The organism is Paraburkholderia dilworthii (genome assembly GCF_000472525.1).
Lineage (GTDB): Bacteria > Pseudomonadota > Gammaproteobacteria > Burkholderiales > Burkholderiaceae > Paraburkholderia > Paraburkholderia dilworthii.
Window position 1 is genome coordinate 57,672 of the sequence record NZ_AWZT01000022.1, and the last position, 52,216, is coordinate 109,887.

42 protein-coding genes (1 of these 42 running past the window's edge) are annotated in these 52,216 nt (G+C 63.9%); 26 read left to right on the top strand and 16 right to left on the bottom strand.

Translation table 11 applies throughout. The features are described from left to right. The 5 genes from F759_RS0119565 to F759_RS0119585 all read left to right on the top strand — a co-directional run. Positions 1-2,576, top strand: partial view of a 2-oxoglutarate dehydrogenase E1 component gene (locus F759_RS0119565; RefSeq protein ID WP_027801371.1) — the 3' portion only. The gene continues 286 nt to the left of window position 1, outside the view; the window shows 2,576 of its 2,862 coding nt (coding positions 287-2,862); the start codon falls outside the window, past its left edge; the stop codon is at positions 2,574-2,576. A gap of 143 nt (positions 2,577-2,719) precedes the next feature. Then, positions 2,720-4,000 (top strand): 2-oxoglutarate dehydrogenase complex dihydrolipoyllysine-residue succinyltransferase, encoded by a 1,281-nt coding sequence (odhB, locus tag F759_RS0119570; RefSeq protein WP_027801372.1) that lies wholly within the window; start codon positions 2,720-2,722, stop codon positions 3,998-4,000. A 154-nt stretch (positions 4,001-4,154) separates the two neighbouring features. Then, on the top strand, positions 4,155-5,585 hold the full coding sequence (gene lpdA, locus F759_RS0119575) for a dihydrolipoyl dehydrogenase (RefSeq protein ID WP_027801373.1): 1,431 nt from the start codon (positions 4,155-4,157) through the stop codon (positions 5,583-5,585). Positions 5,586-5,678: 93 nt separating this feature from the next. After that, a complete protein-coding gene (zapE, locus tag F759_RS0119580; RefSeq protein WP_027801374.1) occupies positions 5,679-6,776 on the top strand; it encodes a cell division protein ZapE in 1,098 nt (365 codons plus the stop codon). 173 nt (positions 6,777-6,949) lie between these two features. Then, positions 6,950-7,405, top strand: coding sequence for a transposase (locus F759_RS0119585; protein ID WP_027801375.1), 456 nt, complete (start codon positions 6,950-6,952; stop codon positions 7,403-7,405). A gap of 109 nt (positions 7,406-7,514) precedes the next feature. On the opposite strand, the gene F759_RS0119590 is transcribed toward F759_RS0119585, so the two are convergent. From F759_RS0119590 to F759_RS0119610, 4 genes are all read right to left on the bottom strand, one after another. Further along, entirely contained in the window at positions 7,515-8,000 is a 486-nt protein-coding gene (locus F759_RS0119590; protein ID WP_027801376.1) for a DUF2147 domain-containing protein, read from the bottom strand. Positions 8,001-8,258: 258 nt separating this feature from the next. Further along, the gene (locus F759_RS0119595) at positions 8,259-9,965 is read right to left on the bottom strand and encodes a ShlB/FhaC/HecB family hemolysin secretion/activation protein (RefSeq protein ID WP_027801377.1); all 1,707 of its coding nucleotides are present in this window, start codon (positions 9,963-9,965) and stop codon (positions 8,259-8,261) included. A 290-nt stretch (positions 9,966-10,255) separates the two neighbouring features. Beyond that, positions 10,256-11,650, bottom strand: coding sequence for a collagen-like triple helix repeat-containing protein (locus F759_RS0119605; protein WP_027801378.1), 1,395 nt, complete (start codon positions 11,648-11,650; stop codon positions 10,256-10,258). 366 nt (positions 11,651-12,016) lie between these two features. After that, positions 12,017-13,558: a collagen-like triple helix repeat-containing protein gene (locus F759_RS0119610; RefSeq protein ID WP_027801379.1), complete on the bottom strand. Its 1,542-nt coding sequence runs from the start codon at positions 13,556-13,558 to the stop codon at positions 12,017-12,019. A gap of 656 nt (positions 13,559-14,214) precedes the next feature. On the opposite strand from F759_RS0119610, the gene F759_RS0119620 reads away from it, so the two are divergent. The 14 genes from F759_RS0119620 to F759_RS0119685 all read left to right on the top strand — a co-directional run bounded on the left by F759_RS0119620 (position 14,215) and on the right by F759_RS0119685 (position 28,376). Beyond that, complete coding sequence (locus F759_RS0119620) at positions 14,215-14,382, top strand: Flp family type IVb pilin (RefSeq protein ID WP_027801380.1); 168 nt, start codon at positions 14,215-14,217, stop codon at positions 14,380-14,382. Between the two features lie 156 nt (positions 14,383-14,538). Further along, complete coding sequence (locus F759_RS0119625; protein ID WP_027801381.1) at positions 14,539-15,039, top strand: A24 family peptidase; 501 nt, start codon at positions 14,539-14,541, stop codon at positions 15,037-15,039. Positions 15,040-15,122: 83 nt separating this feature from the next. After that, entirely contained in the window at positions 15,123-15,596 is a 474-nt protein-coding gene (locus F759_RS0119630; RefSeq protein WP_407668545.1) for a TadE/TadG family type IV pilus assembly protein, read from the top strand. Between the two features lie 91 nt (positions 15,597-15,687). After that, on the top strand, positions 15,688-16,620 hold the full coding sequence (cpaB, locus tag F759_RS0119635; RefSeq protein WP_027801383.1) for a Flp pilus assembly protein CpaB: 933 nt from the start codon (positions 15,688-15,690) through the stop codon (positions 16,618-16,620). Positions 16,621-16,658: 38 nt separating this feature from the next. After that, complete coding sequence (locus F759_RS0119640; protein WP_027801384.1) at positions 16,659-18,113, top strand: type II and III secretion system protein family protein; 1,455 nt, start codon at positions 16,659-16,661, stop codon at positions 18,111-18,113. A gap of 144 nt (positions 18,114-18,257) precedes the next feature. Next, positions 18,258-19,499, top strand: coding sequence for a fimbrial protein (locus F759_RS0119645; protein WP_027801385.1), 1,242 nt, complete (start codon positions 18,258-18,260; stop codon positions 19,497-19,499). A 3-nt stretch (positions 19,500-19,502) separates the two neighbouring features. After that, positions 19,503-20,873: a CpaF family protein gene (locus F759_RS0119650; protein ID WP_027801386.1), complete on the top strand. Its 1,371-nt coding sequence runs from the start codon at positions 19,503-19,505 to the stop codon at positions 20,871-20,873. Further along, positions 20,866-21,939: a type II secretion system F family protein gene (locus F759_RS0119655; protein WP_027801387.1), complete on the top strand. Its 1,074-nt coding sequence runs from the start codon at positions 20,866-20,868 to the stop codon at positions 21,937-21,939. Before F759_RS0119650 ends, F759_RS0119655 begins: the two co-directional genes overlap by 8 nt. A gap of 2 nt (positions 21,940-21,941) precedes the next feature. Beyond that, positions 21,942-23,144, top strand: coding sequence for a type II secretion system F family protein (locus tag F759_RS0119660; RefSeq protein ID WP_027801388.1), 1,203 nt, complete (start codon positions 21,942-21,944; stop codon positions 23,142-23,144). 11 nt (positions 23,145-23,155) lie between these two features. Beyond that, positions 23,156-24,016 carry a tetratricopeptide repeat protein gene (locus tag F759_RS0119665; RefSeq protein ID WP_027801389.1) on the top strand — a complete coding sequence of 287 codons (861 nt, stop codon included), beginning with the start codon at positions 23,156-23,158 and terminating at the stop codon, positions 24,014-24,016. Positions 24,017-24,041: 25 nt separating this feature from the next. Then, on the top strand, positions 24,042-24,407 hold the full coding sequence (locus tag F759_RS0119670) for a DUF3613 domain-containing protein (RefSeq protein ID WP_027801390.1): 366 nt from the start codon (positions 24,042-24,044) through the stop codon (positions 24,405-24,407). A gap of 55 nt (positions 24,408-24,462) precedes the next feature. Continuing rightward, positions 24,463-26,202 (top strand): TadG family pilus assembly protein, encoded by a 1,740-nt coding sequence (locus tag F759_RS0119675; protein WP_244438862.1) that lies wholly within the window; start codon positions 24,463-24,465, stop codon positions 26,200-26,202. A 10-nt stretch (positions 26,203-26,212) separates the two neighbouring features. Continuing rightward, entirely contained in the window at positions 26,213-27,604 is a 1,392-nt protein-coding gene (locus F759_RS0119680; RefSeq protein ID WP_027801392.1) for a sigma 54-interacting transcriptional regulator, read from the top strand. Positions 27,605-27,653: 49 nt separating this feature from the next. Further along, positions 27,654-28,376, top strand: a complete 723-nt coding sequence (locus F759_RS0119685; RefSeq protein WP_027801393.1) for a DUF2968 domain-containing protein — start codon at positions 27,654-27,656, stop codon at positions 28,374-28,376. Between the two features lie 165 nt (positions 28,377-28,541). Here the strand turns inward: F759_RS0119685 and F759_RS0119690 are convergent, their stop codons facing one another. Beyond that, positions 28,542-28,736, bottom strand: a complete 195-nt coding sequence (locus F759_RS0119690; protein WP_027801394.1) for a hypothetical protein — start codon at positions 28,734-28,736, stop codon at positions 28,542-28,544. Between the two features lie 338 nt (positions 28,737-29,074). On the opposite strand from F759_RS0119690, the gene F759_RS0119695 reads away from it, so the two are divergent. Further along, positions 29,075-29,299: a hypothetical protein gene (locus tag F759_RS0119695; RefSeq protein WP_027801395.1), complete on the top strand. Its 225-nt coding sequence runs from the start codon at positions 29,075-29,077 to the stop codon at positions 29,297-29,299. A gap of 29 nt (positions 29,300-29,328) precedes the next feature. On the opposite strand, the gene hfq is transcribed toward F759_RS0119695, so the two are convergent. Next, positions 29,329-29,808, bottom strand: coding sequence for an RNA chaperone Hfq (gene hfq, locus F759_RS0119700; RefSeq protein WP_027801396.1), 480 nt, complete (start codon positions 29,806-29,808; stop codon positions 29,329-29,331). A gap of 517 nt (positions 29,809-30,325) precedes the next feature. On the opposite strand from hfq, the gene F759_RS43355 reads away from it, so the two are divergent. From F759_RS43355 to F759_RS0119725, 5 genes are all read left to right on the top strand, one after another. Continuing rightward, positions 30,326-30,469, top strand: a complete 144-nt coding sequence (locus F759_RS43355) for a hypothetical protein (RefSeq protein WP_167334029.1) — start codon at positions 30,326-30,328, stop codon at positions 30,467-30,469. A gap of 14 nt (positions 30,470-30,483) precedes the next feature. Further along, positions 30,484-31,014, top strand: coding sequence for a sigma-70 family RNA polymerase sigma factor (locus F759_RS0119710; RefSeq protein ID WP_027801397.1), 531 nt, complete (start codon positions 30,484-30,486; stop codon positions 31,012-31,014). After that, positions 31,011-31,874: an anti-sigma factor gene (locus tag F759_RS0119715; RefSeq protein ID WP_027801398.1), complete on the top strand. Its 864-nt coding sequence runs from the start codon at positions 31,011-31,013 to the stop codon at positions 31,872-31,874. Before F759_RS0119710 ends, F759_RS0119715 begins: the two co-directional genes overlap by 4 nt. Before the next feature lie 153 nt (positions 31,875-32,027). Further along, entirely contained in the window at positions 32,028-33,605 is a 1,578-nt protein-coding gene (locus F759_RS0119720; protein ID WP_027801399.1) for an FAD-binding protein, read from the top strand. 118 nt (positions 33,606-33,723) lie between these two features. Then, entirely contained in the window at positions 33,724-34,134 is a 411-nt protein-coding gene (locus F759_RS0119725) for a hypothetical protein (RefSeq protein WP_027801400.1), read from the top strand. Here the strand turns inward: F759_RS0119725 and F759_RS0119730 are convergent. The 8 genes from F759_RS0119730 to F759_RS0119765 all read right to left on the bottom strand — a co-directional run bounded on the left by F759_RS0119730 (position 34,131) and on the right by F759_RS0119765 (position 46,288). Further along, entirely contained in the window at positions 34,131-35,174 is a 1,044-nt protein-coding gene (locus F759_RS0119730) for a DUF1571 domain-containing protein (RefSeq protein WP_027801401.1), read from the bottom strand. The genes F759_RS0119725 and F759_RS0119730 overlap by 4 nt on opposite strands. Before the next feature lie 49 nt (positions 35,175-35,223). Next, positions 35,224-37,056: an AMP-binding protein gene (locus F759_RS0119735; RefSeq protein WP_027801402.1), complete on the bottom strand. Its 1,833-nt coding sequence runs from the start codon at positions 37,054-37,056 to the stop codon at positions 35,224-35,226. A 113-nt stretch (positions 37,057-37,169) separates the two neighbouring features. Then, entirely contained in the window at positions 37,170-38,471 is a 1,302-nt protein-coding gene (locus F759_RS0119740; protein ID WP_027801403.1) for an acetyl-CoA C-acetyltransferase, read from the bottom strand. Between the two features lie 85 nt (positions 38,472-38,556). Further along, on the bottom strand, positions 38,557-39,492 hold the full coding sequence (locus F759_RS0119745) for a MaoC/PaaZ C-terminal domain-containing protein (protein WP_027801404.1): 936 nt from the start codon (positions 39,490-39,492) through the stop codon (positions 38,557-38,559). Between the two features lie 2 nt (positions 39,493-39,494). Further along, complete coding sequence (locus F759_RS0119750; protein ID WP_027801405.1) at positions 39,495-40,937, bottom strand: 3-oxoacyl-ACP reductase; 1,443 nt, start codon at positions 40,935-40,937, stop codon at positions 39,495-39,497. Positions 40,938-41,053: 116 nt separating this feature from the next. Continuing rightward, entirely contained in the window at positions 41,054-43,552 is a 2,499-nt protein-coding gene (locus F759_RS0119755) for an acyl-CoA dehydrogenase (protein WP_027801406.1), read from the bottom strand. A 144-nt stretch (positions 43,553-43,696) separates the two neighbouring features. Then, positions 43,697-44,638 (bottom strand): TetR/AcrR family transcriptional regulator, encoded by a 942-nt coding sequence (locus F759_RS0119760; RefSeq protein WP_027801407.1) that lies wholly within the window; start codon positions 44,636-44,638, stop codon positions 43,697-43,699. Between the two features lie 402 nt (positions 44,639-45,040). Then, complete coding sequence (locus F759_RS0119765) at positions 45,041-46,288, bottom strand: MFS transporter (RefSeq protein WP_027801408.1); 1,248 nt, start codon at positions 46,286-46,288, stop codon at positions 45,041-45,043. Positions 46,289-46,682: 394 nt separating this feature from the next. On the opposite strand from F759_RS0119765, the gene F759_RS0119770 reads away from it, so the two are divergent. Next, positions 46,683-47,843: a hybrid sensor histidine kinase/response regulator gene (locus F759_RS0119770; RefSeq protein ID WP_027801409.1), complete on the top strand. Its 1,161-nt coding sequence runs from the start codon at positions 46,683-46,685 to the stop codon at positions 47,841-47,843. Positions 47,844-47,852: 9 nt separating this feature from the next. On the opposite strand, the gene F759_RS0119775 is transcribed toward F759_RS0119770, so the two are convergent. Both F759_RS0119775 and F759_RS0119780 read right to left on the bottom strand, forming a co-directional pair. Beyond that, positions 47,853-50,543: an ATP-binding response regulator gene (locus F759_RS0119775; RefSeq protein WP_027801410.1), complete on the bottom strand. Its 2,691-nt coding sequence runs from the start codon at positions 50,541-50,543 to the stop codon at positions 47,853-47,855. Between the two features lie 28 nt (positions 50,544-50,571). Then, a complete protein-coding gene (locus tag F759_RS0119780) occupies positions 50,572-51,786 on the bottom strand; it encodes a hypothetical protein (RefSeq protein WP_027801411.1) in 1,215 nt (404 codons plus the stop codon). Between the last annotated feature and the right edge of the window lie 430 nt (positions 51,787-52,216).

Genomic DNA, 52,216 nt, shown 5'->3' on the forward strand with positions numbered 1-52,216 from the left:
TGCAGTCCCTCATCGGCGCATATCGCTTCCTCGGCTCGCAATGGGCCAACCTCGATCCCCTGAAGCGCCGCGAACGTCCCGCAATCCCCGAACTCGAACCCGCGTTCTACGACTTCACCGAAGCCGACATGGACCAGGAGTTCAGCGCCACGAATCTGTACTTCGGATTCGAGCGCGCGTCGCTGCGCGAGATCGTCAAGGCATTGCGCGACACGTACTGCGGCACGATCGGCGTCGAGTACATGTACATCAGCGATCCGGAACAGAAGCGCTGGTGGAAGGAAAAGCTGGAGTCGATCCGCTCCACGCCGAATTTCTCGAACGAGAAGAAAAAGCACATCCTGAATCGCCTGACGGCCGCTGAAGGCCTCGAGCGCTTCCTCCATACCAAGTACGTCGGCCAGAAGCGCTTCTCGCTGGAAGGCGGCGAAAGCTTCATCGCGTCGATGGACGAAGTCGTGCGTCACGGCGGCGCCCGCGGCGTGCAAGAAATCGTTATCGGCATGGCTCACCGTGGCCGTCTGAACGTGCTGGTCAATACGCTCGGCAAGATGCCGGCTGATCTCTTCGCCGAATTCGAAGGCAAGCACGTCGACGACCTGCCGGCCGGCGACGTGAAGTACCACAAGGGTTTCTCGTCGGACGTCTCGACCGAAGGCGGCCCGGTTCACCTGTCGCTCGCGTTCAACCCGTCGCACCTCGAAATCGTCAACCCGGTGGTGGAAGGTTCCGCGAAGGCGCGTATGGACCGTCGCGGCGACGACAGCGGCCTGCAAGTGCTGCCGGTGCAGATCCACGGCGACGCGGCATTTGCCGGCCAGGGCGTCGTGATGGAAACGCTGAACCTCGCGCAAACGCGCGGTTACGGCACGCACGGCACGCTGCACATCGTCATCAACAACCAGATCGGTTTCACGACGTCGGATCCGCGCGACTCGCGCTCCACGTTGTACTGCTCGGACGTCGTCAAGATGATCGAAGCGCCGGTGCTGCACGTGAACGGCGACGATCCTGAGGCAGTCGTTCTGGCCACGCAACTGGCTATCGACTTCCGGATGCAGTTCCACAAGGACGTCGTGGTCGACATCGTCTGCTTCCGTAAGCTGGGTCACAACGAGCAGGACACGCCGGCTGTCACGCAGCCGCTGATGTACAAGACGATCGCGAAGCACCCGGGCACCCGCGCGCTGTACGCGGAAAAGCTAGTGCAGCAAGGCGTGATCACCGCGGAAGAAGGCGAGGAATTCGTCAAGGCCTACCGCAAAGCGATGGACGAAGGCCATCACACTGTCGATCCGGTGCTCTCGAACTACAAAAGCAAGTACGCAGTGGACTGGGTGCCGTTCCTGAATCGCAAGTGGACCGACGCAGCCGACACGGCCGTGCCGCTCGCGGAACTGAAGCGCCTCGCCGAGCGCATCACCACGGTCCCGGAAAACTTCAAGGTTCACCCGCTGGTCGAGCGTGTTCTCAACGACCGTCGTGCGATGGGCCGTGGCGAAGCGAAGCTCGACTGGGGCATGGGCGAGCACCTCGCGTTCGCGTCGCTGGTCGCGTCCGGTTATGCGGTGCGCCTGACCGGACAGGACTCGGGTCGCGGCACGTTCACGCACCGTCACGCGGTGCTGCACGATCAGAACCGCGAGCGCTGGAACGACGGCACGTATGTGCCGCTGCAGAACATCGCCGAAGGTCAGGCGAAGTTCACGGTGATCGACTCGGTGCTGTCCGAAGAAGCGGTGCTCGGCTTCGAATACGGTTACTCGACAGCTGAACCGAACACGTTCGTCGCGTGGGAAGCGCAGTTCGGCGACTTCGTGAACGGCGCACAAGTCGTGATCGACCAGTTCATCTCGTCGGGCGAAGTGAAGTGGGGCCGTGTGTCGGGCCTGACCATGCTGCTGCCGCACGGCTATGAAGGTCAGGGCCCGGAGCACTCATCGGCGCGTATCGAACGTTTCCTGCAACTGTGCGCAGACCACAACATGCAAGTGGTTCAGCCGACCACGCCGGCGCAGATTTTCCACCTGTTGCGCCGTCAGATGATCCGCCTGTTCCGCAAGCCGCTGATCGTCGCAACGCCGAAGTCGCTGCTGCGTCACAAGGAAGCGGTGTCGGATCTGTCGGAACTCGCGAAGGGTTCGTTCCAGCCGGTGATCGGCGAAGTGGACGAAACCATCGACGCGAAGAAGGTCAAGCGCGTGCTGGCGTGCTCGGGCCGCGTGTACTACGACCTCGTTGCGCATCGCCGCGAAGCGAAGGCGAACGACGTCGCGATCGTCCGTATCGAGCAGCTGTATCCGTTCGCGCACAAGCAGTTCGAAGCGGAAATCAAGAAGTACGACAACGCGACGGAAGTGGTCTGGGTGCAGGACGAGCCGCAGAATCAGGGCCCGTGGTTCTACATCGAGCACCATCTGAAGGAAGGCATGAAGGAAGGACAGAAGCTGGCATACAGCGGCCGTCCGGCTTCGGCTTCGCCGGCAGTCGGTTACTACGCGAAGCACTACGAGCAGCAGAAGGCGCTGGTCGAAGGCGCTTTCGGCCGCCTCAAGAGCGCGTCGATCGCTAAATAAAGAGAACAGACGAACCGGGAAAGCGCAGCGCGCTTTCCCGTGCCGCGTTCAGCGACCGATAAAGGTCAAGGCACGGCACGCAGGGTTCGCAGGCGGTCGTCGTTCACCGCGCCGTCACCCGATACGTATTCAGGATATTCATAATGGCTATTGTTGAAGTCAAGGTTCCCCAGCTGTCCGAGTCGGTCTCGGAAGCCACGATGCTGCAGTGGAAGAAGAAGCCCGGCGAGGCTGTTGCTCAAGACGAAATTCTCATCGAAATCGAGACCGACAAAGTCGTGCTCGAAGTGCCGGCACCCTCGGCCGGCGTGCTCGCGCAAGTCATCGCGAATGACGGCGACACCGTCACGGCCGATCAGGTCATCGCCAAGATCGACACGGAAGGCAAGGCAGGCGCTGCCGCTGTCGAAGCGGAAGTGAAGCCGGCTCCGGCCGCCACGCCCGCTCCGGCCGCTGCACCCGCGCCTGCTGCTCAGGCCGCATCCGCAACGGGTGCGAACACCGCTGCTTCGCCGGCTGCCGGCAAGCTGATGGCGGAGAAGGGCCTGTCGTCGGGCGACGTCGCCGGCACGGGCCGCGACGGCCGCATCACGAAGGGCGATGTGCTCACCGCAGGCGCCCCCGCAGCGAAGGCTGCACCCGCACCGGCTGCGGCACCGAAGGCCGCAAAGCCGTCGCTGCCGGACGTCAAGGGACCGGCATCGGCCGACCAGTGGCTGAAGGACCGCCCGGAGCAACGCGTGCCGATGTCGCGTCTGCGTGCGCGTATCGCTGAGCGTCTGCTCGAGTCGCAGCAAACCAACGCCATCCTGACCACGTTCAACGAAGTGAACATGGCACCGGTGATGGACCTGCGCAACAAATACAAAGACAAGTTCGAAAAGGAACATGGCGTGAAGCTCGGCTTCATGTCGTTCTTCGTGAAGGCGGCCGTTCACGCGCTGAAGAAGTTCCCGCTGGTGAACGCGTCGATCGACGGTAACGACATCGTCTATCACGGCTACTTCGACATCGGTATCGCTGTCGGTTCGCCGCGCGGTCTCGTGGTGCCGATCCTGCGCAATGCAGATCAGCTGAGCCTCGCCGAAATTGAGAAGAAGATTGCCGAGTTTGGCCAGAAGGCGAAGGACGGCAAGCTGTCGATCGAGGAAATGACGGGCGGCACGTTCTCGATCTCGAACGGTGGTGTGTTCGGTTCGATGCTGTCGACGCCGATCATCAACCCGCCGCAGTCCGCGATTCTCGGCGTGCACGCCACGAAGGAACGCGCTGTGGTCGAGAACGGCCAGATCGTGATCCGCCCGATGAACTATCTGGCGCTCTCGTACGACCACCGGATCATCGACGGCCGCGAAGCCGTGCTGTCGCTCGTCGCCATGAAGGATGCGCTGGAAGATCCGGCGCGCCTGCTGCTCGACCTGTAAAACGCCGCTTCTGTCGGCGTCCCGGCTTGCGATCTCGCGAGCCGGCGCCATATGAAGCATCAGGCAAGCATCATGTCTTAAGCATTCCGCAGTACAGGAACGGCGCGCGCCACGAAGCGTGGCCGCGCGCCGTTCCGTCATCAAAAGGATTGTTATGTCCAAAGAATTTGACGTCGTTGTGATCGGCGCAGGCCCTGGCGGTTATATCGCCGCCATCCGCGCAGCGCAGCTCGGCAAGACCGTCGCATGTATCGAAAAATGGAAGAACCCGGCCGGTGCGTTGAAGCTCGGCGGCACGTGTCTGAACGTGGGTTGTATTCCGTCGAAGGCGCTGCTTGCGTCGTCGGAAGAGTTTGAAAACGCATCGCATCACCTTGCTGACCACGGCATCTCCGTGGAAAACGTGAAGGTCGATATCTCGAAGATGATGGCCCGCAAAGACGGTATCGTCGACAAGATGACGAAGGGCATCGAATTCCTGTTCCGCAAGAACAAGATCACGTGGCTCAAGGGCCACGGCAAGTTCACCGGCAAAACGGATGCCGGCGTGCAGATCGAAGTGAGCGGCGAAGGCGAAACCGAAATGGTCACGGCAAAGAACGTGATCATTGCAACCGGTTCGAAGGCGCGCCATCTGCCGAACATTCCGGTCGACAACAAGATCGTCGCGGACAACGAAGGCGCACTCGCTTTCGACACGGCACCGAAGAAGCTGGCCGTTATCGGCGCAGGCGTGATCGGTCTGGAGTTGGGCTCGGTGTGGCGCCGTCTGGGCGCGGAAGTGACCGTGCTCGAAGCGCTGCCGGAATTCCTCGGCGCGGCTGACCAGGCGCTCTCGAAAGAAGCCGCCAAGCAGTTCAAGAAGCAGGGTCTCGACATTCACGTCGGCGTGAAGGTCGGCGAAGTGACGACCAGCGAGAACAGCGTCACGATCAATTACACGGACAAGGACGGCAACGCGCAGAAGCTCGAAGCGGACCGCCTCATCGTGTCGATCGGCCGCGTGCCGAACACCGACAACCTCGGTCTCGAAGCGATCGGCCTGAAGGCCAATGAGCGCGGCTTCATCGACGTCGACGATCATTGCGCGACGGCCGTGCCGAACGTGTACGCGATCGGCGACGTGGTGCGTGGCCCGATGCTCGCGCACAAAGCCGAAGATGAAGGCGTGCTGGTTGCCGAGATTATCGACGGTCAGAAGCCGCATATCGACTACAACTGCATTCCGTGGGTGATCTACACCGAGCCGGAAATCGCGTGGGTCGGCAAGACGGAACAGCAACTGAAGGCTGAAGGCCGCGAAGTCAAGACGGGTCAGTTCCCGTTCATGGCCAACGGCCGCGCGCTCGGCATCAACAAGGCGGATGGTTTCGTCAAGATGATCGCTGACGCGAAGACCGACGAACTGCTCGGCGTGCACATCATCTCGGCGAACGCATCGGACCTGATCGCGGAAGCCGTGGTGGCGATGGAATTCAAGGCGGCGTCGGAAGATATCGGCCGCATTTGCCATCCGCACCCGTCGCTGTCGGAAGTCATGCGCGAAGCGGCACTCGCCGTGGACAAGCGCGCGCTGAACATGTAATCGCGCGCCTGACCGAACGCAACTCCGGCATTCTGGCATCACCACGAGGCGGGCGGGTTCATTCCCTCCCGCCTTTCTTTTTGCAGCAACACGATGAACGTCACCGAATACTACGAAAAAGAACTGCAGACGCGGGGCTATCAATCCGACCCGGCGCAACGCGCGGCGGTGGACCGTCTGCAGCGGTGCTACGAAGAGTGGGTCGAGTACAAATCGCGCCGCTCGAACGCGTTCAAGAAGCTGATCAATCGCCCGGACCCGCCGCGCGGCGTGTACATGTGGGGCGGCGTGGGGCGGGGCAAGAGCTTCCTGATGGACAGCTTCTACATGATCGTGCCGGTACAGCGCAAAACGCGGCTGCATTTCCACGAGTTCATGCGTGAAGTGCATCGCGAACTGGAAGAACTGAAAGGCCAGGCCGATCCGCTCGACGAACTCGCGCGCCGCATTGCGAAGCGCTACCGGCTGATCTGTTTCGACGAATTCCACGTATCGGATATCGCGGACGCAATGATCCTTTATCGTCTGCTCGACAAGCTGTTCGAAAACGGCGTGCAATTCGTGATGACGTCCAACTACGATCCCGACACGCTGTACCCAGACGGCCTGCATCGCGACCGCATGCTGCCGGCTATCGAGCTGATCAAGGAAAAGCTCGACGTGATCAATGTCGATGCGGGCATCGACTACCGGCAGCGCACGCTGGCGCAGGTCGAGGTATATCACACGCCGCTCGGCGCGGCCGCCGACAAGGCGCTGCGCGATGCGTTCGCGCGGCTCGCCGCGGTGCCTGACGAAAGTCCCATCCTGCACATCGAAAAGCGTGAGCTGAAGGCGCTGCGCAAGGCCGATGGCGTCGTCTGGTTCGACTTTGCGACGTTATGCGGCGGTCCGCGTTCGCAGAACGACTACCTCGAACTAGCGAGCCGCTTCCATGCGGTGATCCTGTCCGCGGTGCCGCAGATGTCGGCGCGCATGGCGTCGGAGGCGCGCCGCTTCACGTGGCTGATCGACGTCTTTTACGACCACAAGGTGAAGCTGCTGATGTCGGCTGCCGTGCCACCCGAGCAGCTTTATGTCGATGGCCCGATGGCCAACGAATTCACGCGCACGGTGTCGCGGATCGTCGAAATGCGAAGCAAGGAGTATCTCGATGCACCGCGCCGGATCGTCGATACATCGCTGACCTGAGCGGCGCTTCGGCGGGTTCCCGCAACTCGCCGGCGGCGCTTTTGCGATAGACCGCCTCGCCTCGGGCTAGCGGACCAGGTCGAAAGGCGTATTTTCAGGATTCGGATTGCTCTGATGTTGCGGCTTTGGGCGACTGGCTATCTTTGTCAAGTATCTGACCAAGGAGAAACCAGATGAACCCCTACCGTGACATCAACGACGAAGAGTGGCAACGCATTGTGCCATTGTTGCCCGAACTGCGCCCGCGCTCGGAATTGCGTGGTCGCCCGCTTGCCAATACACGCTCCGTTCTCAACGGCGTGTTGTGGGTGATGTACAGCGGCGCCACCTGGTCCGCCATGCCCCGCAAATACCCGTCCTATCAGACGTGTCATCGCCGCTTCAAGGCATGGTACGGATCCGGCGTATTGAAGCGCGTCATGGAGCAGCTGTTCGGCGCCGCGAGCGAGGAACTCTGCGCAATGATGGAAGCGCGCATGCGCACGCACGTGAGCGCGGAACAGAAAAGCGTCGTTTCAGCGGAGAAAGCGTCGGCTCCGGTAGCGCCCTCGGTGTACACCCCGGCAGCGGCCACCCCCTTGCCGTCTTTTCCGTTTGCCTTCACGTCGCCCTTCAAACACGCTGCATGACGACTCAAATCACGCTACATCACGTAGAAAAACGGCCGAACGGTAGTATCGTCTGCCGTTTCTCTTTCTTTCCGGTCACGTCGCTAATGCGTGCGGATACGGGCCGGCATCATTGCTGACGAACCCACGTTTGCGAACGGCCGAGCAGCGACACGCCGATATAGCCGCGCACCACGAGCTTGTTGCCGCCGTCTTCCAGATGCATCTTGCACTTGTACAACTTGCCGTTTTCCGGATCGAGAATCTGCCCGTGATCCCAGGCATCGCCGTCCTTTTTCATCTCGCTGATGATGGTCATGCCGAGAATCGGCTGATCCTTGCGCGCATCGGTGCATGCAGTGCAGCGGCGATCCGGCTGATCGTTCGGACCGAGACCTTTGATCACCTTGCCGCTGAGCGTCCCATTGCCGTCCTGCGAAATCTGCACTAATGCCTTGGGTTGGCCGGTGTGGTCGTCGATGGTCTGCCAGGTGCCCACGGGAGTGTCCGTCTGCGCCATCGCGGTGACGGCGCTTGCGACCAGCACGCCGGCAAGCGCGGCATGTTTCGCTGTACGAAGTGCGATCGCGCGAGCGCTTTCGATGAACTGCATCATTGTCTTCCTCCTTGATAAAAGACGGCGCGATCATGCTCGCGCAGCGTTATCGACATCGCGTGAGGTAATACTGCGAGCCGTCAGGCTCGCGATCTCGCGTGATGCTTCCGGGTTCTCCTGACGCTCGCGGCGCGCGGCCGGATTTGCGGCTCTCGTGTGGCCGCTTCATGACGTCAGCGCAGAATACGTGAAGTGTGCGCGAAAGTGCGCGCACCGTTTGATAGTGGAACCTCTAGTCGGGCCGCGTCGCGTCCGCGCTCAGTTCAGCTGATACGAAAACGTAGCGTTGATGCGCGGACTTCGCGACGCGCTTTCCACCGGGGCATCCCCGACCGCTTTGGCCACCGACAGATCCAGGCTGTAATATTTCGCGTCGCTGACCCGGAAGCCGAATGCGATCGACGAAAGCCTCGACGGCGAGGGCGTCCCCGCATGCAGATAGACGCGCGCCATATCGAACGAAATATACGGCGTGAAAGTGCGCAGGTACGTGAAACCCGGCGTGAACGCGCGGTTGATCTCCAGCATCGCGCCCCAGCCCGAATCGCCGGATGCCTCGCCCGGCTGATAACCCTGCGCGAAACGCTGCGCCCCGAAGGCGATCTGCTCGGAGGTCGGCAGAGAGACCGGGCTGTACTGTCCGGTAAGCGAGATCGCCGTGCCGATTTTCAATGGCCACTCGTTGGTTTGCGAAAAACTCGCACCGGTACGCACGAAATTGATCGAAGCCGGATTGCTGACGCTCGTGCCAGGCACGTTCGAATCGCCGGACTTCGACGCGCCCAGAATGTCGAAGGCCTTCGCCACGTTGATACTCGCCCGGCGTACCTGACCGGTCTGCACACTCGTGTAATCGGCCTGCAACTGCATCACACGCACCTGCGAGCGCAGGCCGATCTGCGCGCCGTTCTGCTGGTTGTGATAACGGTCCTCGTCGTGCGACGCATAGACCGAGGCGGTGCCGGTCACGCTCTGCGTGTTGCTCAGGAGGATCGGGTAGGCGAGCGAGCCGCCAATCTTGTCGTTGATGACCGTGCGTTCGACGTACGACGGCAAGCCGGGATTGTCGGTCGGATTGCCGCGATAGTGCGACGCATCGATCTTCGAAATCAGGCCGTTGCTGCCGATCGGCACGGTCGCATGGGGGGCCAGATAAGTGACGTTATCGCGGCCTTTCGGCAGGAGCGCCGACACGCTCAGTTGCTCGCCGAGCGCGGTGAGACCATTCTCGGTCGCGGTGAGCAAGCCTTGCACGCCGGGGTGGTTGAAGTCGATGCCCATGCTGATGTCGAAGGGCTTGCGATCCACGTTGAGCTCGAGCGTGGTCGCGCCGTCCGTGTTCTGCGGCGGCGGTACATTCGCCGCGACTTTCACGCCGGGCAGCAGACCCAGCACGTTGATATAGCGCTCGAAGGTCGCGCGCCGCAGCGGACGGTCCGCAGTGATGTGATCGGCGATCGCGCGGATCTTGTCTTCCACCGCGCCGGCCTTGCCCGTCACCTTGACCGCGGACACATAGCCTTCCACCACAGTCACGCGCACGACGCCGTCCGCGAACGTCTGCGCCGGGATGAACGCAAACGAGAGCGCAAAGCCGCGGTCCTGATAGAGCTTCGTTACGCCGTTGGCCACCTGGATCAGATCGCCGATGGTCGTGTCCTTGCCCACGAGCGGCGTGAAGCGCTGCGCGACGTCGTCGAACGGGATCGACTTGACGCCTTCGACCTGTACGCGCGTCGGCGTCAGATGGCGGGCAAGCAGCTCTTGCAACTGAGGCGCCTGCGGCGCGATCTGCATCGTGACGTTGGGGCCTTTGTCGGGCGCCTTGATCTGCGGCAGCGAGTCGAGCGGGTTGCCGCCTGCCACCCCGGCCGGACGCGATTGCGCGTGCGCGAGCGGTTGCAGTGTGCTCGCCACGATCGCCGCGAGCACGAAGGTCCAGGTGCTGTCGTACCCGAGTTTCATCGGATTGTCCTCGTACACCGTCTTGTTTTACGAGCGTCTGTCTTTGCGCGGCATGGCCTTGCCGCTTGACTGCGCTCGCTTATGTGTGGCCGGACGCGTGTTGCGGTCCCACCCTGTATTACGTCATCTGCTCCGCGAAGCTTGAATGCGGATGCGACAGCGCCCAGCCGCAAGCGAGCTGACTGTCGAGCCGAACGATACCGGAAGCCTCACGACGACGCGGCGTGGCGGACAACGGATGACGCCCGCAGCCGATGCCATGCACGTCGCGTCGATACCGCTTATGCGGACTACTTATGATTTACCGGCACGAGGCCACCGAGCAGCGTCGTCAGCCCGCTTGCCGGGCTGCTCGAGCCGCCCGTCGAACCGGTTGAGCCGGCCGAGCCGGCCGTTGAGCTCAGCGTGCCCGTCAGTTGCCCGAGCAGAGCGGTCACCGGCCCGAGCGCCTGGCCGCTGCTGCCCGAGCCGCCTGCGGCGGCGCCACCAGCACCGCTGGTGACGCCGGACAGCACGCCGCTAAGCGGCGATAGCGGGCTTGCTGCGCTGCCTGTGCCGCCCGGCGCTGACGTCAGCGAACTGAGCGGTGCGCCGCTCAGTCCTGAACTGAGACCGGCGAGAGGTGTGCCGCCGAGCAGCGTCGACACCGAACCGAGCGGATTGTCGCCGAGACCGAGACTTGCAAGCGTGCCTTGCAGCGGGCCGAACGGGCTGCCGTTCGACGGCGCTCCATTGACCACGCTCAGGTTCGTGCTGCCGACGAGGCTCGTAATCAGGCCCGGGATCGGCAGCGCGCCATTCGGGCCGTTCTGATTGACGAGGCCCCCGGCGTTAATCACGGAGTTGCCGAGCGAGCCGACCAACGCACCGACATCGGCGCCAATGGGATTGCCGGTCGTCGAGCCCACCTGCGAGCCGGCGGAACTCAATGCGCCGCCGACCTGAGCCAGCACGCCGCCAATCGGAGCGCCGAGCCCCGTCTGCGTGCCGACCGCCTGGGTGACGAGGCCGGCGGTCGTCACAAGGGGTGTGATCGCGGTGCTGACCGGCTGCGTGATCTGTTGGACGGGTGCGGAGCCGAGCGTATTGCCAAGCGTCGCGCCGCCCGCGTTCAACGCGCTCGCGGTGGTCGAGAGGACGCCGGCGAGCGGCGTCGTAACCGGCGACAGCGGCGCGAGATTGCCGCTGCCGAGGCCGTCGACGGCGGTACTGAGCCCTTGCACGACACCGCTCGTCGAACTCACCACCGAGCCGAGACCGGCCGCCGTCGTGCCGACAGGGTTCGACGCAGTGCCGATCTGGCCAACGCCGCTGCTGAGCGCATCGGCGAGCGAGTTCAGCGTAGTGCTGGTCGCCGACACCGCGCCGCCGAGCCCTTGGGTGACTTGCGGACTGAGGCCGGGGATGGTCTGTGCGGCGATCGCCGAGCCGAGGTCGTTGGTCGTCATCGCCGCGCTGGTGACTGCCCCCGAGGTGCCGGTAGTGGTGGTGGTCGTGCCGTCACCGCTGCCCGACGAGCCGGAGCCGCTGCCGCTTCCGGTACTGGATGTCGTCGGCGGCGAGTTGACGGTGCTGCCGCCGCACGCCGCGAGTAAGCCTGCGACGGCCACTGCGATCAACGGGGCGCGCAGCGATATGAAAGTCGCCGCGGTGGTGTGGCGGTTAAACAGGTGGTGCGTGGACATGTGTGCTCCTCAATGCCTCGTGGCGTCGTGTGTGATGTTCGAATGCACCGTTTCGACGGATGTCGGACGGTGTGCCGCGTTTTCAGCGGCTTTTAAAGTCAGGTTCAAAGCCGGGTTCGAAGCCGCGCTCAGACCGGGTACTCAAGGCGGCTCAGAAGCAGCCTCAGGCCCGGGATGGAACGCGGCCTGGCGGGGCCCGCGGGACGCGCCGATCTGCGTTGATCGCGTGCTTATCGCACGTCTCGCAGCGCGGCGCGTGTTCCATCGCGTGTTGCGATATGCGCTTGGATACGCGTTCCAACACGCGTTCCAACACGCGTTCCAACACGCGCTCCAACACGCGTTCCGTTTCGCGAGCGAGTGCGCCTACTTCTTCGACAACCCACCGAGCAGCCCGCCGACCAGCGAGGTCACAGGCGCAAGCGGATTGTTCGTCGTAGCGTTGCCCGAGTTCGCCGTGAGCGACACCCCTGCGGTGACGGTGCCCGGCGCGCTCGACGTTGCCGCCGCAGCGGGCGCCGTGACGCTACCGATCGCACTCGTGACCGTCGACAACAAGCCGGTGACGGGAGCGAGCGGGCCGCTGCTGCCGCCCGCCGCGCTGCTCAACCCGCTCGTCACGCTGGAAAGAACACCGGTAACGGGCCCGAGCGGACTGGCGCCGCTCGATGCGCCGCCGACGGCGCCGGTCAAGCCGCCGAGCAGACCGGTAACCGGACCGAGCGGGCCACTGCCTGTGCCTCCCGCGAGCCCGCCGAGCACGCCGGTGACCGGTGCCAGCGGGCCACTGCCTGTGCCTCCGCTCAGGCCACCCAGCAGGCCGGTCACAGGTGCCAGCGGGCCGCTGCCGGCGCCTCCCGTCAGCCCGCCCAATGCGCTTGTCAGCGGGGCGAGCGGGTTTCCGCCGGTGCCGCCCGTCACTAACCCGCCAACGGAAGCGATCGTCGTTCCGGTATCCGTCACGGTACGTCCGAGCGCGGTCGTGACAGGATTGCCGCCCGTCGCGCTCAACAGCGCGCCGGCCTGGCCGAGTCCCGCGCCAAGCGTCGACAGCAATGTATTGACCGGCGCTCCGAGGCCGGTCGTATTGCCGACTGTCTGCGTGGTCGCCGCGACCATCGACGTGATCGGCGTGATCGCGGTGAGCGTTTGCGTGACTTGCTGAACCGGACCTGTCGATAGCGCCGTGGCGAGCATGCTGCCGCCGTTGGTAACGGCTCCGCCGATGGTCGTCACCGCGCCGCCGAGCGGCGTCGTGATCGCCGACAGAGGAGCCAGCGGGCCGCTGCCGAGGCCTGTCACGAGGCTGCCCGCGTCTGTCACAGCGGCGCCGGCATGTCCCACGGCGCCGCCGACGCTCGACACCGTCGTGCCGAGCGCATTGCCGCCGGTGCCGAGCTGCCCGAGTCCCTGCGTCACGCCGCTGCCGAGCGTCGACACGGTCGAGCCGACTTCCTGCACGATGCCGCCCGCGGCCTGGGTGGTTTGCGAGCTCACACCAGGCAGCGGCTGGGAGCCGATTACCGTGCCGATGCCGGTGACGGTCGAGCCGACGTCGCCGACCACGCCACCGGTGTTGCCCGCGACAGTGCCGATTGCGTTTGCCACCGGTGTCGTGCCGGGATTCGTTCCGGGGTCGGTGTGCGTACCGGGGTTCGCATTGGTATTCGTATCGGCGTTCGTTGTGCCGCCGGAGCCGGCGCTGCCCGAACCGGCCGAGCCCATCGAGCCGCTGCCGCCGGTCGTCGATAACGTGCCGCCGGCCGAACCGCTGCCATTGCTACCGGTGCCTGAACTGAGGCTCCCGGAGCCTCCGCAGGCGCCGAGAGAAAGCATTGCCGCCACACTGGCCGCAATCAGGGTTGCCCGCAACGTGGTGTTGGCCGTGTCGATTGTTTGAATGTTCATGTCGCCCTCGCATCGCATGTGTTGTCTGGTTGCTGCTGCGAGCTTTCTCTGCAGGACCCGTGCCATTTGAACTGATCAATAGCGAGGAATTTTCAAAGGCGCGCCGCAGCGCCTTAAGCAATAAGGCGCGGCGGAATTTGATGGAGCGTGCGCTAAATGAGAAGGCGCACAAAAAAACGGGCCTGCGGCGCATTTTCGATGCATGCGTAACGTAACGGACCGCGCGCGCCGTTACGCATTTCGCCGTAACGCGAGCGAACGTGGCGCCGACGCGCGATTGAAACGTCCCGTTCAAACGGATAATTAGTGCATCGATTCAAAATTATGGTTAATACTATGTGCTGCAACGCACGAACCGCCGTTAACCTATGTGCACGAGAAGAGCAGACGCGCGCAGAAGTCTCGGGAACAGAACAATTGCTTAAATAAGTTTGTTCGGCTATAAAACGCGGAAGTTCGACGGATACACGAGGGAGGTGGGTTATCGAACAGACAGCTCATGAGACATCCGTTTTATCGAAGACCGCGGCAACGCCGGGCTGCTGCAATGCAGTAGGCAATACTGGGAACGAGAGACCCACGGGCGCCATGCGTGCGAGGTTCGCCGCCGGCTGCGGCACACAGAAAGATGAATAAATCAAAGACCGAGGGTAACAATGAAAAAGTTCACCACAAGCTTTCTGAGAGATAACCGGGGCGTTACAGCGCTGGAATATGGCCTCATTGCGGGCCTTATCGTCGTCGTTATTGGCTCGACTGTGCAGGGTCTGGGTACGCAGCTCAATGCGGCATTTCAGACGGTCGCCGGGCTTTTGCCGAAATAGAAAACGGTGCAGGTCTCGGCGAGTAACGCAAGCTGCTAGCGAATTGTTAATTCATTTAGCCACACGCGATTTATTCGCCGTAAAGATCCTGCCTGATAGGCCGTACTCGGACTGCAATTGCTGTCCGAATGGATTTATTCGCCTATCGAGTCCGACATGCAAGTATCCATCGCGCTTTTTATATTCCTGGTCTGGTGTGCGTGGGTCGCAATTTGCGATTACCGCAGCCGGCGTATTTCCAATGCACTTGTCGTTATCGGTTTGATAACGGCGTTTACGTGCGCCTTACTCGGCATTAGCCCGTTCGGCATTGCCGCGAGTCGGGCTGCGGCCGGCGCGGCTGTCGGTCTCGTCGCGTTGTTGCCGTTTTTCGCAATCGGCGTGATGGGCGCGGCGGACGTCAAGGTGTTCGCCGTACTCGGCGCGTGGTGCGGCGTCCATGCGCTGCTCGGGTTATGGGCCGTGGCGAGCGTCGTCGCCGGGCTGCATGCGGTGTGGGTGCTCGTCGCCGCCCGCACGCGTGTGGCCGCGCTGCTTGAACGCCGCTCGCCGACGTTCGAACTGGCAGGCCGGCGCTCGACGCCGTTTGCCGCATGTCTCACCGTGCCGTTGACCGTATGGCTCGTCACGCAGGTCGTTCTAGGAGCCGCCCGATGAGCCTGCGTCCGCCACTCGCGCACAGGCCGCCAGTTCCGCGCCGTGCAGAGCACACATGCCACGTGAAACGCGCGACACGCGTGATGCATGCGATGCATGTTCCACACGCGACACGCACAATGCGCATGCAACGCGGCGTCACTGCCATCGAATTCGCGCTCGTGTTTCCGCTTTTTTTCTGCGTGTTCTACGCGATCGTGACATTCAGTCTGATCTTCGTCGCGCAGCAGAGTCTCACGCTTGCGAGCGAAGAGGGCGCGCGCGCCGCACTCAATTATCAGAAAGCGAATGACGTCACCGCCGCCGTCAACCTGCGTGCCGCGGCTGCGTGCACGACGGCAACCAATATGGTCGCGCAAATGATCAGTACGGCCACATGCCAGACGGCGCCCGCCGCATGCAGCTACCAGCCGTCCATGACGTGCATCGGCGTGACGTTGACTTATGACTACGCGGCGCATCCGCTTATTCCCAACCTGCCTCTGCTCGGACTCGTGCTGCCCGACAACCTGACCAGTACCGCCACGGTGCAACTCAATCCGGTGAACATACTTTGACTTACGCACACGCTCCAGTCCCGCCAGGTGCAACTCGCTCACCCGCGCATTCGGGGCGCCTCGCCGGATGCGGTCCGTGGCGCGGGACATCATGCTGAAGCTGACCCGCATCGCTGCCGGCGCGCTGATCGCCCTCGCACTGTTGCTAGGCCTGTTTGCCGTGACGCTGTTGCGCCGGCCCGCGCCGGCGCCCGTGGCGTCCGTCAGGCAAGCGGTCTTCCCGGTTGTCGTGGCCACCCGCACGCTGCCCGCGGGCAAGCCAATCGCCGCGGACGCGCTGCGCGTGCAGCCGTTGCCGATCAATCCGAACGGCGCATTCGCCGATCCGTCGCTGGTTGCCGGCCGGGTGCCGGCAGCCGACATCGGCGCGGAGTCGCCCGTGCTCGAGGAACAACTGTCGTCGGGACTCGCGGAGCGGATCGAGCCCGGCGAGCGTGCATTGGCGGTGCGCGTCGAGGAATCGAACGCGGTCGGCAACCGCTTGCGGCCGGGAAATTTCGTCGACGTGTTCTTCACGCTCAAGCGCGACGGCAATATGGGCAGCAGCGGCGAGATCGAGCATACCCAGGCGCGTCTTCTGCTGTCGAAGCTGCGCGTGCTCGCGTTCGGCAATGCAACAGCCACCGGCGACACGTCCGGAGATCCGAACGCAATGGTGCGCACCGCGGTGCTGGCAGTGCCGGTCGCGGACGTCGACCGCCTCACGCTTGCCGAGACATCCGGACGGCTAGTGTTCGCGCTGCGCAATCCGAAGGATCCCGAAATAATCGACGCGGGCGCATTCACGCCGCTGCCTGCCGTGCTCAAGACCGCGACTCAAGCGGGCGGCGCCGCGCCGCTGCAGGATTCGACACGCGCGGCGGCCGGCGTTTCGCTCGACGCGTTGTCTGGCGGCGCGGGCCGCGCCGCGCCGCGCACACCGGCTGCGCCGCGCCTGGCCCCGGCCGTTGGCGGGGCCGCGGGCCACGCGGGCGGCGGAATCGAAGTGATACGGGGTGGGCGCGCCGAAACGGTCGCCCGATAGCGGTCTGAGGGAGCGCGCGGCCAGCGCGTCCATAAAAAATGAACAAACGCATTTTCGAGTACGGAATAACGGCGCTGCTGTGCGGCTCGTCGATGGCCGCGTCGTCCGCAAGCCTTGCGGAGGGGGCTGCTCAGCAGATCGACGTGGTGGTCGGCTCACAGCAGCCGCTCGCGAGCGGTCATACGCTGCGGCGCGTTGCCATCGGCGATCCGAGCGTCGCGGACGTACTCATCATCAAGGGTGACAAGACGGGCGGCGTACTGCTGATCGGCAAGTCGCCGGGCAGCACGAACGTGATGTTGTGGGAGCAGGGCAAGGACACACCGCTGTCTTATGTTGTGAACGTGAGCTCGGCGGCGGCGAAGACCTTGCTGGGGCCCGGCACGCCTTCGGTCAACGTGCTCGGCGAGACCGCGCTGATTTCGGGCACCGCGCCGACGATGGAAGTGCATCAGCGCGCAGTGGCCGCCGCCAACGTCGACGCGCATCAGCGTGCCGCGCTCGGCGGCGCAGCGAACGGCGGCCCGCCGGTCAATGCGAACTACTCGCGCGGCAAAGGCGGCGATGTCGCGGGCACGGCGGGCGGCACCGGTGGAGCGAGCGGCGGCGCGCAGGTCTACGACATCTCGACGATCGCGACGCGCTCGGTCGTGCAAGTCGATGTGCGCGTGGTGGAGTTCAGCCGTACGGTGCTCAAGCAGGTCGGTCTGAACATTCTGAAGCAGAACAACGGTTTCACGTTCGGCTCGTTCGCGCCGTCGGCGCTCACCTCGGCGACCTATGGCGCGGCGGCATCGTTTGCTTCGGTGGCGCCGATTTCGTCGGCGTTCAACCTCGTGTTCAACTCGGCCACCCACGGATTGTTCGCTGACCTGAGCCTGATGGAGAGCAACAATCTCGCGCGGATTCTCGCGGAGCCGACGCTCGTCGCGCTGTCCGGACAGAGCGCGAGCTTTCTCGCGGGCGGAGAGATTCCCGTGCCGATTCCGCAGGGCCTCGGCACTACGTCGATCGAATACAAGCCGTACGGCGTCGGGCTCACGCTCACGCCCACGGTGCTCAGCCCGCAGCGCATCGCATTGAAGGTTGCGCCGGAGGCGAGCCAGCTCGACTTCGCGAACGCGGTGACGATCAGCGGCGTGTCGGTGCCCGCGATCACCACGCGCCGCACCGATACGACGGTCGAACTCGGCGATGGCGAAAGCTTCGTGATCGGCGGGCTGATCGACCGCGAAACGATGTCGAACGTGGCCAAGGTGCCGCTGCTCGGCGATCTGCCGGTGATCGGCGCGTTCTTCAAGCAGCTCAACTATCAGCAGAACGACAAGGAACTGGTGATCATCGTGACGCCGCATCTGGTGTCGCCGCTCGCGAAGGGCGCGACCTTGCCCGCCACGCCGGGCGAGCAGGCCGAACAGCGCAACGCACCGGTGTGGCGCTCGCTGTTAGGCGGCGTGGCGGCGCGCGACGCGGCGCCGGGATTTTCGAAATGAACGCGCGCGGACCGGCGCCGGGTTGGCTCGTGCATAGGTGTTGTCGTCGGGAGGTAGACCCCCTTGCGTCGCAGGTATGCCGCAGCGGGCAACGCAAGGCAGAGGCAGGGGTGTTTGCGCCGATGCCGCAAGAGGATGGGCCTGATGAACGCAAGAACGCACTCATTGACTGAGAGATCCGTCACCGACTACTTCATGTTCGCGTCGCTCGCCGACGAGCATGTGCATTGGCTTTCGCAGACGTTGCTCACGGCCGGGGCGGTCGAAGCGGTGACGCTCGATCCGTCGATGCTCACGCAGCGTATCGCGACGCTCAATCCCTCGCTCGTCTTCGTCGACTTCTCGGGCGGACGCGGCGCGGCGGCGAGCGCGGCGACGAGCGCCGTGCGCACGCAGTACCCCGGCTTGCAGATCGTGGCGATCGGTTCGCTGGCGGAGCCCGAAAGCGCGCTCGCCGCGTTGCGCGCAGGCGTGCGCGACTTCATCGATCTGTCGGCGCCCGCCGCCGACGCGCTGCGCATCACCCAGCAGGTGCTCGACAATCTCGTCGAACCGGTGAGCCGGCACGGCCGCGTGACCGCACTGCTCGGCGCGCGCGTCGGCATGGGCGTGAGCACGCTCGCGACGAATCTGGCGGTCATGCTGCAAAGACGCGACGCGCAACAGGGCAGGCAGGCGGCGCTGCTCGACCTCGGCTTGCCGGCTGGTGACGGTCTGCTGATGCTCAACACGCGCAGCGATTTTCATTTCGTCGAAGCCGTGCGCAATCTGCGGCGCTTCGATCAGACCTTCGTGCACACGGCGCTGTCGCATCACGCGAGCGGCCTCGCGTTCACGACACTGCCGCCCAATCTCGCCGACATGCGCGAGATTTCGTACTCGTCGTCGATCAGTCTGCTCAACCGGCTGCGGGCGTTTTTCGACCAGCAGATCGTGGATCTCGGCGGCTTTTCGAACATGGAGTTTATCGCGCACGTCGTGCAGTCTTCCGACGAAGCGTGGCTCGTCTGCGATCAGGGCGTCGCGTCCATCGTGTCGGCGGTCGGCGTGCTCGAAGCATTGCGCGAAGCGGGCGCCGATACGGCCAACGTCAAACTGATCGTGAACAAGTTCGATGCCGATCTCGGCCTCGCGGCCCCGCAGATCGCGCAGCGCCTCGACATCCCGCTCGTCGCGAGCTTGCCGGACCGGCGCGTCGCGCTTGGGCAAACGGCGAACCAGGGCCTGCTGCTCGCCGACGCCGGCGCGCGCGACCCCTACATCCGCGCGCTCGAATCCTTGATCGAGCGGCTTGCCGGTCCTGCCCACGCGAGCGCGCCGGTGCGCGGCAAGTCCGCATTAGGTGCGCTCAAGCGCTTTATTCCTACTTCCTCCAGACGGTCATAGACGATGGCAAAAGAGATCGAATTCGCCGACAACGCGCCGTCGTTCGCGCAAAGCCAGCAGTTCCAGGACATCAAGAACGCCGCGCACGAACATCTGCTCACGCGTATCGAGGAGCTGGGCTCGGAGTTCGGCCGCTGGTCGCGTAACGCGATCAATCAGTTCGTCGATCTGGAAATGGACAGCTTCGTGCGGCTGCGGCGCATTCCGATCAACGAGGCGGAGGTTCGCGCAATCGCCGAGGCGTTGACGAAAGAACTCGCGGGCTTTGGCCCGATCGAGGATCTGCTCAACGATCCCGCCGTCGAGGACATTCTCATCAACGGCTACAACGATGTGTACGTATCGCGCCACGGCATCCTGACGAAGATACCGGTGCGTTTCGCCGACAACCCGCACCTGTTGCGCATCGTGCGGCGCATTCTCGCGCCGATCGGGCGGCGTCTGGACGAATCGAATCCGATGGTCGACGCGCGCCTGCCCAACGGCGGGCGCGTGAACGTCGTGATCGAACCGTTGTCGATCGACGGCCCGATCGTCTCGATCCGCAAATTCCGCAAGGACCCGTTGCGCCCCGACGATCTGCTCGGCAACGGCACCTACAGTCCCGAAATCGGCGCGCTGCTCGAAGCGGCGGTCGAGGCGCGCTGCAACGTGCTGGTGTCGGGCGGAACGAGTTCGGGCAAAACATCGCTGCTCAACGCGCTGGCGTTTCATATCCCCGAGCCGGAGCGCGTCGTGACGATCGAGGACACGGCCGAATTGTCGCTGAACCATCCGCATGTGGTGCGGCTCGAAAGCCGTCCGGGCGGCTTCGACGGCGCCGGCGTCGTCACGATCCGCGATCTGTTGCGCAATACGCTGCGGATGCGGCCCGACCGCATCATCGTCGGCGAAGTGCGTGGTGGCGAAGTGCTGGAAATGCTCCAGGCGATGAACACGGGCCACGACGGTTCGATGGGAACGGTCCACGCAAGCTCGCCGCGCGAGTGCCTGTACCGGCTCGAAATGCTGGCGGGTTTCGCGGGCTTTCAGGGCACGGAATCGAGCCTGCGCCGGCAGATTGCCAACGCGATCGACTTCATCGTGCAGATCGGGCGGCTCTCGAATGGACGCCGCCGCATCCTGTCGATCACCGAAGTGACCGGACTCTCCGACAACATCATCGCGACGCAGGAGCTTTACCGCTACGAGCCGGTGCTGTCGGCGGACGGCGAAGAGCTCGATCGATGGGTTTCGCTCGGCATTCATCCGCATTCGCCGAAGCTCGCGCGCTTCCGCCAGCCGCTCGGCGGGGCGGTCAACGCGGGCGATGGAGGCTTCGGCGGCGGCGGTTTCAGTAGCGGCGGCGGCTTCGGTGGCGGCTTCAATGTCTAGCGCGGCCTTGATCGTTGCCGCGCTCGCGCTCGTCTGCGCGGCGGGCGCGCTGCTGATCCTGCAGCGCGGCGCACGACGCAAGGAGCAGGTGAGCGCCGAGCGCTTCATCGATAGCCGGATGAGCGCCGCGCCGAGCGCCGCGATGGGTGCCGCGATGGGTGCCGCAGGCGCGCCGCGCGGTGCTTCGGGTCTCGCATTCGGGCCGGGCGGTGGCGCCGCGGCGGCATCCGCTTCCGCGCGCCGCGCTGCGCCCGGCGTGGCGTTCGCGCCGCAAGCGCCGGCGGCCGACGCAGGGTGGCACGTCCATATGCGCTATCTGAGCGCACGCGCGCGCTACGCGATCGGCGCGATGCTCAACCGCGCCGGTTTGCGCAACGCGCGGGCGTCGCTGCTGGTCGTTGCCGCCGTCGTCGCAAGCTTATGTCTCGTGGCCGGCAGCCAGGGCGGGATGCTTGCCGCCTGCGTCACGCTGTTCGGCTGCGCGGTGTTCCTTTACTTCATGATGTCGATGCGGGCAAGCCGGCGCCGCCAGGCGATCGTGAGGCAACTGCCGTCGTTTCTCGACGGCATCGTGCGCCTGATCACGCTCGGCAACAGCGTACCCGCCGCGTTTCAGGCGTCGCTGCAAACCACCGAGGCGCCGCTGCGCGAATGCCTCGATCACGTTTCGCGGATGCTGAGATCGGGCGTCGAGATCGACCGCGCGCTGTCCCACGTCGCGGTGCTGTACGGCGCGCGCGAACTGGAACTGGTGGGCGCGGTGCTGCGGCTGTCCGTCAAGTACGGCGGACGCGCCGACGTGATGCTCGACCGCATGTCGTCGTTCATGCGAGATCTCGAGCAGGCGCAGCGTGAACTCATCGCGATGTCATCGGAGACGCGGCTCTCGTCGTGGGTGCTGGGTATGCTGCCGGTCGGCATCGGCGGCTTTCTGATTCTGACGAACCCGCGTTACTTCGGCTCGATGTGGTTCGATCCGGGCGGCCGCCAGCTTCTTTATCTCGCGTTCGCACTGCAATTGACGGGTGCTTATCTGCTCTACCGGCTTGCCCGGCTAAAGGCATGACGATGCAGCCGACCGAACTCATCGCGCTTGCGCTCGCTCTCGCCGCGGCTGCGTCGCTGCTGCTTGCGGGGTTGCTGATCGCGCGTCTTGCCGCCGCGCGCCGCAGCGCTCGCACGCTCGCACATGCACTCGACGCGCGCGCGCTGCAAAGCGCGGTTGCTGCGACGTCGCGCGGCATGCAAGACGCGGGCGATGCGGCAAACGGTGTGAATGCGGGTCACACGGGTCACGCGGGCCGCGCGGCGGCTGCGGGCTATGCGTCCAATGCGACAAGCGCGCGCAGTGCGTCGACTGCGGCTGGTGCAGCAAACGTGTCGAATGCGGCGAACGCGTCCAATGCGGTGAATGGAGCGAACGGGGCGAATGGGGCGAATGGACTGAGCGCGTCGGCCTCGCGCAGCGCCGCGCCAAACGGGATGCGCGCGGGCGGAATGAAGGGCTTCCTCGAAAGATGCGCGAATGCCGGCACGCGTTGCCTCGACACGTCGGTCGGGCGGCAGATCGTGGCGCAGGAAGATCGGCAACTCCTCGAACAGTGCGGCTTCGTGAATGCCCGCGCGCGCGGACTTTTCCTCATCGCGCGGATTGCCGGCGCGATCCTGCTGCCGCTCGCGGCCGGTGCGCTCGGACACACGTATGTCGGCGGCCCGCGCTATCCGCTGCTTGTGATCGCCGCTTTGGTATGCGGCGTAATGCTGCCGAAGGTGGTGTTGCGCCGTCGCGCGGCGGCGCGCCGCAGCGCCGTCGTCGACGAACTGCCGATGCTCGTCGATCTGTTGCGGCTGCTCCAGGGCGTCGGGCTCTCGTTGGATCAAAGCCTTCAGGTAATCGTCAACGATTTTCGCGGCGTATTGCCGGTGCTGTCGAGCGAACTCGAGATCGCGCAGCGCCAGTTCGCCGCCGGGCGCACGCGCGAGCAGTCGCTGTCGCGGCTTGCATCGAGCTTCGGCAACGAAGACTTGCGCGCGGTGGTGCGCCTGCTGATCCAGGTGGACCGCCACGGCGGTGCGGTACAGGAACCGCTCAAGCAGTTCGGCGACCGGCTGCGCGAAACGCGCCGCGCGATGCTGCGCGAACGGATTGGCCGGATGACGGTGAAGATGACCGGCGTGATGATCCTGACTCTGCTTCCCGCGCTGATGATCGTCACGGCGGGCCCGGGCGTGTTGTCGGTATCTCACTCGCTCAAGGCGATGCATCGGTAAAGGAAACGGCGATGAGATTGATCAAGACACCGAAGTTTTTCACGCATGCGACATGTTGCGTCTGCGCGGCGTTGGCGCTCGGACTGCTGGGCGCATGCGCGTCGAAGGAGTCGGGCTATGGCGTCGGTCCGCAAGCGGAGCGCCAGGCGATGCTGCGCGAGGCCAATCGCGATCCCGCGCCCGACACGCCGGGCATGTATCTGGGGCTGATAGACCGGATGCAGTCGCAAGGGCTCTACTTCGCGTCGCTCGCACATATCGATGCGTACGAGAAACAGTACGGCGTCACGCCCGATTCGATCCTGCTGCGCGCGGACGCGCTGCGTATGACCGACCAGCCCGAGGCGAGCGCGTCCGCCTATGCCCAGTTGTTGCAGACGCCGCTTGCGTCGCGCGGTCATCGCGGGCTTGGGTTGCTCGCCGGCGCGCAGGGCGAGTTCGGACGCGCGGCAGCCGAGTTGCAACAAGCGGCGCAACTCGCGCCCACCGATCCGGTCGTGCTCTCCGATCTCGGCTACGCGCGCCTGCGTGCGGGCGATGTTGCCGGCGCACGCGTACCGTTGATGAAAGCGGCGCAACTGGATTCGGCCAATCCGAAAATCGTCAGCAATGTTGCGCTCTTTCTGCTGGCGAGCGGCCAGGTCACCGACGCGCAGACGCTCATGAATCAGCAAAAGCTCGCAGTCGACGTGCGCGCGGCAATCCGCAGCGACGCGGCGAAAGTCGCCGCCGCCGAGAGCGGCGCGCCGCATTCGGGGGCGGCAGGCATGTCTGCTCCGCGAAGCTTGCAAGCCGCGCCGGCGGGCACCGTCGCGAGTACGCAGAACATGATGGAACCGGCGCCGCGCGTGCTGCAACGGTTCGCACAATGACAGGCGGCACAGCCGCGGGGGCAGCATGAAAAACACGGAACACAAAGGGGTACGCAGGCGGCTTGCGGCGCGCGCGCTGATGTCCGCGCTGGTGCTCGCGCTGGCAGGCGGCAGACCAGCCAGCGCAGGCGCGCAGTCCGCGGCAACTGGTCAGCCGCCGGTCGAGCGCAGCGAGGTCGGCCACTCGACCTCGGCATGGCTCGACCTTCAACGCGGCAACGCGCAAGCCGCAACCCCGCAGCCGATGCTCGGCGAAGAGGCGGGGCTCGCCTATGCGCGCTACATGCAGTCGTTCAGGTCGCGGATTCCCGATCTGTACGGCTCGGCGCTGAGCCAGGGCAGCGGCGGCGGACAGGCCGCCGGCATGACCGGACAAGCGCCGCAGAACTGATATGCCACTACGCGTTCCCACTCGCCGCGATTCGCGATGCGTTCGACCGATGCGCATGCGTCGTTGCTGCACTGTCGGCGCACGCCGCAGCCAGCGCGGCGCGATCGCATTGCTGGCCGCGGTGTGGGTGAGCCTCGCGATCATCGCGCTCGGCGCGGTGGATATCGGCCACTTCTATTACGCGCGTCGCGATTTGCAGCGCACCGCCGATCTCGCCGCGTCAGCAGGCGTGCAACTCATCGGCAGCGCGGGCGGCTGCGCGACGGCGACCAGTACCGCGCAACTGAACGCCACCGCCAATGGCCTGCCAGCCGACGGCATCGTCCAGACCACCTGCGGACGGTGGGACCCGTCGGCCAACGCGGGCGGTTCGTATTTCGTCGCGTCGGGCGCGCCGCTCAACGCGTTGCAAGTGGTGGTCGGCCGGCCAGTGCCGTTTCTGTTTCTGATCGGCCAGACGCGCAATCTGACGGCGAGCGCCGTCGCGCAGGCCACCAACATTCGCTCTTTTTCGCTGACCACGTCGATTGCGAGTTTGTCGGGCGGTCTCGTCAATGGAGTGCTGAACGGTTTGCTCAACACCAACCTGAGTCTCGACGTCGCGTCATATCAGGGGCTCGCGACCGCGCAGGTGAAGCTGTCCGATCTGGCGGCCGCATTGGGCGTCGCCTCGATGTCGCAATTGCTAAAGGCGCAAGTGACGGTTGGGCAACTTGCCAGCGCTATGGCCACCGCGCTCGGTCAGGGCAATCTGGCGAGCGCGAGCGTGAGTGCGATCAACGGGCTGCAGACGATCGCGAGCGCGTCGACGGGTTCGACGAGCATCAACCTCGGCGACAAGACGGGCACGAGCGGTTTGCTGGCGATTGGCCTCGCCAATCCGGAAGCGGCGGCATCGGCCACCGTCAATGCGCTCGACGCGCTGATGGTCGCGGCCGAGATCGCACATGGCTCGGCGGCTGTGAACCTCGGCACCGCGCTGAACCTGGGTCCGCTCGCGAGCGTGACGGCGCAGGCGCGGGTCCTGCAACCGCCGGTGATCGCGGTCGGCGAGGCCGGCACTGACGCAAACGGCAAGCCCCGCACCAGCGCGCATTCGGCGACCATCCGGCTGTATCTGAACGTCAAGCTGCTCAACGTCAGCATTCCGTCGCTCGTCAATATCAGCGCACTGAATCTGCCGATTTACCTCGAAGTCGCGCAGGGCACCGCCGATCTCCAAAGCACGCAATGCTCGACGCAAAAATCCACCAGCTATAGCTGGGTCTCGGCGAAGCCGGGCCTTACGACGCTGTGCGTGAGCGGCGATGCATCCAGTAATTTGACGAACACCACGGGGCCGGCAAGCTGCTCGCAACCGGCGCAATTGACCTCGGTCAGCATGCCGCTGATCAGTCTGAACGCGATCGATGTGTCGGTCGGCAACTCGCCGGCGAGCGGTTTCACTGCGACTTTTCAGGCACAGCAACAGACCGTCTTCAAATTCAACAACGTGACTGGCGACAGCGACGACTATCAAAGCACCGACACCAACGGCCTTGGCTCGGCGGCAGGCGGTCTCGTTAGCCAGCTCGCGAGCGGCCTTGCAGGTTCGATGCATGCGACGGCGCTTGGTTTAGACGTCACGGCCCTCGCCGGGCCGCTCTTCACCGGGCTCGCTGCTTTGCTCACGCCCGTGCTCAATTCGCTCGACCTGCTTCTCGTTCCGCTCCTGCAGCTCCTCGGCGTGCAGGTCGGCGTCAGCACGGTTCACGACCTCGGACTTGCCTGCGGTCAGGCACAACTGGTTTATTGATTCGGCGACCATGAGAACCACCACCAAAATCGAGGAACTCGATATCTACGTCTGGGAGGGCAAGGCCGACATCGTCGACCGGGTCGCGCGCTGCATGGCAAGCTTCGACGTCGAAGTGATCCGCGCGGACGACATTGCGGTTTCGCCCGAGCGCACCGCGCTGCGTCCGTCGCTTGCGATCATCAGCGTTTCGGTGATCGACAGCGGCGCGCTGATTCTGCGCGACTGGCAGGCCGCGCAAGGTATTCCGGTCGTGTGGGTCGGCGCCGCGCCGCGCGACCACGACCCTTCCATGTATCCGGCTGAGTATTCGCACGTTCTGCCGCTCGATTTCACCTGCGCCGAACTGCGCGGCATGGTGACGAAGCTGGTGCTGCAAATGCGTGCGCACAGCGCGAAGACGCACGAGTCGGACGCGATGATCGCGAACTCGGAGTGCATGCAGGCGTTGCTGCACGAAGTCGACACCTTCGCCGACTGCGACACGAGCGTGCTCGTGCACGGCGAGACCGGCGTCGGCAAGGAGCGCATTGCGCAACTGCTGCATGAAAAACATGGCCGCTATGGCAAGGGCCCGTTCGTCGCGGTGAATTGCGGCGCGATTCCGGACGGGCTGTTCGAGTCGCTGTTTTTCGGGCACTCGAAGGGCTCGTTCACCGGCGCGGTCGTCGCGCACAAGGGCTATTTCGAGCAGGCTGACGGCGGCACGCTGTTCCTCGACGAAATCGGCGATCTGCCGCTTTACCAGCAGGTCAAGCTGCTGCGCGTGCTCGAAGACAGCGCCGTCACGCGAATCGGCTCGGCGACGCCCGTCAAGCTCGACTTCCGGCTGGTGGCGGCGACCAACAAGCATTTGCCGCAACTCGTGAAGGACGGCACGTTCCGCGCGGATCTCTATTACCGGCTCGCGGTGATCGAGCTCAAGATTCCGTCGCTCGAGGAGCGGGGCGCGGTCGACAAGATCGCGATCTTCAAGGCGTTCATTGCGCAGGTGGTGGGCGCGGACCGTCTCCCGGATCTTCCCGATTTGCCGTACTGGCTCGCGGACGCCGTCGCGGATACATATTTTCCCGGCAACGTGCGCGAGCTGCGCAACCTGGCCGAGCGGATCGGCGTGACGGTACGCCAGATCGGCGCGTGGGATGCCGCACGCCTGCAGCGTCTGCTCGCGCTCGCCCGCACGACCCAGCCGGTCCCGGCCGGGAGCGCGGCCGATGTACTGGTGGACCGCAGCAAATGGGACATGGCCGAGCGCAGCCGCGTGATTGCCGCGCTCGATGCGAACAGCTGGCGGCGTCAGGACACGGCGCTCTATCTGGGCATCAGCCGCAAGGTTCTGTGGGAGAAAATGCGTAAGTACCAAATTTTCGACGAAGAACCCGAGGCCCGCGAAAGTGAGTAATAATGAGACGATTGGGAACTAAAACAAAAACTGTCGAAGCAGGAATTACATGGACCGAAAGTCGAAACTGCGACAGATCGCCGTCGGCGCGATCATGGCGTTGGGGGTAGCACAAGGCGCATGCGCTCAGGCTCAGCCTGAGAACAATGGAACATCGGGTGTGGTTGCCCAAGCGGGTACGACAACCGCGCTGCCGGCCACACCGCTGCCGGCGCAGACACAAGTTCAGACCTCCGCACTCACGCCTGACGAAGCAAAGCAATCCGCTGCGGGGAACGTCGCGGAATTGCAGCAGATGATCAAGGGCTCCGAACTCAGCGAATTGCGCACCACGTACAACGGCAGCTATGGAACCAGCTTGCTGTTCCACGGCAAGGAGATGACGTACTACGTGGCGTTGTTCCAGCAGAAGAACTTCTGGCGCGTGATCAAGACTCAGGACGCGGCGCGCGCCCAAATGATCTATCGCGATTTCGTGCGCCAGACGGTGCAACTGTCGGACGTTGAAATTCGCCGCACGCAACTCGAGGCGCAGAAGGCGTTCACCGAACGTATGATTGCGTTATCGCAGAACCGCGCGAACCGTCTGCAAGCCGATCTCGACGTTGCCCGCCAGCAGCAGACCATTGTGGCGAACCAGCAGCAGCAGACGCGCGCAGAAGCGGTGGCGCTCGCTCAGCAGAAGGCTTCCGCGCAGGACCAACTGCGTGCGGCCCAGCGCCAGGTGCGCGAACTTCAGCGGCAACTCGAAAGCGGCTTGCCCGTTCACTGAGCCAGGCCGTCTGACGGCCCAATCCAGAGCCGGGCGCAACGGCGCCCGAACGCCGCCCGGCCTGGTGACACGACGCATCGGCCGGACAGCATTCCCCTTCGCGCCAATCGCGCGCCTGCTTACCGCCTGGCTTCTTCAGCGTGCGGTTCACTTCGCGCAGCGGGGCTAGCGCGGCTTCTTTTTCTCCACCGGCTGATCCTTTTCCGACGCCCGATGCGGCTGGTTCTCATGGACCGCGATCGGGTCGCTTGCAGGGAAGCTCTCTTCCAGCGCCTCATCGAGACGGCTATCGATCGAGTCGATTTCCGGCTCCGGCTGCTTTCCCGCGGATGGCGACGCACTGTGCTTCTTGCTCGTCATGACAGGCTCCCTCTGAACTAAGTCGACGATTGAGCATAGCGCAAAGGCCGCACCGGCGTCATTGGCCGCATGGCATAGGGCGCACACGTCGGCATTCGTTCGGGAGCGCGCGCATCGGCGCCGGCCGCGCGAGCCCAAACATTGAAAAAGAGTTTGAAACGTGAGTGTATGGGCTCGTTTTCCGAGTGTCGCAGGAACGCAGCGCGGAAAAAACAATCACTGACCGCTCGCGTGGACCGTTCGGTCGGCCAGCCTGCCGCGAACCTGCAATCTCCGGCCTGGGAGGACCGCAAACGTAATCGGCTAACGAAGCCGCGAACCACGAGGCAACCAAAACCATGAACAGAAAACCGTTGCGCCCAAAGCGTTTCAACGCTTCACACGTGGTGGAGGCAGAGTTGGAGCATCTGGAATGGGCGACGAAGCAACCGGCACAACGGATGCTGGACCCCGGCTACTGGCGGCGTCGCGTGTTGGCGGTCAAATGCAGGTTTGAGCTAACAGAACAACAGGTGGCGAGGGTGGAGAAAATTCTGCAACGGCTCGCTGCTCTGACGGAGTAACCGGCGCCGCGCGGGCGCCCGGTTGCCGTTTATGCGTGGCCGCCGTTGCTGCCGCCGCCACCGTGATTGCCGTGGTTGCCGCCGTCGCCACCCGTGCCGAACAGGCGCCGGCGGCGCGTCACGACGACGGGGGCGTCCGACGCGCTGCCGCGCTCGGTCGTGGGCCGGTCGGACGATGGCGCACCGTACGATTCGCGCGGTTCACGCGGTTCCCGATGCTCGCGCGGCTCACGCGAGCCGTGCGGCCCGCGCGTGGTGTGTTCGCCATGCGACGGACGGCCCGCGCGCGGAGCCGGACGGGTTCCGGTATCGAGCTGGACCGTCGAGATAGCACGCTTATAGATGCCTTGCAGGCCGACCGGCGTGCGCAGCATCACCAGGTACTGATCGAACGACTCGATGCACCCTGTCAGGCGAATGCCGTTGACAAGATAGATCTCAACGCGCTTTCGTTCTTTGCGCGCAGCGTTCATGAAGTCGTTTTGCGGATGCGATTCTGCGGAAGCCATTGGACAATTCAGGTTAGAAAGACGGTTGTTCGCCGCGATTCTACCCTGTGTGGGGGCAGAACGCGCGGTGGGCGAACTGCGTTCACTATAACGGCTTGCGCTGACATAAGCACCTGATAACTATTGGCTGTAACGTTGAGTTACGAAATCCGCCGGCCAGCGCACGGCTTCTTCGGCCACAGGTCGCGCTTCGCTGTGCCGATGGCGGAAAAAGCTGGCAGGAGAGGCGGCACTGGGGAATAAATCGCCGGTCGGCAGCGTTTAGTCAGGGATGGTGGTCGGGTGGTAAAGCACCAACTCTGGTCGACCGCCTTGCATGGGACCAGAGTAGGCGCTTTGCATGAGGTGGGAGTAAGTGCTAAAGCACCAACTCCCACCGACAGCTACAGCACCAACTCTGGTCGACCGCCTTGCATGGGACCAGAGTAGGTGCTTTGCATGGGGTGGGAGTAAGTGCTAAAGCACCAACTCCCACCGACAGCTAAAGCACCAACTCTGGTCGACAAAGGAGACTCACATGAAAGCAGCTCGCATTCTCAGCGTCACGATCATGCTGTTCACGCTCGCGTTGGGCTCGCTCGCCACCAGCGCCTGCACGTCCACGGCCGACAACAGCGCGTCCAGTACCAACGGTGGCAGCGGCAGCGGCGGCGGCTACTGAACGCCGCGCACCGGGTGAGTTTTGAAGCCGAAGTGATCTCGTGGCTCCCGCAGCTGCGCCGCTATGCGCGCGCGCTGACGGGTGACCGCGCATGGGCCGACGACCTGGTACAGGATACGGCGGAGCGCGCGCTCGCGCGCTGGGCGGCATTCCGGCCCAACAGCAACCTGCGCGCGTGGCTGCTCACCATCCTGCGGCATCTTTATATCGATCAGCTACGCGGCCGCCGCGAGATCGCCGTCGACGAAGAAAGCGCCCCCTGGCGCAATCTCGAAGCGCCGCCGCGCGAGGTCGACGGTCTCGTGCTGCGCGATCTTCAGCGCGCGCTGTATTGCCTCCCGGTCGAACAGCGCGAGGTGCTGTTGCTCGTCTGCGTGGAGGAACTGACTTATCAGGAGACTTCGAAGGCGCTTGGCGTGCCGGTCGGCACGGTGATGTCGCGTCTGTCGCGCGCGCGCGAACATCTGCGCGTGTTGCTGGAAGAACCCGCTCAGGGGCCGGCGCACAAGGTGCCGCCGCTGAAAGTAGTGAGAAACCCGCGATGAATAACGACTACGATTCCAGCTTGCCCGACGGGGTGGACCTGCGAGGGCTGTCGGCGTTTGTCGACGGTGAGGTGTCGGACGCGGAACGCGAACGCATCGCGATGCTGCTCGACGCGCATCCGCAAGCCGCTGTGCGCGTCGCCGCCTGGCGCGCGCAAAAAGCTGCGCTGCGGGTCTTGTGCGGCGTGCCGCGCGAAAACACGCATCGCGCGCCCGAGAACCACGCCGAATCCACCGCACGCGCAGCACATGACGCCGATGAACCTGCCGTCATCGTGCTGCGAGCGCGCACGCCGTGGTGGCGGCGAATGGGAATGGCCGCATGCTGGCTCGCAGTGGGCGCGGGCCTCGCGCTCGCGCTGGGACCGCTCGCGCCGCGGTTGACTGGCGGCGCGTGGAGCGGTCTCGGTGCGCAGGCGCCGAGCTTCGCCGAACGCGCTGACGTCGCGTATGCAGTCTATACGCCGGAGCGGCGGCATCCAGTGGAAGTCGCGGCGAACGAAGAAGAGCATCTGATCAACTGGCTCTCCAAACGCCTGAACCGGCCGCTTTCGGTGCCGTCGCTACAGGAGTACGGCTATTCGCTCGTGGGCGGCCGTCTACTGCCCGGCGAAGCGGGGCCGGCCGCGCAGTTCATGTACGAGAACCGCACCGGCGCGCGGCTCACGCTATACGTGACCGGCACTGCGCGTGACGAGACCGCGTTTCGCCTGCTGCGCGACGGCAACCGGCGCACCTTCTACTGGATCAGCGACGGCATGGGTTACGCGCTGTCGGGACCGATTGCGGAGGGCAAGCTGCGCTCGATTGCCGTCGACGTGTGCAGTGCGCTCGGCGGCAAGCCCGAAGCGTGGCAGTAGCGCTCGCTGCTGCTTTGCGCGATGCTTGCTGTATCCGACGGCTGTGTCCACGGTGGCTCGTCGCGCATGTCACGCGCGCCGCGCTGACGCACCAGGCGTCGGCGAGTGCACGAACAAACGGGCGCGAGCCATTTCGCCTCTGAAGGAGACTTCTTGATTCGCAACCTGCCGCCGAAAGTCTCCGCCGCGCAGTTCGACCGCGCGCTCGCCGCCTGGCGGTCGATTGTCGGCGAGCCGCACGTCGTCAACTCGGCGGCCGGTCTCTCCGCCTATCTCGATCCGTTCGCGCCGGGCGAGCGCGAGGCGTTCGCAGCGAGCGCCGCGCTGCTGCCCGCATCCGTCGATGAAATTCGCGCGGTGCTGCGCGTGGCGAATCAATACCGCATTCCATTGTGGACCGTCTCTACGGGGCGCAATTTCGCGTACGGCGGCGCCGCGCCGCGTCTGACTGGTTCGGTCGTACTCGATCTGCAGAGGATGAACCGCATCGTCGAAGTCAACGAGACGCTCGCCTACGCGCTCGTCGAACCCGGCGTGAGCTACTTCGATCTGCATGCGCACTTGCGCGACAAGGGCTACAGGCTGTGGGTCGATCCGCCGGCGGCGGGCTGGGGCAGCGTGGTCGGCAATACGCTCGAACGCGGCTTCGGCTACACGCCATACGGCGATCATGCGGCCACGCAATGCGGGATGGAAGTGGTGCTGGCCAGCGGCGACGTGTTGCGAACCGGGATGGGCGCAATCGACACGAGCACCGCATGGCAGCTTTACCAGCCCGGTTACGGACCTTCGTTCGACGCAATGTTCATGCAGTCGAACTACGGCATCGTCACCAAGCTCGGCGTCTGGCTGATGCCCGCGCCGCCCGCGTATCTGCTCGGTGAAATCCAGTTTCACGATGAAACCGATCTCGAGGCTATCGTCGATATATTGCGGCCGTTGCGGCTCGACGAAACGATCCGCAACCAGGCGGTGATCGAAGGCGGCTTGCGCCGCGCAGCCGGATTGTCGGCACGCGCGCAATGGTACGACGGCCTTGGCGCGATGCCCGAAAGCGCGGTTGCCGCGATGCTCGACAAGCTGAACGTCGGCCGATGGAATCTGCATTTCGCGTTGTACGGTACGCTCGAACTGATCGACGCGCGCTACGCGATCGTGCAGCGCGCATTCGCACACGTGCCGCACGCGCGGTTTTTCGCCAGGCGTTATGCGGGCGATGCACAGCCCACCGCAGGCGGCGACCGCAATCTCGCCGGCATCCCTGCGATGAGCGCGTTTCGCATGCTCGACTGGCGCGGCGGCGCGGGCGCGCACGTGGACTTCGCGCCGGTGTGTCCCGCGACCGGGCGCGATGCGCTGCGCCAATACTTCATGGTGAAGGCGCGCGCGGCCGAATATGGCTTCGATTACTACGGCGGCTTTACGGCGGGCGTGCGTCATCTGCATCACATTTTTGCGGCAATCTTCGATCGCGACGATGCAAGCCAGGTCGAGCAGGCCAGCGCGTTGTTGCGCTCGCTAATGAGCGATGCGCGCGCGGCCGGTTACGGCCAATATCGCGCGCATCTCGCGTATATGGATTTCGCCGCCGCGCAATACAGCTTCAACGACGGCGCGTTGCTGCGGCTGTCGGAAACGATCAAGGACGCGCTCGACCCCAACGGCATTCTCGCGCCGGGCAAGCAGGGCATCTGGCCGGCGGCGTGGCGCGAGCGGCGCGGTTATACGTGAGCATCAGGCGAGGCGTCAGATAAGCAGGACGCGAGCACCAAGTCAGCATTAGACAGGCATTACTGAGGAATCAGGCGAGTATTGCGTTCGCTGCGTGACATAACAGGCGGATCAACGCATGGACCGGCGCACCTTCATGATGACGAGTGCATGGTTTTCCACCGCGGCGGGCTCGGCGTGGCTCTCACTTGCGCACGCTGCGGCGCGTGGCGCCACATTTGCGATTGCCGATTCCACGCTCGCGTTCAGTGCTGCGTTTGCCCGCTACGCCGCCGCAATTAAATTGCCGATATTCGAAACCGGCGACGATGTCGGCTTGCTCTGGCACACGAAGCTTGCGCCGAAGTTCGGTGCGTCGGCAAACGAAAACACCGCGCCGTGGCTAATAGGCGTGACGCGTGCATCCGACTATTTCGTGCTCAAGGAACTCGCCACGCGTGCGACGCATCGCATTGAGCACAGCCATGAGCACAGTCACGAGCGAAACACTCAGTCCGCTCACGTGAGCTTTGTATTCGCCCCGCGCTAGAATTTATAAGCCTTGTTTTTCGCATCGAAAGTCGAATCGTCGAAATTTTTCGGCGTGATCGTTTCGAACACGATCTTCTCGAAGATGCGCCCATCGTTGTCATAAGACTCGACCGTGCGGAAATACGGGTGCCGCAAATCGAGCCCAAGCGTTTCTTTCTTCGCATAGAACTGCGGCTGGCCCGTTGGCGTCTCGAATGTGAACGCGACTATGCGCACGCCGTCGATCGTATTCACTTCGATCTGCGTGGAGCGCGGCAAGCCGGCCTCGATATATTTCTTGCCCTCGGCGAGATATTGCCCGGCAATATATTCGGTGCCGAGATCGCGCACGTCATGATTAGATTGGGAGCGGGCGAGGGCTCCGTTCAGAGACGTCCATAACGGCATCACGTTCATGATGCCGCCCAGGTGTCCGTACATTTCGTCCGTGCGTTTGGACTCGTCATAGATGATTTCCTGGCCTGCATGCGCGCCGTCGGGCAGCCACTTCGCGTAGATGCGCAGCGGGTCGTGCGCGACCCGCACGAGCATATGGTCCGGCTTGTCGGGCCACTTGCCGCGAATGCGTTCCGACCGCGACATCGTGAATTCATACGACGCGTAGCCGTTCGGCCCTTCCTTGATATAGCGCGGCAGCGCGAGCGGATCGAGCGACTTGAAGAGCGCGACAAGTTGCTCGTCGTCGAGCGCTTCGAGCGCACCGCTCTGTTGCGCGGCGCGCAGCCATTTGACCTGCTGATCCAGCGTCAGTTTGCCGACCTGCGACGCCGGCGTGGAAGGCGCCTTGACGGCGCTCGCGGTTTCGAGCGGCGGCGGCTTGTCGTCGTTTTGCGCGAATGCGGGCGCTGCCGCCAAGCTCGCCGCGCCGGCCATCAGCGCGCCGAGCAACAGTGTGCGAAAGCGCAACGTGTCAAAGCGCAACGTGTGCGGCGCGTTGCGAAGCGCCGCGCGCGCTGACGCCGTGCCGCAGGCGTTAGCGCCAGCATCGTTCTGCATGAAACGGACAATGCGCAGACGTGCGAACAGGCGGTGCGTCATCGAACTCTCCGAAAGGGTGGCGCAAGACATCATGCAAGCGCCTTGCCTGTCAGGCAGTCTTTTGCTTCGCGAGTTCCTCGTCACGTAGCGCGCGGCGCAGAATCTTGCCGACGTTCGTTTGCGGCAGTTCGTCGCGGAACTCGACGACCTTCGGCACCTTGTACCCTGTGAGATTCTTGCGGCAATGCGCGATCACCTGCTCGGCGGTCAAAGACGGATTGCGCTTCACGACAAACACCTTCACGCGTTCGCCCTGCGCGTCGTCGGGCACGCCGATTGCCGCCACCTCGCGCACGTCGGGGTGCGCCGCGATCACGTCCTCGATCTCGTTCGGATAGACGTTAAAGCCCGACACGAGAATCATGTCCTTCTTCCGGTCGATGAGGCGGATGAAGCCGCGCGAATCCATCACGCCGATGTCGCCGGTGGCAAGCCACCCTTCGTCGTCAATCACCTTCGCCGTTTCTTCCGGCCGGTTCCAGTAGCCCTTCATGACCTGCGGCCCTTTCACGCACAACTCGCCCGCTTCGCCGATGTTCGCCCAGCTGCCGTCGTCTTTCCTGAAGCGGACCTGCGTGGAGGGCGCGGGCAGACCGATGGAGCCTTCGAAATCGCGCAAGTTCGAGATGTCGACGGGATTCATCGACACGATCGGCGAGCATTCGGTCAAGCCGTAGCCTTCGATAATCGGCTTGCCCGTGACCGCCTTGAAGCGCTCGGCCACCGACCGTTGGGTCGCCATGCCGCCCGCCATCGCGAGCTTCAGGTTGGAGAAGTCGCGCTTGCGGAATTCCTCGTTCTCGAGAAACGCGTTGTATAGCGTGTTCACCGCCGTCATGCCGGTGAATTTTTCGTGGCGGATGATCATCATTACACGCTTCATGTCGCGCGGATTCGCGATCAGGATATTGCGCCCGCCGAGGCCCATGAAGATCAGCGCGTTCACCGTCAGCGAGTAGATGTGATAGAGCGGCAACGGCGTGAGTACCGTTTCGACCTCGCCGCTCAACTGACCTTCGGCCCACGCCTTCGCCTGTAGCAGATTGGCGATGATGTTCCGGTGCGTGAGCATCGCGCCCTTCGCGACGCCGGTTGTTCCGCCGGTGTACTGAAGAAACGCAATGTCATGATGCGTCGGCCGAACAAGTGCGAGCGGCCGCGTATATCCGATGGCGAGCGCTTCCAGTAACGGCACGGCGTTCGGGAGGTCATACGCGGGCACCATCTTCTTCACGTGGCGCAGCATGAAATTGAGCAGACGTCCCTTGAGATTGAGGCCGTCGGCGAGCAGGTCGCCGAGTCCGGTCACGATCACGTTCTGCACCTTGGTGCCCGGCAGCGCGTCCTGCACCGTCTTCGCAAAGTTCTCGAACACGATGATGGTCTGTGCGCCGCTGTCCTTCAATTGATGCGCGAGTTCGCGCACCGTATAAAGCGGATTCACGTTGACCACCACGGAGCCGGCTTTGAGTACGCCAAAGAGCGACACCGGATACTGAAACGTATTCGGCAGCATGATCGCGACGCGCTCGCCCGGCTTCACGCCGATGCCTTGCAGATATGCGGCGAATGCGGTCGCCTTGCGGCCGAGTTCGCCGTAGGTCATGCTCGCGCCGACGCTCACGTACGCAACGCGCTCGCGGAACTGTGCGATGCATTCGTCGAAGAACTGTACGACGGACTCATATTTGTCGACGTCGATTTCATGCGGCACGTCGGCGGGGTACGACGCGTACCAGATGCCGTCGGTGTTGGGCGCTTGATCGGAGCGTTCGGTTGCGCCGTGCGTCGCCTGAGAAACTGCCGCCTCGTCCGCATGAGCGGCCCCGGTTGCCTGATTCGCAGCGGCAGGCGAGGGCGAGGCTTGAGTGGGCTGGGTCATCGGTCGTCTCCTGAAGCCGTGGCTTCAACTGTTTTGTGCTGGCCCTCAGCGGTCCAGCATCTTGCTGCATGTTTCCGGGCGTTGCTTGCCATCGCTGCATGCTGCCGCGACGTTCAGCGCTCGACTATCGCCACCACGCCCTGGCCGCCCGCCGCGCAGATCGAAATCAGTCCGCGGGCGGTGCCCGCCGGCTTGTCGAGCTGCACGAGCATCTTTGCAAGGCCTGCGACGATGCGCCCGCCCGTCGCCGCGAACGGATGGCCGGTCGCCAGCGAGCCGCCGTTCACGTTGAGTTTCGCGCTGTCGATCGAGCCGAGCGGGCCGTCGAGGCCGAGCTGCGTGCGGCAGTATTCGTCATCCTGCCACGCCGCGAGCGTGCACAACACCTGCGCCGCGAACGCTTCGTGAATCTCGTAGAAATCGAAGTCCTGCAACCTGAGTCCGGCTCGTGCCAGCATCCGCGGCACTGCGTAAACAGGCGCCATCAGCAGACCTTCTTTCTTGTCGAAAAAGTCGACCGCCGCGGTTTCCGACCAGCTCAGATACGCGAGCACCGGCAGCCCGCGCCGCGCGGCCCATTCCTCACTCGCGAGCAGCACGGCGGACGCGCCGTCGGTGAGCGGCGTCGAATTGCCCGCGCTCAGCGTGCCGGCGTCACGGTCGAAGGCGGGCTTCAGCGCGGCGAGCTTGTCGAGCGTGAGGTCCGAGCGCAGATTGTTGTCGCGCGCGAGTCCGCGATACGGCGTCATCAGATCGTTGACGAAGCCGCGCGCGTAAGCTTGCTCCAGCTTGCGGTGGCTCTCGTACGCAAGCACGTCCTGCGCTTCTCGCGAGATATTCCAGCGCTTGGCCATCAGTTCGCAATGCTCGCCCATCGAAAGACCCGTACGCGGCTCGCCGTTGCGCGGAAGGAGCGGCTTGAAGAACATGCCCGGCCGCAGCTTCGCAAGCGCGCCGACGCGCTGGCCCGCACTCCTGCCGCGATTCGCTTCTAGCAGAATCTTGCGCATCTTTTCGTTCACGCCAATCGGCGCATCCGATGTCGTATCGACACCGCCCGCGATGCCGACCTCGATCTGCCCCAACGCGATCTTGTTGGCGACGAGTATCGTTGCTTCGAGCCCCGTACCGCAGGCCTGTTGAACATCGTACGCGGGTGTTTCCTTCGCGAGTGTGGTGGACAGCACGGATTCGCGCGTCAGATTGAAGTCGCGCGAATGCTTAATGACGGCGCCCGCCGCGACTTCGCCGAGACGTTCGCCGTGCAGGCCATAGCGGTCGATCAGTCCTTGCAGCGTGAACGTCAGCATGTCCTGATTCGACGCGGTTGCATACGCGGTGTTCGAGCGGGCAAACGGAATCCGGTTGCCGCCGATAATCGCGACGCGGCGCACGGGTGGCAGCGGGTAGGGCATGCCTGGCTCCTTCAGCATGTTGTCTGTTTAGAGGACTTGCGGGCATAAACGCGAGTACCGCTATCGGTAAAAACATGCTCGCGGTTCATTGCAATCTCCATTGCATGCGGCCGCGCAAATGCGGTTTTTCTCCGGCGATGTCGCGCACCTCGATATCGCGTTCGATCAACGAAGACGACGCGCTCCACAACGACGCTTCGCCAGGCAGCAGCATCGGCAGCTTGAATTCGGCGCTGAGCGTCGCTTCGGCAAGCGGTTTGGGCGGTTGCAATGACGATGCCGCGCGCGCGAGCGTCCACATGCCGTGCGATATCGCGCGCGGAAAACCGAATGCCTTCGCAGAGAGCGCGCTCAGATGGATCGGGTTGTAGTCGCCCGACACGCTCGCGTAATCGCGGCCGAGTTGCGGCGCCAGTTGCCAGCGCGCGATGCGTTGCAACGCCGCGGTATCGACCTGAAGCGGATCGAGCTGTCCGCCGCTCGCCGCCACGCCGCGTTTCAGATAGACGCTGTCGCCGTCCCACACCGCTTCGCCGCGCCGGTAGATGCGCGTATGCAGCAGGAACGCCTGACCTTTGTCGTGACGCAGCAGTGCGCCGAATTCCACTTCGACGCGCAGCAGATCCTTATACGCGAGCGGCCGGCGCAGGCGCACGTGATTGGCCAGATGCAGCAGACCGACCGCGGGCCACGGAAACGCCGGGTCCGTCAGCATCAGCAGATGCAATGGAAACGCCAACAGATGCGGATACGTAAGCGGCACGCCATGCTCGGGAATGAAGCCGCACACGCGCGAATAGCGCCATGCCGGCCCTGGATCGAGCGCGACAGCGGGGCGCACGAGGCGCAACGCGGGCAGCTGCGTGGGGCGTCCGCGTTTGACGATGCCCGACAACGCGCGCGCATAGAGCTTCGCCGGTGTCGGCAAGGTTTCGACGACGACGGTCCTCGGCCGCACTGCATCATGTGGCGCGAGCTTCGATGCATGGTGCCCGCCGAACGGATCACCGGGTTCATCCATGCTCATGCTCCGATCAGGCTTTGTCCGCACACGCGCACGACCTGGCCGCTGATGCCGGCCGACCCCGGATGTGCGAGCCACGCGATAGTCTGCGCGACGTCGACCGGCAGGCCGCCCTGACTCAGCGAATTCATGCGGCGACCGGCTTCGCGAAGGGTCAGCGGCATCTTCGCGGTCATCTGCGTTTCGATGAAGCCTGGCGCGACCGCGTTGATCGTGATGCCGCGGGGGCGCAAGAGCGGCGCCATGCTTTGCACGCGGCCGATCACCCCGGCTTTCGAGGTCGCGTAATTGGTCTGGCCGAGATTGCCCGCAATGCCGCTGATCGACGACACGCCGACGATGCGCCCGCCGTCGCGCAGAATGCCCGCCGCGAGCAGCGCGTCGTCGATGCGCTCCTGCGCGCACAGGTTGATGTCGATCACGCTTTGCCAGGCTGCGCCGGTCATCTTCGCAATGGTTTTGTCTTTCGTGATGCCGGCGTTGTGCACGACGATGTCTACGCCGTGCTCGTCGAGCGCGGCGGCGATCTGCGCGGGCGCTTCGGGTGCGGCGATATCGAACGCGAGCGCCGTGCCGTTCAACTGGTGCATGGTGGCGTCAAGCGCGTCGCGCGCGGCCGGAATGTCGATGCCGATCACATGCGCGCCTTGCGCCGCAAGCACGCTGGCGATGGCCGCGCCGATGCCGCGCGCCGCACCCGTCACGACCGCGCGCTTGCCCGCGAGCGGCTGCTTCCAGTCGAAGGGCGACGCGGTGGCGTCAGTCTGCGCTGCGCGCGCCGTGCGGGAGTACGAACCATCGGCGGCGATCCGCACGACCTGACCGGACACATAAGCCGAACGCGGCGACAGGAAAAAGCGCAGCGTGGCTTCGATGCAATGCTCGGCGCCTTCGCCGACATACAGCAGGTTCGCGATGATGCCGCGCCGTGCTTCCTTGCCGAGCGAACGCGTGAGACCTTCCAGCGCGCGTTGCGCGGTCCATTGACGCGGACTCGCGCACGCTTCGGGCGGCCGGCCCAACACGATAATGCGCCCGCGTTGCCGAAGCGAGCGCAGCGTGTCGTGAAAGAACGCGTGCAGCGGTTCCATCAGGCTGCTGTCGTCGATACCGCTCGCGTCGAAGATCAATGCGGCAAGACGCGTGGCCGAGCCGGAATCCGCGGGTTCGAAGCGCCCTGTCATGAGACCGTGGCGATGCGCGAGCGGCATCCACAATCCGGCGCTTTCGTGCGCGACGCTCGTCACGCCGATGCTCACCACCAGGTCCGCGAGCGAATCGAGCAGATGCGGCTCGCGCCCGGCGCCAATCGCGATCAGTCCGCCGAACTCGGGCTCGTCGGCGCGATAGCGGCGCAGCACTTCGGGTTTCGGCAGCCCCAGCGAACGCGCAATGCGCGCGCCGAACGGCGAATTGACGAAGTTCAGGTAAGAGTCGTTCATATTGTTCGTTGCTCCGCTGGACGCGCCCGCACGTCTGTCAGTGTGCACTGAGTTTGGTGCATCGGCGTGCCTCGCAGCGAGGTTTTTTCATGCGATTGCATGAGCATCCATTGGAATCACAGCGCTGCCTCCATGACGTTTTCGAGCGCGTCCTTGCGTTGTTGCAGATTGACGAGCATGCCGAAGTCGGCGGGGAAGTCGTCGACCTTTACGACTTGTGCGGCATAGCGCGCGTAATCGTCGAGCACGTGCCGCTCGTCGGTATCGATCAGGTCTTGTTGCAGTGCGGCGTCGGCCCATGCGGCGAGTTGGGGGAGGCTTTGCGGCATCGGTTCGAGGCGCCGCTCTTTCACCGCATCGCGCAGCTTCTGCTCGATCTGCGCGAAGCGCGGATTCAGTTCGAACACGAGTTCGCCACAGCCGAGCGCATCGACGTCCGGGTGCGGCACGTATGAGTCCGATACGAGCCGGTTACGCGCCGCGCCGGGCGTCTGCATCAGTTCGGCGATCTTCCCGCCAAGGAGGTCGGACGGTTCGCGGTGCGGCAACCCGAACGGGAACGCGAGCCCGCGCACGAGACCGGCGGCAACGCGGTTCGGATAGTTCGCGAGCACGCCGTCGAGCGCATGTTGCGCGCGGTACAGCGAATCTTCGACGCCCCAGCGAACGAGCGGCAGATCGTCTTCCTGACGGCCTTCGTCCTCGAAACGCTTGAGCGTCGCGGAGATCAGATAGAGCTGCGAGAGCACATCGCCAAGACGCGCCGAGATGCGTTCGCGGCGTTTCAGATCGCCGCCGAGCACGAACATGGAGACATCCGCGAGCAGCGCGAACACGGTGGCGAGCCGCGTGGCCGCGCGATAGTACGTGTGAAGCGGCGCATGAGCGGTGCGCGGCCTCGCAATGAACGCGCCGCCGGTCATGCCGTAGACGAAGCTTCGCACCACGTTCGAAAGCGTGAAGCCGACGTGGCCGAAGAATGCGTCGTCGAAATCGCGCAGCGCTTTGGCACGGTCCGCTTCGCGCGTCGCGCTTATTTCCTTCAGCACATACGGATGGCAGCGAATCGCGCCCTGGCCGAAGATGATCAGGCAGCGCGTGAGAATGTTGGCGCCTTCCACGGTGATCGCAATCGGCACCTGCTGATAGGCGCGCGCGAGAAAGTTGGACGGTCCCATGCAAATGCCCTTGCCGGCGGCGACGTCCATTGCGTCGTTGATCACCATGCGGGCGCGCTCGGTAATGTGGTATTTGGCGATTGCCGAAATCACCGAGGGCTTTTCGCCGAGATCCACCGCATGCGCGGACAGGCGACGCGCGGCATCCATCACATACAGATTGCCGCCCATGCGGCCGAGCGCTTCCTGCACGCCCTCGAATTTGCCGACGGCCGTGCGGAACTGGCGGCGCACTGCGGCGTATGCGCCGGTGCCGCGCACGGCGATCTTGGCCATCCCCACATTCGACGAAGGCAGCGAAATCGCGCGGCCCGCCGCGAGACATTCCATCAGCATGCGCCAGCCGTTGCCGACCTGAGCGCGTCCGCCGATCACCCAGTCGAGCGGAATGAAGACGTCCTTGCCCGAGTTCGGACCGTTCTGGAACACCGCGTTGAGCGGCCAATGACGGCGGCCGATGTTCACGCCAGGATGATCGGTCGGAATCAGCGCACACGTGATGCCGGGTTCGTCGCTCGCGCCGAGCAGACGCTCGGGATCGAGCGCGCGAAACGCAAGGCCGAGCACGGTCGCAATCGGCCCGAGCGTGATGTAGCGCTTGTCCCACGTGACGCGAAAACCGAGCGTCTCGCGGCCTTCGAACATGCCCTTGCACGCGATGCCGACGTCGGGAATCGCGGCGGCGTCCGAGCCGGCGTACGGACTCGTCAGCGCGAAGCAGGGGATTTCTTCACCGCGCGCGAGGCGCGGCAGATAGTAGTTCTTCTGCTCGTCGGTGCCGTAGTGCATCAGCAGTTCGGCGGGGCCGAGCGAGTTCGGCACCATCACCGAGACGGCTGCGGCCGAGCAGCGTGTAGCCAGCTTCATGATGACCTGCGAGTGCGCGTATGCGGAGAACTGCTTGCCGCCGTACTGCTTCGGAATGATCATGCCGAGAAAGCCGCGCTCCTTCACGAACTGCCACGCTTGCGGGGAAAGATCCTGCCACACCATCGTGGTTTCCCAGTCGTTCGCGAGATCGCACAACTGCTCGCATTCGTTGTCCAGGAAGGCCTGCTCTTCTGCCGTCAATGTCGCGGGGCCGTAGCCGAGCAGCTTGTCCCAATGCGGGCGTCCGGAGAAGAGCTCAGCGTCCCACCAGACAGTGCCGGCTTCGATCGCGTCGCGCTCGGTCGGCGACATCTCCGGCAGGATCTTGCGGAACATGTCGAGCACCGGCCTTGCGAGCCAGGCGCGGCGCAACGGCTTGAGCGCGAGCACGAGGGCTGGGAGCACAAGTACGATCGCAAGCAGCGTAGTTCCGGCCGCGCCCGCCGCTCCGCTCATGCGTGCGGCCGCGACCCAGACGATCATGAAGGCAAGCCACCAGAGCGCGCGCGCCTGAACGTACACGAGTGCGAGAGCGCCGACGACCAGCAGCAGGATGAACCACGACATGACGTTTCCTCCCTGTTTCTATGGTGCGCGTGAACGCATCCACGGCGCGTGGACGGTTCGTGTTTTTTATCGATGTGCGCGAGCGGCTCGCCTGTATTCGGCGTAACGCCTGCACTTGTGCAACGGTCGTTGCGGGTGCCGCTTTTACGTCGCGCCGTACAACGCCCGCTGGAACGAACAGGCTTCGAGCGCGCCGCCGCGATGCTCGCCGTCGAGGCCGGAAGATTCCGATGAAGCAGGCGAAGCAGACGTGCCCGACGAAAACGCTGAATCCGCCCCCGATGCCGACGCTAGCGAGCCCGAGCCGCCATCGCCATGCGCTTTATCCGCCGCATCCCCCGCACTCTGCCCGCTGCCGTCGATAACATTGCCCGCGCCTGTATCGTCTGCGTCGCCGAGCACGGCAGCGAACATCGCCAGTTGCGACGCATCCGGCAGCGGCGCCTTCAGCGCGGCGACCATCAGCGACGCGAGGCGTGCGATCAGTTGCAGATCGTTCATCGACTTGCCTTGCGAGAACTCGGAGATCAGGCTGTCCGTATCGGCGCCCGCGAGCACGCCCGACAGCGCGCCGATGGCAAAGTGCAGCCGCCAGCCCAGTTCCTCGCGCGGCAAATGCGGCAGCGCGCGCTGGAACGCATCGAAAAAGCGCACCGCCACCGACGCATAGTGCCCATTCAGAAAGTCGCGAATGAACGCGGACGGGTCCGTATAGGCGCGGCCGAGCAAACGCAGGAACGCCTTGCCGCCGACGCGTGGATCGCGCGAAAGCCGCAGCGCCGGAATAAACATCGCGCCGAGCACATGCTCGCAGGTCAAACGCTCGCCGAGCATCTGGTCGAAGCGATCGAGCAGCTTCACGCGCTCCTGGTTGAGCCGGTCGAGCCGGCGCGACAGCATCGAGTGAATCAGCGATTCCTTGCTGCCGAAGTGATAGTTGACCGCTGCAAGATTGACTTCGGCGCGCGAAGTAATCTGGCGCAGCGACATGGCCTCATAGCCGCAATCGATGAAGAGCGTTTCAGCGGCGTCGAGGATGCGTGACTTCGTATCGCCGGCGTGCCGGCTTGTTGTGCGACCTGCCATGTTGCGTCTCCAGTTGCCGGGCGCCCGGCCCGCAAACAGGCGATTCAAATGTGTATTTGAAACAGCCGTTTTTTTAGGATAAGAAGGATGATGAATCTGAGCAAGGGTTGGCTGTCGATTAACTCCTCTAGAAGACATCGCGATTGCATGCGCGCCTTGCATTCACGTCTTGCATGCGCGTTTCACATGCGCTTTGCACACGTCTCGCACATGTTTTCGCGCGCGCAAATAAAAAGGCCGTTCCGACGAATCGGAACGGCCTCGTATGAATGAGTAACCGGGTTGGCCTGCGCTCGCGCGCTATGTGCTGCGGCACAGGCTGCGTGCCGTGGCGGTTCGAGCCGCCTGTTCGTCTATTGTGCCCGATAACCGCGCGGCGAAATAGCTGTTTGGTACGAACGCTTAAAGCGGCCCTCCAACCGGAGTTCCTTGCGGATGGGCGCCGACATGTTGGGCCGACTGTGTCATGTCGATGCCGCGGCGCTCGCGGCTAAACGGAATCAGCGCGCAGATCACGACGGCGACGATGCCGATCACGACTGCCATCACGAGCGCATAGTTGTTGCCGTGCGCTTCGGCTGCGCTCGCTTGCAGCGGACCGTTTACCGACGCAATCAGATTGCCTAGCTGATACACGAGGCCAGGAAAGGTCGCGCGGATTTCATCGGGCGAGATCTCGTTCAGATGAACCGGGATGACACCCCACGCGCCTTGCACGGAAATCTGCATCAGGAATGCGCCCACCGCGAGCAGTACCGGAGTGCTCGAAAAAGCCCACAGCGGCAGCACCGGCAGTGCAATCAGCGCGGCGATGAAGATCGCGCGCTTGCGTCCGATCTTCTCCGACAACATGCCGAAAAAGAGCCCGCCGCAGATCGCGCCGATGTTCAACGTGATGGTGATCAGGGACACCGTATGGGCGCCGAACTGATGCTGCACGCGCAGGAAAGTCGGGTACAGATCCTGCGATCCGTGCGAGAAGAGGTTGAACGCCGTCATCAGGACGATCGCGTAGAGCGACAGCTTCACGTTCTGCTTCAATGTCGCGACGAGGCCGGGACGTGCCTGTTTCTCGAGCGTCTTGAAGGCCGGCGATTCCGGCACGTGCGCGCGAATGTACAACACGAGCAACGCGGGCAGCACGCCGACAAAGAACATGCCGCGCCAGCCGATGTACTGATAGAACACGCCGAACACGACCGAGGCAAGCAGGTAGCCGCTCGGATAGCCGGCTTGCAGCAACCCGGAGACGATGCCGCGCGATTTCGGCGGCACGGTTTCCATTGTGAGGGCGCCGCCCACGCCCCATTCGCCGCCCATTGCAATCCCGAACAGCGCGCGCAGTACGAGCAAGGTGGCGAGGTTCGGCGAAAAGCCCGACAGCAATTCGAGCAATGAGAAGCATGCGATGTTGACCATCAACGTAGGCCGACGGCCATAGCGGTCTGCGAGCCAGCCGAAAATCAGCGCGCCGACCGGACGCATCATCAGCGTCAGCATAATGCCGAATGTGACTTCGGGGATTTTGGTATTGAATTCCGCCGCGATATCTTTCAATACGAACACCATCAGAAAGAAATCGAATGCGTCGAGTGTCCAGCCGAGATAGGCGGCGATCGTGACGTTTCTCTGCTCCCGTGTCCAGCTCATTGAATATTCTCCTGGTCTCCAATAACCCGCGTTCTTGGCACAAGTGCCCACTGCGCCCGGTGGGATGGGCTTCGAGCGCGAGTGTACGCTCACCGTTAAGCGGCTGCAGGAATCCGCGCAACTTTATCGGTATTAATCCTGGGAGCAAATATCGTGCTGAATGCGCGATTGAAGCGAAATGTCGGTTTAATGTAATTATTGTATTGACGATGTTTGTAGGAGCGTTGGTAATATGTAATGGATTTATTGCCGATGGCATTCTGGTTCCGGTCGAATTGACTTCGTGGCTTCGGACACTTCAGGGGTGTAAGGCTTCTGATTGGCCGTAGCGCAACGGTAGAATGCCCGCGAACCCCGACTGTCGAGGTCCGCCATGGAACTGCCGGAAAACACGATGAGTGACACGATACAAGCGCCGTTTTCCATCCTGTTCGTCGACGACGACGAGATGTCGCGTAATCATTTTGCGCGCGCCGTCCGTGACGATTACCGCGTGCACCTCGCCCAAGGCGCCGACGAAGCTATGGCGCTGCTTCAGGAGCTCGGTCCTGAAATCGCCGTGCTCGTCACCGACTTCCGCATGCCTGGCCGCGATGGCGGTCATTTGCTGCGCGAGGTCGCGCAGGCGTATCCGCAGATCGTGCGCATTCTGGTTACTGCCTACGCCGACAAGAACATGCTGTTGCAAACGTTCAATACGGGCGACTTGTTCCGCATTATCGAAAAGCCACTTCGCACGGAGTCGGTGCGCGAGGTTCTGAAGCACGCGGTGGCGCGCTACGCCGAGCGGGAAACGCGTCAGCAACGGCTGCTCGCGATGGACGAGACGCTCGCGTTCCTCGCTCACGAACTGAATACGCCGCTTGCCGCCATATCGCTTTTTGCGCGCTCGATCGAAAACGATGTCGCGCAGGAATACGACCGGCAGCGTCAACAGGATATTGGCGCCGCGGCCACGTCGATGCTCAATAACGCGCAGTATTGTCTGACGCTGATCTCGTCGTTCTGGGCGACGGTGCATAAAAGCGGCGGGCGGCAGTCGGCAACTGGCGGCGCGATGCGTGAAGTCAGGGCGACGCGCCTGATCGCCACGCTCGTCGACTCCTATCCGTTTGCCGGCTCGCAGCGCGAATGGATCGGCGTCGACATGCAAGGCGATTTTGTCGTCCACGCGATGCCTAATTGCGTGGCGCTCGTGCTGTCTTCGCTGATGTCGAATGCGTTGCGCGCGCTCGACGGTTGCGCGGCGCCTTCACTGCGCATCGAGGTGGTCAGCGAGCCTGAGCCGGAAATCCGCCTGCACGACAACGGTCCCGGTATCGCACCGGAGATCAAGGCGCGCTTGCTGCTCGATCCCGTCACGACCCATGCGGGTCGTGGCGGTCACGGCATGGGCATGATCTTTTGCAACCGCATCATGCAGTCGTTCGGCGGCGGGTTGCGGATCGAATCGACGGTCGGCGAGGGCACGACCGTGACGATGCGCTTTCCCGGCATCAGAGGCCGGGTACATGACGGCGCGGGCGAACCGGCACCGGGCAGTCACGCCGCTTGAGGCAAAGCGCTAATTTTCGCGCACCGCGATACCGTTCGCGCTTGTGGTCGTGTTCGTCCTTGTGGTTGCGCTCGTGCTCGTGCTTGTGGGCTCGCCCGGCGTTTGCGGCTCGTCTCGCCCCGCGTTTGCCGACGCGACGTAGCGATACAGCGCATCCGCCGAACGCTCGCCCAACGCGTCCATTCTGTCGAGCCAGTCCGGCTCCGCGGGCCATTCTCCTTCCAGCGTGCGTGGATAGATGTGCCGCGCAAACTGATGCAACGCCTTCGCTCCGACGTTGCCGCTCGCGCCGAGCAGCCGATGCAGCGCGCCATGCGCGGCGTCGAAGTCGCCCTCCGCGACGTTCGCGCGAAGCTGTGCGATCAGTGCACGGATCTGCTCGATGCCGTTTGCGAAGGATTCGTCGACGAGACCGAGTGCCGTGAGTTCTCGAAGATGAGCAGTATCGAGCAGATCGCTTTCGCGCACCACGGCGGAACCGTTGCTCGGGCCGGCCGCCGCCGCTTGCGCAGGCAACCCCGAGGATCCGGGCGAGCCGGGCACATTAGCCGATAGCGGTAAGCGCTGCGCCTCGACCGGCGCGCTGCCACTGCCACTTCCGCCGCGCTGCTGCGCGAACTGTCTCGTCAGGCATGCATAGAGCGAGCCGACCTGCACCGGCTTGATCATCACCTCGTTCATGCCCGCGCTGATGCAGGCCCGCACCGAGCCGATATCCGACTGGCTCGTCAACGCGATAATCGGCACGCTTGCGTACTCGTCCGTGCGCGCGCGAATTGCCGCAGCCGTTTCCAACCCGCCCATCCCCGGCATGTTCATGTCCACCACGATGGCGTCGATCACGACAGCTTCGTCGAGCCGGTCCAGCACCGCCTGCCCATATCCAGCCTCGACGACGCTCGCGCCGAAGCGTTCCAGATACGCCTTGGCGACGAGCCGGCTGTAATTGTCGTCGTCGGCGACGAGAATCGACTTGCCGGAAAAATCGTCGAACCGCTGGTTCAGATGGCGCCGGTTGCCGTTCTCGAAAAGCGCCTGCAGCGACGTGAACAGGTCCATCACGCTACAGGACTTGCTGATCATGTCGTCCATGCCGGCCCGGCGTGCCAGCACGCGCGCGATGTTGCCCGGCTCGGACGTGTAGGCGGCGACAAGCACGTTCCAGTTGGGATGATCGCGCTCGGCGCGCAATTGCTCGGTGGCCGAGTAGCCGTCGAGGATCGGCATGTTGACGTCCATCAGCACGAGGTCGTAAGGCGACGCGCCGCGCAGGATCGCTAGTGCGTTGGCGCCGTTTTCGGCTTCGCTTATCTCGGCACCCACCTTCGACAAGCTGCGCCGGGTGCGGGTGCGCTGAGCGGCGTCGTCGTCGGCGAGAAGGATGCGTTTGCCGTTGAGCACGGCCGTGGCGCGCTCGACGATCGCGCGCTCGTGCGCGGCCACTTCATTTTCCGTGACGGGCGGAAATTGCAGCGTGAATTGCGTGAACTTGCCAAGCTCCGACTTGCAGGCGATGCTGCCGCCGAAAGCGCGCATCGCGCGCTGACAGTAGGCGAGTCCGAGACCCGTGCCCGCCGAGTTGCCCGCGGTGCGAAACGGCTCGAACAGATGCGGCAGGATTTCCGGCGCGATGCCGCTGCCTGTATCGCGAACGGTGACGCTGTGCCGGTCGACGGTGAGCGTCAGCGTGGCCGAAGGAAGCGGTGCAATGTGATGCAGCGCGTTCTTGATTAGATTGAAAAGAGTGAACAGGTAGACGGTTTCATCGACCTTGAAGGTGAAATCTTCGAGCACCGCGAGGCGGACTTTGCTGCGCTCTTTCTTGTCGGCGAAGCCGTATTCGTCGAGCGCCTTGCGCGTGGTCGCCGCGGCACTCAGGTAAGTGAGAGAGTCCGAGCGGATCTGTTTGGCGCTGACTTCATCGAGCGTCATTGCAATCACGCGCAAGCCGCGCTCGATCGACAACTGCCCGTGCGCAAGATGCCGGTACAACAGCGCCGCGTTGGCACCGGACAGCGCGGGTACGCGGCCATGTTCGGCGAGGGCGGGCAGCGTCTCTTCCACACGATCCAGGACGTGTTTCAACTGGCTGAGCGGATTGCGCATTTCATGGGCGATCGAGCCGGCGAGCGCCTGTAGCGCCCGGTTCTTTTCGACGAAGATGCGCCCCTTGCTGATCGCATGGCTGAAGGCCATGCTGCACAATACGACGACCGGCAGCACCGCGAGGTCCGACTGATTCGCCGTGCTTAGTACGATTGGAGCAGGCGAGCTGGCTACGGCGGCCAGCCCGCCCGACAACATGCCGATGCCGATACAGCCCATCAGCAGGAATGGGTTGTCGATGCACAGGGCCATGATGAAGATCATCATGACCTCGGTCATCATCCACATGGTGGAGAACGAATTCCGGATCGCGAGGAACGTGCAGACGAACGGCAGCACGTAGATCAGGCAGACATGCCAGTAGATCAGCAGGTACTGGTTGAACCGTCCAGGCCAACGCGCCTGAAAGATCAACGGGATGCAGATGAGCGCCGCGCTCAAACGTAGTGGCAGGTTGTCGTACGGCTGCGGCAGGACGTAAGTCCAGACGAGGTAATAGATGGGGTGGCACACGAGGCCGAGCACGCCTCCCCATCGAATTGCAAACCGGCTTCGTTCCAGCACGTCGTGCATGCTTTCGCGCGGTATTAGCATCTGGCCTCCAGTGACATGTACGACCCCGTCAATTCATATTTGCCGTCACGCCCAGATCGAGATTGATCGCCGAGCCGTCCTTTCCGTGAAAAGGTCCGACCGAGAATCCGTACTTTTTCAACAGGCCGTGAGTGTAGGAGACCGACCACACGGGCGGGCTGCCGATGATGAAGTCGGAAGCGATGCCTTCCTGCCAGGCGGCATAGCCCTCGGCGAAACAGGTATAGCAGTCGCGCGTGCTCGGCAGCCTGAACGGGAACCTGGAATCGAGGCCGGCCGGGCCGCGCGCGAAACATTCAATATATAGCGTATGTCCGCGAGACGCGAGTTCCGCTTCCACGCTCGCGGCGCGAGGGTGGGAGTCGTCGATCCAGAAGCGGGCCCGTTTGAGATCGGAGGCGGTGAGATAGGGCACGCTGGTGCTGCTTGCCAGGATCGCGCCGTCGAACTGCGGTAACGCCGTCTCGGGGTTAAAGGTGTGGACCGAGACCCTGGTGCGTCCAAGCAGGTCCGCCGCCATCAGATCGCGTGCCTGGTCCGCGAGCAGATTGATCTTGTCCGGCAAGTCGATCAGCACGAGTTCCTTCGGCGCTTCCTTGTAGAGCAGGTACTTCGCGACCGTCGTGCCGAGCCGTCCCGCCGCGCCGAAGAGCGCGAGCTTCGTGTTGCCGAACTCCAGATCGAGTTCGTTGCAGCAGTGAGTCGCCCAGTCTTTCAGCATTGCGGCGGTGGCCGCGTGGCCGGTCGTGATATGCGGCGGCTTGGTCTGCCGCGGCAGCGCACCATAGTTGCACGCATACGGCGTAGAGGCGCCCATCGCGACCATGTTCAAACCCGCCTGCCGCGCCAGTTCGAGCGCGGGGAAGAACTGGGTCTCGCGAAACCGCTTGATGCCGCGCGCGCTGCCGAGCCAAAGCTCGAGCGGGACGGGGCAGGCGATGTTCGCGCCGATCATCTGCGAGCCCGAAAAGATCGGCGATGCAATAAACGGCCTGGTGCGCCAAAGCTCTTCTTCGAACGACTCGTTGCGGGTTTTTACGTTGTGAAAGGAGAAAGAAAGCGTATCCCAGTCTGTAGCGTGAAAAAGAAAGCCGACACCGCCCTGGCCCGTCGGCAGATTGTCGCGAATCTGCTCGGGGTGGATCGTGTGTTTGAGTGTCAAGGGCGCACTGGACGGTTGCGGTGTGGCGGTGCTGCGCCCGTCCTCGGTGGCCGATATTTCGTTGTAAAGGGACGTTCCCATGTGGTTTTTTCCTTTTGTGGTTGATCCGCGCTGCGAGTCAGCGCGGCTTCGTCGACCGGCATTGGCCGACGATCCATCAACTCTAGAGAAATCCAATAGTTTTTGTCCGTGTGTTCGTGCGCATCGTTGGTTTGGCGGTTTGGCGGTTTGGCGGATGGTGCGGTGCTGCTGTCCAGCGCTGGGCGCGCGGGTCGGGTCGCCTCGCCGGCTGGTCGCCTGTCAGTTGGCGTTTGACCGTTGATGGTCTGCTTGTGCTTGCTTTTGCCTCTGCTTTTGCTTTTATATCGAGCTCGGCGTCAGGCCTAGGCTCAGGCTCAGGCTTTTCTCAAGTTCCCCAGCCTGCTCAGCCTGCTCAGCCTGCTCAGCCTGCTCAGCCTGCTCAGCCTGCTCAGCCTGCTCAGCCTGCTCAGCCTGCTCAGCCTGCTCAGCC

Bases quoted from the DNA above. Each gene is read 5' to 3' on its own strand.
- cpaB (WP_027801383.1), top strand. From the start codon at position 15,688: ATGCTGAAGCTGACCCGCATCGCTGCCGGCGCGCTGATCGCCCTCGCA.
- F759_RS0119755 (WP_027801406.1), bottom strand. From the start codon at position 43,552: ATGTCGTGGTTCATCCTGCTGCTGGTCGTCGGCGCTCTCGCACTCGTG.
- F759_RS0119765 (WP_027801408.1), bottom strand. From the start codon at position 46,288: ATGAGCTGGACACGGGAGCAGAGAAACGTCACGATCGCCGCCTATCTC.
- F759_RS0119715 (WP_027801398.1), top strand. From the start codon at position 31,011: ATGAATAACGACTACGATTCCAGCTTGCCCGACGGGGTGGACCTGCGA.
- F759_RS0119745 (WP_027801404.1), bottom strand. From the start codon at position 39,492: ATGGATGAACCCGGTGATCCGTTCGGCGGGCACCATGCATCGAAGCTC.
- F759_RS0119585 (WP_027801375.1), top strand. From the start codon at position 6,950: ATGAACCCCTACCGTGACATCAACGACGAAGAGTGGCAACGCATTGTG.
- F759_RS0119660 (WP_027801388.1), top strand. From the start codon at position 21,942: ATGCAGCCGACCGAACTCATCGCGCTTGCGCTCGCTCTCGCCGCGGCT.
- F759_RS0119695 (WP_027801395.1), top strand. From the start codon at position 29,075: ATGAACAGAAAACCGTTGCGCCCAAAGCGTTTCAACGCTTCACACGTG.
- F759_RS0119595 (WP_027801377.1), bottom strand. From the start codon at position 9,965: ATGAAACTCGGGTACGACAGCACCTGGACCTTCGTGCTCGCGGCGATC.
- F759_RS0119685 (WP_027801393.1), top strand. From the start codon at position 27,654: ATGGACCGAAAGTCGAAACTGCGACAGATCGCCGTCGGCGCGATCATG.
- F759_RS0119640 (WP_027801384.1), top strand. From the start codon at position 16,659: ATGAACAAACGCATTTTCGAGTACGGAATAACGGCGCTGCTGTGCGGC.
- odhB (WP_027801372.1), top strand. From the start codon at position 2,720: ATGGCTATTGTTGAAGTCAAGGTTCCCCAGCTGTCCGAGTCGGTCTCG.
- F759_RS0119725 (WP_027801400.1), top strand. From the start codon at position 33,724: ATGGACCGGCGCACCTTCATGATGACGAGTGCATGGTTTTCCACCGCG.
- F759_RS0119775 (WP_027801410.1), bottom strand. From the start codon at position 50,543: ATGCTAATACCGCGCGAAAGCATGCACGACGTGCTGGAACGAAGCCGG.
- F759_RS0119605 (WP_027801378.1), bottom strand. From the start codon at position 11,650: ATGTCCACGCACCACCTGTTTAACCGCCACACCACCGCGGCGACTTTC.
- F759_RS0119590 (WP_027801376.1), bottom strand. From the start codon at position 8,000: ATGATGCAGTTCATCGAAAGCGCTCGCGCGATCGCACTTCGTACAGCG.
- F759_RS0119655 (WP_027801387.1), top strand. From the start codon at position 20,866: ATGTCTAGCGCGGCCTTGATCGTTGCCGCGCTCGCGCTCGTCTGCGCG.
- F759_RS0119675 (WP_244438862.1), top strand. From the start codon at position 24,463: ATGCGTCGTTGCTGCACTGTCGGCGCACGCCGCAGCCAGCGCGGCGCG.
- lpdA (WP_027801373.1), top strand. From the start codon at position 4,155: ATGTCCAAAGAATTTGACGTCGTTGTGATCGGCGCAGGCCCTGGCGGT.
- F759_RS0119770 (WP_027801409.1), top strand. From the start codon at position 46,683: ATGAGTGACACGATACAAGCGCCGTTTTCCATCCTGTTCGTCGACGAC.
- hfq (WP_027801396.1), bottom strand. From the start codon at position 29,808: ATGGCTTCCGCAGAATCGCATCCGCAAAACGACTTCATGAACGCTGCG.
- zapE (WP_027801374.1), top strand. From the start codon at position 5,679: ATGAACGTCACCGAATACTACGAAAAAGAACTGCAGACGCGGGGCTAT.
- F759_RS0119680 (WP_027801392.1), top strand. From the start codon at position 26,213: ATGAGAACCACCACCAAAATCGAGGAACTCGATATCTACGTCTGGGAG.
- F759_RS0119645 (WP_027801385.1), top strand. From the start codon at position 18,258: ATGAACGCAAGAACGCACTCATTGACTGAGAGATCCGTCACCGACTAC.
- F759_RS0119650 (WP_027801386.1), top strand. From the start codon at position 19,503: ATGGCAAAAGAGATCGAATTCGCCGACAACGCGCCGTCGTTCGCGCAA.
- F759_RS0119750 (WP_027801405.1), bottom strand. From the start codon at position 40,937: ATGAACGACTCTTACCTGAACTTCGTCAATTCGCCGTTCGGCGCGCGC.
- F759_RS0119665 (WP_027801389.1), top strand. From the start codon at position 23,156: ATGAGATTGATCAAGACACCGAAGTTTTTCACGCATGCGACATGTTGC.
- F759_RS43355 (WP_167334029.1), top strand. From the start codon at position 30,326: ATGAAAGCAGCTCGCATTCTCAGCGTCACGATCATGCTGTTCACGCTC.
- F759_RS0119620 (WP_027801380.1), top strand. From the start codon at position 14,215: ATGAAAAAGTTCACCACAAGCTTTCTGAGAGATAACCGGGGCGTTACA.
- F759_RS0119690 (WP_027801394.1), bottom strand. From the start codon at position 28,736: ATGACGAGCAAGAAGCACAGTGCGTCGCCATCCGCGGGAAAGCAGCCG.
- F759_RS0119630 (WP_407668545.1), top strand. From the start codon at position 15,123: ATGCATGCGATGCATGTTCCACACGCGACACGCACAATGCGCATGCAA.
- F759_RS0119730 (WP_027801401.1), bottom strand. From the start codon at position 35,174: ATGACGCACCGCCTGTTCGCACGTCTGCGCATTGTCCGTTTCATGCAG.
- F759_RS0119670 (WP_027801390.1), top strand. From the start codon at position 24,042: ATGAAAAACACGGAACACAAAGGGGTACGCAGGCGGCTTGCGGCGCGC.
- F759_RS0119760 (WP_027801407.1), bottom strand. From the start codon at position 44,638: ATGGCAGGTCGCACAACAAGCCGGCACGCCGGCGATACGAAGTCACGC.
- F759_RS0119610 (WP_027801379.1), bottom strand. From the start codon at position 13,558: ATGAACATTCAAACAATCGACACGGCCAACACCACGTTGCGGGCAACC.
- F759_RS0119740 (WP_027801403.1), bottom strand. From the start codon at position 38,471: ATGCCCTACCCGCTGCCACCCGTGCGCCGCGTCGCGATTATCGGCGGC.
- F759_RS0119780 (WP_027801411.1), bottom strand. From the start codon at position 51,786: ATGGGAACGTCCCTTTACAACGAAATATCGGCCACCGAGGACGGGCGC.
- F759_RS0119625 (WP_027801381.1), top strand. From the start codon at position 14,539: ATGCAAGTATCCATCGCGCTTTTTATATTCCTGGTCTGGTGTGCGTGG.
- F759_RS0119735 (WP_027801402.1), bottom strand. From the start codon at position 37,056: ATGACCCAGCCCACTCAAGCCTCGCCCTCGCCTGCCGCTGCGAATCAG.